Raw genomic sequence first — 53,463 nt, forward strand, 5'->3', positions numbered from 1 at the left:
TTCTTAATTTTTAAATATTTTGGAGCATCCATTTTAATGAAGCAATTGGAGTTAATCCTTAAAACCTTTCATGAATATGAGTTTAAGGAAGGTTTAGATGATTTATTTTATTTGTGTGGGAACTTTCTTAAAGAAATAGATCCAAAGGTTAAGCTCGAATATGGACAAGATGTATCCTTCTTCAAAGTTCTAAAAATCCTGTTAGAAAGTGGTGATATTTCCTTATTTCATAATTTGAATGGTGAAGATCCATCTAGAGATGGAGAGTTACTGCTTGGAAGCCCACAAGAACAAATTGAACAGCTACAACAAGTTTGGATTGGTAGTTTTGCTATCCATCAAATGGATCAAAAAAATAACTATCTAGGGTGGTATTTCTTGATACATTGCCCTTATGCATTAGCTCATAAACTCTATGATGAAGATGGTAAATTCGTCCGTTGGTTATATACGGACTAGCTTTCTTAAGGCTTAAGTAGAGTAGTTACTAACTTGAATAGCCACCTATTTTGTAGACACTTATTATGTATGAAAATAGGTAATTAACATAAAATCTCTTATTACGAAATGAAGAAGCCTAGACCTAAGATCTAGACTTTAATTTAAAGTACACAAGTTAGATATAACTCTTTTTCCATTTATTTATGAGATTTGGCGCCCACGATACTAAGAATTTTCATCTATCCAACACTCACCCCCATCTTCGCGTTTTTTTAAATCAATAAAAAAGTACTTTTGCAGCCTTCACATGTATTCTCTGCTGAATTTAGTGCGCATTAAACCCAATCATCAACATATATTTTTTCAAATCAATCAAAGACAAAACTAAATATTCTCAATATGATAAAAAATAAGCCCATGAAAGTTGAAGAATGTGAATACCAATACAACATCGATACTCGTTACAGGCGCCACTGGCTATATTGCCAGCTGGGTCATTAAAAATCTGCTTGAACAAGGACATACAGTTCACGCCACCGTACGTGATCTGAATAAGAAAAAAAGCTTTGCTCACTTAGAAAATATCGCAAACCAAAGCGCTGGCACACTCAAACTGTTTCAAGCCAATTTACTTACACCGCATGCCTTTGATGAAGCCATGCAAGGCTGTGAAATTGTGTTGCACATGGCCTCACCTTTTGTAGTAACCAATTATAAAGATGCGGTAAAAGACATTATTGAGCCTGCGGTAATAGGCACAGAAAATGTCCTAAACAGCGTAAACCAAACAGAATCTGTAAAACGTGTGGTGGTAACCTCCAGTATTGCCTCTACTTATGGCGATGCGATCGACATTAAGCAAACAGCAAATAACCAATTTGATGAGTCTCACTGGAATACCACCAGCTCCGAAACCCATCAACCCTATCCATATTCAAAAGTCATGGCGGAGCGCAAAGCGTGGGATATGCAAAAAGCGCAAAACCGCTGGGAACTGGTTTGTGTCAACCCAGCGCTTGTGCTCGGCCCTTCACTGACAGCAATGACCAAGTCTGGCAGCGTTGAAGTGCTAGAGCAATTTGCCAACGGCATGACCCTCGCCGGTGTACCGCCGATGTGGAATGGCATTGTCGATGTTCGTGATGTTGCCGATGCTCACTTGCAGGCAGCTTTTAACCCAAATGCAAAAGGCCGTTATATCATCAGTGGTGGCTCACTCAGCCTGCTGGAAATGGGTAAAATTCTGCGCCAAAACTTCGGCCCTAAATTCCCCTTCCCGCGCAATCAGTTGCCTAAAGCTGCATTTAAATTGTTTGGCCCATTGGCTGGTTTTTCCAAATCTTTTGTTGAACTCAATATGGGCTATCCTATCTACTTTAATGCGTCTAAGAGCCAAGCCGAATTGGGTATTCAATATCGCAATATTGAAAACAGCTTAGTTGAGCATTTCCAGCAGCTGCTGGATGACGGTGTTGTGAAAAAATACATCCCTTAACAGATCATAAAAAAACCGCCCTAGGGCGGTTTTTTCAGCTTTGCAAATTATTCTATTTGCCCATGGCTTTTCATCAACTCAATAAATTCAGCTTCATTGATGACTGGAATACCTAATTTTTCAGCTTTTTCCAGTTTAGAACCAGCTTTTTCACCAGCAACCACACATTTGGTTTTACTCGAAACACTGCCGCTGACACGAGCGCCGAGTGTTTGTAGCAACTGCGTCGCTTCATCACGACCCATCGTGCTCAATGTACCCGTTACTACCCAACTTTCGCCATTTAAAGGTTGACGACTTGGTGCAACTGGCGCATCCCAATGAATGCCTGCAGCCAGCAAACGCTCAACTACTTCAAGGTTATGCGGTGCTTGGAAAAAGTCGACAATCCATTCAGCAGTGATATCACCTACATCCGGTGTTTTTTTCAAAGCATCTAAATCAGCAACTCGAATCGCATCAAAAGTTTGGAAAGTATTCGCCAACATGCGTGCCGTGGTTTCACCTACCCCGCGGATACCCAAGGCATAGATGAATGAACCTAAAGTAGTTTTCTTGCTGTTTTCAATCGAATCAATCAGGTTTTGTACTGACTTCTCACCCATTTTTTCAATGGTCAGCAGCTTGTCACGGTGTTCATGCAGGCTGTAAATATCAGCCACATCTTTCAGTAAATCCAAATGCAGCAATGATTCCGCCCAACGATCGCCTAGGCCTTCAATATCCATGGCTTTACGTGAAACGAAATGACGGATCGCTTCGATACGCTGCGCCGCGCAATATAGACCGCCTGAACAGCGCGCCAAAGCTTCACCTTCAGGCATCACCACTGGCGATGCACACACAGGACAGCTTTCAGGCAGATGCACTTCAACAGCATCCACAGGACGAAACTCAGGCCAAACCTTTTCGACTTTTGGAATCACGTCACCGCTGCGGTAAACACTCACGGTATCACCAATGCGCACATCCAAACGGTGAATTTCACCAATATTATGCAAGGTTACATTTGAAACCGTTACACCGCCAACTGCCACAGGGTTCAACCGTGCCACAGGCGTTAAAGCACCTGTACGCCCCACTTGCCAGTCAATATTATCCACGGTAGTTAACGCTGCAACAGCAGGAAATTTATAGGCTGTTGCCCAGCGCGGTTCACGGCTTAAGAAGCCCAAAGTCTGCTGCTGTTTCAGATCATTGACTTTAATCACCATACCGTCAATTTCAACAGTCAGCTCAGGACGCTCTGCATTAATCTGTTCATAAGCCTGCTGCACAGCCTGTATGCTGTCGCAAACAAAATGACGCTCGCCCACCGCAAAGCCAAACTGTGTCAGCCATTCAAGACTGGCTGACATGGTGCTTTGCCCATGATTCGGCTCGCACTGCGCAATCCCGTAAGCATAGAACGCCAATGGACGTGAAGCTGCAATACTTGGATCAAGCTGACGTAAACTGCCTGCTGCTGCATTACGCGGATTGGCAAAGGTTTTTTCACCCTTGGCTTCATTTTCCGCATTCAGCTTTTCAAAGCCGGCTTTCGGCATCAGCACCTCACCGCGTACTTCTAATAAAGCTGGAATTTCTGCAGAAGCTGATGTCAGCACTTTAGGCAGGTTGCGAATGGTTTTAACATTTTGGGTAATGTCTTCGCCTGTTTCACCGTCACCGCGCGTCACACCACGTACCAGCACGCCATGTTCATACCAAAGCGAAATCGCTAAGCCATCAAATTTCAGCTCGACATCATATTCAATTTTTTGATTCGGCAGACGCTCTTCAATACGGCGCGCAAAAGCAAATAAGTCTTCTTGATTAAACACGTTACCCAGTGACAGCATAGGCACTGCATGGGTCACGCTTTCAAATTTAGACAGCGCTTTGCCACCGACTTTATTGGTTGGCGTGTCTGCTTGAATATATTCAGGGTGCTGGGTTTCTAATGCTTTTAACTGGTGAAAAAGCTGATCATATTCACTGTCTTCAATGGTCGGCTGATCCATTACATAATAGGCATGATTGTGCTGCGCCAAAATTTGAATCAACTGGCGCATTTGCGCGATGACCGGTTGCGGTTGTGTCATATCTTCACCATAAAAAAGGGCGGTAAATAGCCGCCCTCAAAAAATTCTATCACTGATCTATATTATAAAAATCAGCGTGACCCGTTGCAATCCTAAGCTTCTACCGCTTGCCCTAAGCGATAATCAATGGCTTGATGGCGCCAATGTTCACGTAGCTGCGGCGTAAATTCCTGATTGTTTTGATCATATACCGTACCCGCAATTTCACGTGCAATCAGACGCGAAATACTGTCCATGGTATCAAATGCATTTTGCACATCGCTATGTGGTAATGCTAAGAAGAAGGCCAAACCTTTCACTTGCTCAGTCGACAATGTTTCTAAATCAAAACCTGCCGCCGCACCGTCATTACCAATTTGCAATACTGAGAACAATAACTTGCTATCGTCTTCACTATAACGATGGAAACATGCCATTTCACCAAAACGTAAACCATATTTCATCAGCACTTTCAGGGTTTTTTCACCTGATAATGCACGACTATCTGGATAGACATTCAAAGCAATATACGTTTCTGCTGTAGCCAAAGCACTTTCTTCATCCACCAACTTTTGCTCATGCAAATGTGCATCAAGAATATTACTTTCGTCTTCAAATTCAGAAATTTCAGCTTTTTCAATGTGATTCAAGCTTAGCTCTGAAGGTTTTTCCTCGGCCTTCACCGCTTCAGCAATTACCGCCGTACTCACCGTCACTTCACGTACGGTTTGAACGTCGGCATTTTCAGCTTTTTCAACATTCGCATCATTTGTAGCGCTTTCTGTAACAGGTTCTGGCTGTGCTTCTTTGGCTTCAGTAGGTTCAGCTTCAGCTAAAACTGGCTCTTTACGCACTTCTGCTTCCGTTTGCAATTGCTCACGAACATGACGTGGAATCACAGGTTGCTGCGAGTCAGGATGAATATGTAAATCCGTTTCCAACGAAGGTGATACTTCTGCTGGCTTTTTCAGCAATAATCGAATGCCCAGTAGCATAATAACCACTGCAACAACAATCCCAAGGATTGTGGTAATTTCCATACTATGACTCCGCAACTAAACCGTATTCTTTTGCTTGTTCTAAATCGACAGTGACCAATTTAGACGTTCCCGGTTCTGGCATGGTCACACCGAGCAAATCAGTTGCCATGGTCATCGCCAGTTTATTATGTGTAATGTAAATGAATTGCACTTGTTCAGAAAGTTCTTTTACTAAATTACAAAATCTTCCTACATTGGCATCGTCCAAAGGCGCATCAACTTCATCCAATACGCAAAATGGTGCAGGATTCAAACGGAAGATCGCAAAGACCAGTGCCAAAGCAGTTAACGCCTTTTCACCACCTGAAAGCAAGGCCAATGAACTGTTGCGCTTACCCGGTGGACGAGCCATCAGCTTCACCCCAGATTGCCAACCATCTTCTAAACTTAAGCTAGCTTCACCACCATTAAAGACTTTTGGAAATAATTCCTGTAATTCAGCATTTACCCGATCAAAGGTATTCATAAAGAGCTTGCGGGTTTCTTGGTCAATGCTCTTCATGGCCGCTTGTAATTGCTCAACGGTTTTTTCTAAGTCTTCAATTTGATGACTCAGTTCTTCATAGCGTTTTGATACTTCTTCATATTCTTCTGAAGCAGCCAAATTCACTGCACCGAGTTTTTCAAATTGCTTTTGTGCTTTTTCCAACTGCTGTTGATGACTAACAATATCAATATTTAAGCCAGTCAGCATCTCACTGTTCATTTCTTTTAATTGTTCAGTGTAATGTTGCAAATCTGACTGCGCTGATTGCCATGCTAAACGCTTTTGTTCGAGCTCTGTTCTGAGCTTTTCATCTTGCTGTTGATGACTATGGCGTTGCTCAGTCAATTCACGTTGTTTATTCTGCACATTATTCAGTTCAAGTTGCCACTCCGTCCAAGTTTTTTGCAGTTTGGCAGTCAATTCAGACTGTTCACTGTATTGCGATTGCAAAGTTGGTAACTCGAGCTGTATTGGATCAACAAATTGTTGTGCATGCTCCATCTGCGTATGAATTTGTAAGCGTTGCGCCTTTAAAAATACGCTGTCTTTTTCCAACAATTCAATTTGCTGTGTGGCCTGTAATACTTGCCGACGAATCAGCTCTAATTCTTGTTGTGCTTGCTGTGTTGACTGCTGACGCGCGTCTAAATTCTGGTTCAACTCGTCCAGCTGGTATTGTAATGTTTTATATTGAGGTAAAGCCTGTTCTAGCTTCATATTCAAGGCATGCAAATCGATGTCTAAATCATCTTTTTGCATTGCGTCTTCTTCCAGCTGTGCCTCAACCTGAATCAACTGCTCAGACAATTGTTGCTTTTGAACTGCAAAAGCTTGTGCAGTACTTTGTACTTTTACAATGGCAACATCGGCTTGTTGCAATGCCTGTTGCAGTTGTTTTAACTCTGTTTGTGCAACCTGTAATTGTTGCTGTGCGTGTTGAACTTGAGCTAAAGACTGTGGAAGCGCCTCTTCTGCTTGCGTCAACAATGCGTGTTGCTGTACCAATTGCTCATCAATTTCTTCCAAACGAATACGATGACTGAGCGCACCTTGGCCTGCTTGACTGTCTTCATCATAGTCCAAGCCAATCACCCAGTCGGGCCCAACATGATAACCATCCAAACTTAGGATGGACTGACCTGTCGTTAATTGGCTTTGATAGCGCAGTGCTGTGTTTAAGTCATCCGCCACCGCCACCTGTTGCCAAAGTGAATAGTGTGGCGTATCAATCCATGTGGCTAAACAAGCCAAATTGTCTAATTGAATCTGCGACAGATCAGCCGTCGCTTTTAACTGACGTGCATGGCCATCTTGAAAAGCGTCAGTTGCTGTTAAAACCTGCGCATGGAGCCATTTGGCCAAAAACTTTTCAATCAAAGCTGCATGTGTTTTACCTAAGGCAGACAATTGCAGTGACTGCATCAATTGCACCGTATCCGCTTGCTGCTTAGGCGTAGCTTTGGTGAGCAACTGATTTAAGTTTTTTTGCTCAGACAACAAAATCTGTATGTCTGATTTTAATTGTTGTACCTGTGATTTTTGCTGTTGTTGCTGTGTATTGAGCTGTTCTAACTCATTGCTAAACACCATCACCTGTTGCTCGGTGAGTTGGTGCTTCTCGCGAATATCTTGCTTATTCTGCTCAAGCTGTTCGAGCTCATCTTGCTGTGCTTGATTTAAAATTTGCGATGCTTGATGTTGCAAGGTTGCTTTTTGTTGCTCTAAACGACTGATATTTTTACCCAGTTGTTCTAGCTGTGCCAGCATTTGGAGCTTATTTTGTTGTTGCTTTTCAACTTGCGTTTTAACTTGCCCAAACTGCTGCTGCACCATACTGTGCTGCGCTTTTAAATCACTCAAGCCTTGTGTTCTTTCTTGCCCCTGACTTTCTTGCACTGCGAGCTGGGCATTTAAATCATCTTGTTGCTCATGCAAAGTGTCCAATTGCAGTTCTAACAATTGTAGACGTTCTTTAGTTTGTGCCTTTTGCTGTTCGAGTTGCACCAAATTGGCAGAGTTTTGTGAGAATAAACTTTGCTTTTGCTCCAAAGTCATTTTCAATTCAGCAGATTTTTTTTCAGCCTGTTGCCACTCTGTTTGTAAAGGCGTGGACTGCTGAATTAATCGCTGGAACAATTCACTGGTCGAACTTAAATCATGCTCAAGGGTGTTCAATTCAGAACGTACCAACTTAAAGTGTTCGCCCAAATCATTCATTTGAACAGTATATTCTTGTTGTAAACGACTGCTTTGCTCACACTGAAAAGACAGCACTTCTATTTTAATGGTACGAATTTGCTTTTCGAGGGTTTTATATTGCACTGCCGTTTCTGACTGGCGTTGCAATGTTTTGAGCTGTGATTTGAGCTCGGTCGCAATATCTTCTAAACGCGATAAATTTTGTGTGGTGTGCTCTAAATGTACATTGGTTTCGCGGCGGCGCGCTTGGTAACGCGAAACGCCTGCTGCCTCTTCCAAAAACACTCGCATTTCTTCAGGCTTGGCATCGACCATACGGTTAATCATGCCTTGTTCAATAATTGCGTATGAACGTGGCCCTAGACCTGTGCCCAAAAAGATATCGGTAATATCTCGACGGCGACATTTGGTACCATTAAGGAAGTATTCAGATTTACCATCACGGTTTACCTGACGACGCACAGCCAATTCATTATAGGCATTATACGCACCACCTAATTTGCCATAGGTATTTTCAAAACGTAACTCAACACTGGCCACACCTACAGGTTTGCGCTTAGCTGTACCTGTAAAGATAACATCTTGCATGCTACCGCCACGTAACTGGCGCGCGCTCGACTCTCCCATCACCCAACGAATGGCATCAATCACATTGGATTTACCACAACCGTTTGGCCCAACTACAGCGGTGCGACTATCTTTAAAATGTAAAGTCGTATTATCGGCAAAAGATTTGAAGCCAGAAAGTTTTAAACTGCTTAAACGCATAATGTCCTGATTAACGCCGTGAACGTCTAGCCCACGCGAGTTCGATTTGTTTCATCCGTGTCAGTGATTCCAACACAAGGTTCCGTAAGTGTCGACAAAAATCTTCCATAAATAAAGTGGCTTGTTGTGCCTTTCGAATCAAAATTGCATCCGAAACCATCTTAAACAGCTCAAAAGATTCTTGTAGTTCTCTGCGAGAAATATTCAGGGTTAAAAAATAGCTCCGTCGCAATGATGGGAGCAGTTCCTGATAATAACGCATCAGATATGCATTCCCGACCATTTCATGCTGGCGTGCCATTGCCTGAAAGATCAGATCATAAAACTTTTCTGCATTGCCTTGTCGAGTTTCAATGCTCAATTGCTCTAATAATAGCTGAATGCGCTCTGCTTCGTAACTCCGCCATGTTTCAGAAACACGTTGAACAATCTGCCCGAGCAGGAGTGAAGCCATATCAAATAACGCCCGCACCTGTAAGGCCGACATTTCTGACACAATCGCACCGCGTCTGGGAAAAATTTCAATCAGCTGCGTACGTTCTAAAATAAGCAAAGCTTCGCGTACAGAGCCACGGCTCACATCAAGTTCTGCAGAGATGCGTAATTCTTGGATCCGCTCTCCTTCTACCAACTCACCGCGAATGATCTGCTCACTGATATGCTTGGCAATTTGCTCCGACAAGCTCTCCGCTTCTTGTTGCTGCATACTATTCCTATCTTGTTTTTATTGATGCATGAGATGCGATTTTTTATTGCAATCTGGTCTGATTTAACTGCTTTTTACACGACATTACCATAACATTGTAGGACAATATTTTGTCTATACAGTCAATTGCAGTCTATAACGCCATCCTTGGCGCTTTCAAGCCACTTTGTCTTAGGATTCAGCTTAAAAATGTAAAATTCCCTGGCAAATAAAATAAATGCCTACTGTACTGAGCAGGCTTGCAAAACATTTTTTTAACATGGCTGGCGACAAGCGATGTGCGACTTTTGCCCCGAGCTTTGCGGTCATAAAACTCATCACACTAATGCCAATAAAGGCATAAATATGCACATAGCCAATGGTATGTGGTAAATCTACTTGGGCTTGCTGACCAAACCACATAAACCCGAGCGCACCTGCAATTGCAATCGGCAAGCCACAAGCGGCAGACGTCGCTACAGCTTTTTGCATCACCACGCCACAACGGTTCAAATACGGCACCGTTAAGCTACCACCACCAATACCAAAGATTGCAGAAGCAATACCAATCCCGCCACCTGCAAGCATTTGCATAGGCGTAGACGGTAAATTTTGCGCTGGGTCAATTTTGGCATGTGCACCACGAAACATTTTAAAAGCTACCCAAAGCGCGAAGCCACCAATGAACAATTGCAGGCCTTGACCCGATAAATAATGCGCAATACCCGCCCCCAAAAATGAGCCCAACACCAAACCTAGAGCCAAATTGGCAAATACCTTCCATAACACGGCACCCTTTTTATGATGTGCAGACACCGAGCTCATAGAGGTGACAATGATTGTGGCTAAAGATGTACCGACAGCCATGTGCATTAAAACGGCTGGATCGTAGTTCATTTGACTAAAAACTATGTACAAAATAGGCACAATAATTAAACCGCCACCCACACCAAAGAGCCCCGCAGCAAAACCAGCGATTGCACCAATCAGCAAATATATGATTAACTCCATGAACACTATTCCACATTTCTCAGATTCAAATGGATTTAGAGACGCGACAACTGCAACACATATTGACTGAAGCCAATCAACTGCCAGAAGTCTTATTACTCAAACCCGTGACAACATCAACCAATGATGATGTACGCGAAATTGCCCTCAAAGGCATTCAGCAAGTCTTGGTGACCAGTATTCGGCAAACCCAAGGTCGAGGCCAACGTCAAAACCAATGGGTTTCACCTGAAGGAAATATCTATTTAAGCACATTGCTCAATACGCAAACACCTATTGATGGACGTTTGGCTTTGGAAATTGCCTTAAATATCCTACAAATGCCGAGCCTCGAGCATCTGAATTTACAGATAAAATGGCCCAATGACCTATATAGCACGCAAGGTAAATGGGGTGGCATTTTGGTTGAACCTCTCAATGCACATCAAGCTGTGGTCGGTGTTGGCCTGAATGTTCTACCTCTACCCAAACAAGGCATTGATCAAGCCACCAGTTCACTCACCGAATTAGGCCTAAGCGAATTTAACCGCATCCAACTCACAGCAGAATTATATCTGGCAATTCAGCAAGCTGGTGAATGGTTCAGTCATGGTTGTACCAATTTGGCAGCCCGCTTTAATCATTATGCGGCTTTCAAAAATCAAATGGTTGAATTTGAACACCTACAAGGCCTAACTACTGGTACTTTTTTGGGTATTCGAAATGATGGTGCCATCGAAATCCAACAGCAAGGCGAAGTACAGCACTTTTTCCAAGGCCGTTTGCGCTTAAAGTCTAAAGCCTAAGAGATGTCAAATATGAAAAGTTTATGGCTCGACATTGGTAACACACGCCTAAAATACTGGATCACGCAGAATGATCAAATTATAGAGCATGCAGCAGAGCTCCACCTGCAATCACCAGCAGAGCTCTTACTGGGCTTGATTCAACATTTTAAAAACTTAAACTTGCAACAAGTCGGTATTTCCTCGGTACAGGACAAAAAAAATAATGACCGTATTCAAAAAATTCTGAAGTTTTTAAATGTGCCCGTAACCTTTGCCAAGGTACATGCAGAATTTCAGGGCTTACGCTGTGCTTATGAAGACACCAGCAAATTAGGCATCGACCGCTGGCTGCAAATGCTGGCCGTGATTGACAACCCAGAACAACAGTATTGTGTTATTAGTTGTGGTACTGCGCTCACCATTGATTTATCTCAGGGTTATCAACACTTAGGTGGCTACATTTTACCGAATCTTTATTTACAACGTGATTCACTGATTCAAAATACCAAAGGGATTAAGATTCCAGATGCCTCTTTTGATGAACTTTCCCCAGGTAAAAACACCATTGATGCTGTTCATCATGGCATTTTACTTAGCCTACTCAGCACCATTGAAAAAGTCTTAGAAAAATATCCAAGCCAGCTCATTTTAACGGGTGGCGATGCAGCATTATTTGCCAAATATCTAAGCCCCTATGCCCCACGTATTGAAAATGATTTGCTCCTGAAAGGCCTGCAACACTATTTGCAACACAGCACACCGTAAAACAACTCACTGATCAAAATAAAAGGCGAACAGAAAATAGTTTTCTGTTCGCCTTTTATGTTCAGAGCCATAAAGAAAATACAAAGCAAAACATGGAAAACCTTAAGCCAATAAGGGTTGCAGTGTTTCCCACAATTGCTCGAACTCGATATAACCATCTTGTGCCATAAAGTGTCCTGCATTTTTGACTTCAATATTCTGAGCTTGAATTAAATTCGACAGTTGTAAGGTTAAAGGCGGTGGCACATAAGGATCATTACTTGAAAGTAAACATACCGATAAAGGCATGCCTTTAACCAGCACCAACCGATTCAGTTTGGCTTTTTGAATAAAATCGTTTAGTTCAGGAATAGCCTTTAAAGGTGACATAAAACCTGCCACAAAAATACCGGCTTTAATCTTGGATTTATGCACTTCAAAATAAGTACTTAAATAATGTAACGTCGTTAAGCACCCAAGGCTATGTGCCACAATAATCGTATTTTCATCTAGCCGCGGCATCTGTAAGGACAAAAATTTTTGCCAATACTCAAAATTGGGCTGTTCAGATTCTGCCAACACAACACGTTTTGAGATATGACCTGCGTCATTCAAGCGCTTACTCAACCAAGGAAACCAATGATCATTGGGTGAGGCTTGGTAGCCATGCACAATATAAATATTTTTTTTGGTTGTTTTAATCATCGCTTTTAATTCTTATGTTGAATGAATGATCATCCTGAATATTTCAGACTTTTGTTTATTTCTTAAACACCATTGTGGCGTGATTCCAATCACTTTGACAAGTGTAAACACGCCATTTAGCACAATTATTTTTCAGATCAATAGCATTAAAAAAATCATAAAAAAAAGGCGCATAAAGCGCCTTTTTAAAATTCCAAATTTATTTTGGATCTTTATTACCAAAGAGTGGACCCATACCGCCGCCACCAAATTGTTTTTGCATACCGCTCAATGATTTCAACATTTTTGCCATACCCGATGGATTAGCAAATTTCTTCATCATTTTCGCCATTTGCGCATGTTGTTTAATCAGCTTATTCACTTCAACAACATCCATACCACAACCTGCTGCAATACGCTTTTTACGGCTTGGATTCATCAAGTCAGGATTACGGCGCTCTTTAATCGTCATCGATTGAATAATCGATTCCATTTTTTTCACTTGCTTTTCTGGGTTCGCTTGCGCAATTGCATCTTGAATACCGGCATTACTCATGCCTGGTAATTTATCCAAAAAGCCCATCATGCCGCCCATTTTATTCATTTGCTCAAACTGCATCAGCATATCTTCAAAGTTGAAGCTACCGCCCTTTTGCAATTTTTTCGCCATTTTTTCGGCTTTTTCTTTGTCGATTTTACGTTCAACTTCTTCGACCAAAGAAAGTACGTCACCCATGCCCAAAATACGCTGTGCGATACGTTCAGGATGGAATGGCTCTAAGGCATCAAGTTTTTCACCCATGCCCAAGAATTTAATTGGCTTACCCGTAATTGCACGAACTGAAAGTGCTGCACCACCTCGCGCATCACCGTCAGTTTTAGTTAAGATCACACCTGTTAAAGGCAAAGCATCATTAAAAGCTTTGGCCGTGTTGGCAGCATCTTGACCCGTCATTGCATCGACAACGAATAAAGTTTCAGTTGGCTTAATGGCCGCATGAAGCTCTTTAATTTCGTCCATCATTTCGTCATCTACATGAAGACGACCTGCTGTATCGACAATTAATACATCCGCAAACTGAATTTTCGCTTGTTCAATTGCACGATTGGCAATGGTAATTGGCTTTTCATCTGCGCTCGATTCGAAGAAAATCGCGCCAACTTCGCCTGCAACAGTCTGAAGCTGTTTAATCGCAGCTGGACGGTAAACGTCGGCAGACACCATCGCAACTTTTTTCTTTTGGCGTTCTTGTAAAAAGCGCGCTAATTTTGCAGCCGTTGTAGTTTTACCCGCACCTTGTAAACCTGCAAGCAGGACAACAACTGGAGGCTTAGCTGCAAGGTCAAGGCTTTCATTCGCCTCGCCCATCATTTTTGTTAATTCGTCATGTACGATTTTGACGAAAGCTTGGCCTGGCGATAACTGAGTCATCACTTCTTGGCCCAATGCTTCTTCCTTAACTTTCGCGATAAACTCACGAGTTACAGGTAACGCCACATCGGCTTCAAGAAGTGCCATACGCACTTCACGTAACGTATCTTTAATATTGTCTTCGGTTAGCTGCCCAGAGCCAGTAACATTTCTTAAACTCTGCGTGAGTCGTTCTGTTAAGGTATCAAACATTGCAAATTCCGCTTAAAATAGCCATGAGCAAAAAATTGTTTCTTAAAATAGAAAATTTATGCATAGAATGCTATAGGATACTTTAGTTCTTGCAGAATTTATATAAATGAATATTAATCATCCTGAAAAAGGTTTGACATGATCAGTCTCCCCTTGGTTTATACGATCTTAGCATTAATCGCCTATACCACCTCTTTTTGGTATTTGTTCATACACTTAATGTCTAAACGTAGCCCAAACCATTGGTTTATTGGCCTTATTTTAGGTTTAGGTCTTCTTTTACATGCAGGTGTTCTATTCAATGACATGCTGACCCCGGCTGGTATTAACTATAATGTTTTCAACATTTTGTCTTTTACCTCTGGGTTAATGTTACTACTGAGTCTTTTATTTAGTACCTACCGCCCAGTTCTTGCGCTCAGCCTCATTGGAATACCTGTAGCAGCAACAGGACTTATTTTCGGTTTTGCCTTTAGTAAACATGATCTGCTCATTAATCAAAACTCCCTAGGCTTAGACATTCATATCATTTTGTCACTTTCAGCCTATGCAATTTTATTAATGGCAACTATTCATGCCGTATTGCTTTGGTTTCAAGACCGCGAACTCAAAAACAAACAAAAACGCCGTGTATGGGTCAGTCTATTACCGTCATTTCAAGCCATGGAATCTCTGCTTTTTGACATGCTTATTGCTGGCTTTATATTGCTAACCCTCGCTCTTGGTTTTGGCTTTTTTACGATTGATAATTTCTTTGGCCAGCATCTTGCCCATAAAACTGCCTTTAGTATCGTTTCATGGTTTGTCTATGGTTCACTTTTAATTGGCCATTATCAATTTGGCTGGCGTGGACAAAAAGCCATTCGCTTTACAATCATCGGCTTTTTTCTACTTGCTATCGGCTTCATTGGATCTAAAATCGTTTTAGAAATGATTTTAGGCCGTTAATGCGTTACAAACTGTAAAAGATAATTTTCCAGTATTTTAATTGCTGATCTGAGTCTATATTTAATCTATTTAAAAAAGAGTATATGCAAATATGCTCTTTTTTTTATCGTTTATAAATTATAATCACACCCTGTAAAATGATAAATAAATCAACAAAAACCCACAAACCGAGACTTACACAATAAATTAATCCCGAAGCCTATTTCTCAGTGAAAAAATTAATCTCAAATTGATTGGCATAATCAACCAAAAAGTAAATTATATTGTTTAATTAAATTTAAAAATAAAATCTATTTAAAATTAAAAGTAAAATATTTATACCCGCACACACAAATACACAGAAAAAATCTATAAATCTAAATATTTAACGACAATATTCACATTCTATGGATTTTAAAAACAATATTTATTGTTATATTTCAAATACAAATAAAATTTAAACCAATACAAATACAACAAAATAAACTTGAATATTACACTAAAATACAAAAACATAGTTACAAATACTTACATAACTTTAAATTACTTTACTTTATCGTTGCATTTTTGAGATGTATTTCTCACTATTGTGCAAATAGTGTTTCATGATTAAACTAAAAACATTCTCAATATAGACAAGTAAAAATTAATTACCGTGATGAGGTAAATATGAATAAGAACGGATTTACTTTAATAGAATTAATTATTGCGGTGGTAATTATTGCAATATTGGCATCCATTGCTATTCCAAGCTATCAAAACTACATCACTCGTTCAAAAATTAAAGAAGCGCAATCAAATCTCATCGCATTATCACTTTCTGCAGAGAATAATTATCAACGTACACTTAATTATCCTACGGCTTCACTAACAACCAGCAGTGCTTTAGTAGCAAACACAGTATTTAAAAGTTGGGCACCATCTTCAAATGCATTTGAATATAAATATGTATCTACAGATGGTTCAACATACACACTCACTGCAACGGGCAATGAAACGAAAGTTTCTGGCTGTACTCTCACTCTAAATAACCAGAGTGTAAAAACAATCTCTGGTTGCGGCTCAGTCACTGAATGGATGAAATGATATGAAAATACAACATCCGACTGCACAAACAGGTTTCACGCTCATTGAGCTGATGATCACAATTGGACTTTTTTCCATTTTGTTAATGCTTGGTTCTTCACTTACGCGTACTTGGGTTGACCGTAGCCAAGTCAATAGTGCACTCACAACCTTTAAAACTGCTGTGACGCAAGCAAAAGCCTCTGCACTACGCAATAGCAATAATCAATTAATGAGTAATTCATCCGTCAGTGTTTGCTTAGATAGCACAACCAATACATTAAATATTATACGTACCGCGTTCAACTCGACTGATGTATGTGATGTTCCTTCCAGCCCATCAGCAAGCAGTAATACCCTTTTACGTACATTTCCACTTTCTAAAGATATTTTTATTAAACAGGGTACATATAACTTTCAGTGTATGTCTTTTAATTCGGCTGGTGTACTCATACTTGTTTCAGGTAGTGGGTGCTCAAGTGACCTAGCAACAGCATTTAAGGTAGGAAAAAATGATGAAACAGCTGACATCTATATCTTATAAAGAGCAAGGCTTTACCTTACTCGAAGCCTTAGTTGGTCTTATGCTTTTTTCTATCGTCATTCTTGGTAGTGGCGCTGCAATCAGCAAAATGCTCACTACTCAAAAAGACCTAAATACTAATTTTATTATTATTAATATGATGCAATCTAAATTGCAAAATGCACTAAACAATACAGACACAGGTAGCGTTTGCAATGCTGTAAACAAAGACAGTTTTGTTTTAGCCAGCAAAACCTACTATACAGCATGTGCAATTGAAAAAATAAATATGGGTACAACAGAGACACAGTGGCCTGTACTTGCTGTAAGCACAACTCTTGCTGAAGCTCAAACATGTGCAAATGGAACGGCAAGTGATAACTGCTATATGGTAGGGAGATAAATCATGCTTAGAAATGGTTTTACGATTATCGAACTACTTGTTGGAATAGTAATTGCCATGCTGTGTATGGTCACCATGCTCATGCTATTTAAACAACTGACTCAAGTGAGTGTAAGTTCAACACAAGATGCTGAATACGATGCACAGTTACAATCTGGTATGTTAACTATTCAAAAATATGTCCAGAATGCTGGCTTCGGCTCTGGTCAACAATCAGATATTGCTTCAGGTACATATTCAGGTAATCCAGCAATTTTCTGGCGTTCAGTAAAAGAACTTAATGCGACACCCCTTTCCTATGAATGTAAAGGAATTGGCGAGGTAGTTACAACAGAAGATGGACAAAAAATCCACCGCCTTGTCCTTTTGAAAAAAACAGCATGTGGCACGACAGAAGCTATTACAGCTGGAACTTGGGAAAAAGACCAACCTATTATCGCCATAAAAAATAGTACAGCTACACCAATATATCAATATGCAATTACATCGGGCAGCGGATGCTCCCCATTTGGTATTGAAAAAGCGTCTGGTTCTGGACTTAAGCAAATTACACTTACTGCAACTCGTCAGTATATGACTGGAGTTGGCCAAAATATTCAAAATGTAATCTGTTTAAACAATATAACTTCAACTTAGAAAGTGAGGGATGAGCAATGCATACTTTTAAAAAACAGCAAGGCATGGCAACCGTACTTCTTGTATTGCTCATCGGCATCACAGTTATGCTGATTACAGCATCTGTTGCTAAAACACTAGTAACCAATCGCGAAGCAGGCGTATCTGCTCACGCACAAACCAATGCGCAATTGATGGGCTGGGCTGGTGTAAGTGCATTTAAAGAATATTTATTAAATCAGGGCAAAATCAACGCAACCAACATTCCAGCATTAAATGGGCGAAGTATTACCTTAAGATCTGATACAAATAAAAAAGAAATTATCGCCAAGAATATTCATGTTTCAGGCTGTACCACTGAAGGCGCTACATGTATAGTCACAGCAAATATCAGCTCCAATAATCTGAGTTCTCAAGCAGCAACGACCATTGAAGTAATCTATAACTTAACACTAACCAATGGTACTGTTTCTGTCACCAGTGAAAATAGTGCTATTAACTTCGGTGGCAACACCGTATTTACAGGTGCAACATTAATAGAGTCTGAATCACCAAATGCAAAAGTGACACTTAATGTTGAAGGAAATCTTGCACTTAATCTATTATTTAAAACTAAAAATATCTCTGAATTAAATATCAATGCAACTGGAGATGTTTACATTGACTGTGGCGCTCAAAACTGCGGTGATGCCATTATTAATGTGACATCTAAAGGTAAAGTAACATTATTAACAGGCGATAATTTTGGCGATATCAAAGCGCTTGGCACTGTAACACTATATACAAGTGCAACAGCTAAAAATATTCAATCAATCGGCAATGTAGAGCTTAGTGGCTGGTCTAAAGCAGATAATATTGAAACCATGGGTAATGTCACAGTCAGTGCATCGACAGTAAAAGATATTAAAGCTAATGGATGGGTGAGCCTAAATACAGGAGCTACAGCTGGAAAAATTGAATCCAACAAAGATGTTTCATTATGGACTGGTAGTCGATCTCAAGATATTTTTGCCAAAGGTGAAGTTGAAGTACATACTGATACTACAGCAGGTAATATTAAAGCCGGTGGTAAAGTTACAGTAACTGGTGTTAATGCTCGTGCTAAAAATATAGCAACATTAGGCGCTGTAGAACTCTGGCTTGGCGGTAAAACTGATGACATTACTGCAAAAGGCAATGTTGAAGTACATACTGGTAGCACAGCTGGTAATATTAAATCTGCAGGAAAAGTTCAAGTGATTGGTATTGGAGCAAGTGCAAAAGATATTTACGTTGTTGGTACAGATATCGATGTCTCTTTGTTTGCTACATCCGACTCTACTTATAAGAGACAGTCCCAACTCTCTGCAGATTTTAATGCAATGACAGCTCCAACGGTGACCATTAATGAACAGGGTATACGACAAGGTATTAGTGACAGCACAGCATTTGAAACTAAAGTTGATGTGACTGCTTATAAGCAAGATGCAAACTATATATTCACCAAAAATGGAAAATTCGATCGTGTTTACCTTAACCAGTTAAAAAACAAAACTAATACACAAACATATATTTATGAAAATAATAGTCAATATGTTTTAAATGCTGATGGAACTAAGAAATCTATTAATTTAGAAGGCTTTTCAATTGGTGATTATACATTTGATGGAAAAACTTATACTGGGGCAATTTGTCTTGATGTAACAAATGGAAAATGTACAAGTGAAATCATTGGTTACCTACCTCGTATTAGTATTGGTAAAACCCTCGGATTTGATGATGATTATGGCTATGGTGTAATTTTAAATAGATGGCGTGTACGTTCGATTATGAACCCATCTTCACTGGATAATGCCACACTCGCACCTGGGATCATGTATTTTGAAGGTACTCTAGAGTTCGCTGGCGCGGCCAACTGGCAAGCTGACAGCTTAAGTAATGCATATACCAACAGTTTCTTAGCAGAAGGTGAAATCTGGTCTATCGCCTTCTCTCCGCGTATCTATGCTCCTTATGAGGTGATACGTGAAGGTGCAGAAAAAGTTGGCTTGATTTGTAATCGCCGTTTAAAAACAGTCAATAATACAGATCTTTCCATTACGGCGACAACACCATCAACATTGTCTGAACGCTATTTAGTGCCGGTTAATCTATGTAAAAATGACAGTGAGTTTTTGCTAAATATGGACAAAAACCCTGATCAGACCAATAAAAAGGTCACTATCGACGGTAAGTCAATTGATAAATTGGACCTAGGCCGCGTAGCACTAATGGCAAATGATCAAATTCATATTGGCGCATGTACCCGTATTTATGGTGATGTTCTTAGCCGTAAAGGTGTAACTACTTCTGCAGCCTGTGGTATTACAAATAATACCAATGCTATTACTGGAAATATTGGAACCCAAGGTGTAGATGGTGGTCTTATTGCAAACCATATATTAGGCGGTACAAAGATTACTGTCCCATCTAAAAATGGTGATGGATCAGGTACGCCAAATACAGGTAATGGCTTAAAAGCATCAAGCTCAAAAGTGCAGTGGTCTAGGTACCTATAAAACTAACATCCAGCCAGCTCAACAGCATTGTTGAGCTGGCTTTTTTATCTTCAAATTCACAACCTCACTCAAAATTTCGGATAAAAAATTTAGCTCAAAGCAAAAAGCTGTATCTTATAATTTTAAAAATTATCACCGCTGGACATCAGACCTAAAAAACCGTATAACAGCCTTCGATTTTCAACACATAGGCAGGTCACATTGAAACTTGTTCTTGCGCCCATGGAAGGCTTAACAGATCCCATTATGCGTGATGTACTCACATCCGTCGGAAGCTTTGACTGGTGTGTAACTGAGTTCATTCGTGTGACGGATTCCGTATTGCCTGACCATGTCTATCACAGCTATTGCCCTGAACTCTTAACCGAAGGTAAAACGGCTGCTGGCACACCCGTGCATGTACAATTTTTAGGTAACAATCCCGACATGCTCGCAGCCAATGCTGTCCGAGCAGTTGAGCTTGGTGCACCAGCGATCGACATGAACTTTGGTTGCCCTGCTAAAACAGTGAATCGACACCGTGGTGGCTCTGTATTACTGGATGAACCAGAAGTCGTGCATGAACTGGTCAAAGCCGTTCGTGATGCTGTGCCAGCCCATATTCCTGTTTCTGCCAAAATGCGTCTTGGTTATCTCGACCGTAACTTTACCTTAGAAAATGCGCATGCTATTGAAGATGCAGGTGCTTCATGGGTCACTGTTCATGCACGTACCAAAGCAGATGGCTATACCCCGCCTGCATTTTGGGATTTACTGCAACCTATTCGTGAAAGCTTAAAAATTAATGTGATTGCCAATGGCGAAATTTGGACCAATGCAGACGCTAAACAGTGTCAGCGAGAGTCTGGCTGTGAAGATTTGATGATTGGACGCGCAGCCGTGACGACACCAGATATTACCCAATGTATCCGTAAAAACACTGACGAAGCACTCATTACATGGGAAGAACTGATTCAGCTCCAAATCCGTTTTTTGAGTGGCCCCTATAAGAAAGAAATCAATATGGTGGGACGCTATAAACAATGGCTTGGCATGATGTCCAAACATTATCCTGAAGCCAAAGTGCTTTGGGATGACGTTAAAAAAGTTAAACCACTTATCGATATTGTGCAAAAGCTACAACAGCACCAATAATCAAAAGCCCTTCAAATGAAGGGCTTTATTGGCGTTGAGCTACCCATCTTTTACAGCGCCACATGCATTGTTTGTAGTAAAAAATCGATTTCCTGAGGTGAAAACTCTTTCGACACGTCTGAAGTCGGATTCAGAACTAAAATTGCTCCCTGTGTCATTTCAAATAATTTTCGTGTCGGCAAATGAATAAAAGGTTCATCCCCTAAATCCGTATAAATGGTGTCTGCGTCTAAAAAGAAAGGGATCGCTTGTTCCCCATGCTCTGTTTCCAACATGCGAAATTGAATGCGTCCATTAGTTTGCTCAGTACCAAGCGCATAAATATCTGCCATTAATAATTGCTGTAAAAATTGTGGCGTTAATTCAGGGTCTTCTGATGCTTGTAAAAATAAATTTGCTAAATGAGATGTGGTCATTTGTTGTATTTTTCTGTGTGTTGTTATTGCCTCGCATCATAACAAAAGAACCTCAGATCACAAAACGTGTTATACGCTGTAATTCCCCCAATAAACATTCACTTGAGCGAACTCTCTATCCATATCCGCTTTGGCCTGTTGTAAATTTTTGACATGTTGACGTTGTGTTTTCCAAGATTTTTCTAAAATTTCCTGTTCTAAGCGTCGCTGAATACGTTTAAGTTTCATGGCTGATATACAGGGTTCTTTAAAGGTTTTTACATAATCTATCCAAGTTGCACCGCGAAATACATTGTCAGGCATGGTGGTTTTAAACTCACAATCCAGCATAAAAACCACAATAGAATGAATCAAATGGGGCTCTAAAATATCGGATAAAATCTGTTCCAAAACCTTTTGATGCTTATAATTCTGATGCAATGGATTTTGAAATTTATAGCTGTTTTTATAAATCTTTTGTGTCCACATTTTTTGACGTTCGCTACCAAAAAGCCAGCCTTTGTAGTTTTTAGTTTCCACCACAAAAATGCCGTAAGGACTTAATAAAATATGATCTATTTGTGTGGTCTGATTTTGTGCATCTGGCAAGGTACAATCATTTAATAAAGTATATTGCTCTTTGTCCAAATACAGTTTGACATGCGTACTGACTGCAAACTCGCCGAATTTCCCTTTTAAAATAGGCTTAAATACCTTGAATGCAGCTGCAATAAAAATAAGTAGAATCACCCACCACATTTGGGCGAATAGGGGCATCAGCATTTGTGTAATATTCATTTAGATGAATTGAGTATGATTTATTTAAAGACATCATACTCATCTAAAGTATTATTTTATAAATTATTTTTTAAAAAAATTAAAAAAATATGGACACTATGTATTCAAATTTAAGATCATATAGTGAGTTGTTTGCTTTAAGCTGACGAAAGCTTCATTAATACCAAACCTGAAATAATCAGTACCGCTGCCAACATTCGCATGGCTGAGGCTGGCTCACCTAAAAACAGAATGCCCACAGCAAATGAGCCCACCGCACCAATACCTGTCCAAACGGTATAGGCCGTACCTAAGGGCAAAGATTTCATAGAATAAGACAGTAGCGCAAAGCTCGCTATCATAAAAATGATGGTCAATATGCTGGGTGTAAGCTTAGTAAATCCATCGGACACTTTCATACAATAAGCCCAAACCACTTCCAACATACCCGCTACAATTAATAAAACCCAAGCCATACTACCCTTGCCCTGTTGAACAATTAAAACTAAAAAATCGACACAAAAAAGTGCCAACTCAATTTGAGATGGCACTTAGAATACACATTAAGAGGATGAAATCTTCATCAGCACTAAGCCAGAAATAATCAGTACAGCTGCCAACATTCGCATAGCCGTTGCTGGCTCACCTAGTACAAAAATACCTACGGCAAATGAGCCAATGGCACCAATGCCAGTCCAAATGGTATAGGCGGTTCCCAAAGGCAAAGTTCGCATGGCATAGGCCAATAAGCCAAAACTTAAAACCATGAAAACTAATGTAATAATGCTGGGACTCAGTTTTGTAAAACCTTCGGACATTTTCATTGTATATGCCCAAATAATTTCAAAAACACCTGCAAAAACGAGAACTATCCAAGCCACGATGCCTGCTCCTTCTATAGAGTCAGGTCGTCCTGACGATTTTTCTCATTTTCACATTGTGGCAAAAATGAGGGAGGTCGTTCCTCCTTCTAATGGTGCAATCATAACTATTTTCGAATCATTTTAGAGCATTTTTTACATTTTATGACCTAAAACAAACCTACAAAAAGTAGGCCTTTGAATTGATCTCTTCAAAGGCCTATGCAGATTTAAGTCGAGTAGTCGTCGGTCAAATTCTTAAAATTTGAAGCGAATACCGGCTCCATACGACCATGCTTGATCGGTTGGCTCTTTCGACTGCCATAAGTTTTCAGTATGGCCTTTACTATATTCATAAGCAATGTCGACATAAGGCATCACCTTTTTACTAATTTCATAACGTGCTTCTAAGCCTGCTGTTGCACGACTTAAGCCCGTTTTTTGCGCATATTTAGATTCATCACTCAAAACAATGCTTAAATCTAAATAGGGCTTTAAAATGAGCTTTTGGCTTAAAAGCAAATCACGCTCAGTTTCCAAACTCAATGCGACATATTGGTCTGCGCCCATATATAAATAAGCATTGGTTTCAAAAAAATACGGCGCAAGACCATGTAGCCCCATAACCGCATCTAGTTGTTCTTCCGTGTCCGTATACTGTGCATTCATTTGCACCTTTTCAGCGCGGTACTGCACACCGACTTGGGCATCCCAAAAATCTGAGATCATGCGGCTATACAACAGCTTTGCCTCTAAACTTAGCTCTTCCGATTCAGGTCGATCCGCATGAAGTTTAAAAAAGATCTTATTTTCATCAGTCCCAATTCGGCTTTCTAGCTCTGTTTTCCATATCCCCTGATCATCATTATTCATGCGCCATTGGCTATCAATGGTTGTCACTGCATAGACTTGGGCACCATGTTCTTTACGGTGATCGTGGCCTTCGTGTGGCACTTGTTCAGCGCTATGTTGCAATGAATCTAACATAGCGTGCTGATGTGACATTTGAGCAGGCTGTTGAGAATGTTCTGGCATTGCCATGTCAGCGCTCGTAGCTGTGTTTGGTTCAGATGCAGATGGAGACTCCATATCCATCATCTCGTGATGCGAATGCGGATGATCCGACATCATTGGCATTGTTACTTGAGCAGACGACTTCGCCTGACTAAACCCACTGGTCAGGACTAAAGTAGTCGCAAGTACTGACTGTGCAAGCACAGAGAAAGAAATATCATTAATGTTGCGCATGCGTTTTTTCTCCCTCTGTTAGATGCTTTGAACTACTTTTAGATTGCGGTTGTTGATCTTTCTGTACCAATTGAGCTTCGCTAGGCTGAGATTGATGTTCAGCAACATCGTGCTGTGCATGTGACATTTGTGGGTGCATCATGTCTGCCTGTGACATTGAATGCATAGCCATGTCCTGATGCATCATGTGACTATGATCCATAGACATTGAAGCCACTTCAGATGGTTCTTTTTTGGACTGTGTTTGTGTCTGAGCCATTGCGACACCACTGCTCAAAGCCATGAGTAATACGCCAGCAAAGTGTAAGAAACGCAAATTAATGGTGCGCATGTGCATCTCCTTGAGTTGGTGTTGTCGTAGTTTGAGTGGCGTGTGGTAAAGTCGATACGTCTGCATCACTGACATTCGCAACGATCAATTTACTCATCATCCCTGCACTCATGTGATACAGCAGATGGCAGTGAATCGCCCACTCTCCCAACTCATCCGCAGTCAGCAATGCTGTGACTGTTTGAGCAGGTGGCACAATAATCGTATGCTTATTCGGCATATCTGAGGCAGATTGGCCATTTTCCAATTGCATAAACATGCCATGTAAATGCATTGGATGCGCCATCATGCTGTCATTGACAAATTTAATGCGAATACGCTCGCCATATTTCACTTTTAAAGGTTCAGCATCACTAAACTTTTTACCGTTAATAGTCCAAATATAGCGCTCCATCGTGCCTCCAAGATGGATCACCAATTCACTGCTTGCTTCACGGGTATCCGTCTGCGGATTTAATGCTTTGAGGTCACTGTACTGTAGTGCCTTGTCCCCTTTTGGTGTAGAGGCATTTGCCCATCCATATACAGGTGCTGTGCTTGACGCTGTTTCAGACGAAGCATGCTTCATGTATGAATGATCCATTTCAGACATCGCTTCATGGTTCATTTTGGAATGATCCATTTCAGACATCGCTTCATGGTTCATTTTGGAATGGTCCATTTCAGACATTGCTTCGTGGTTCATTTTGGAATGATCCATTGCAGACATCGCTTCATGGTTCATTTTGGAATGATCCATTGCAGACATCGCATCATGGTTCATTTTTGAATGGTCCATTTCAGACATCGCTTCATGGTTCATTTTGGAATGATCCATTTCAGGCATCGCATCATGGTTCATTTTGGAATGATCCATCGTGTTATGATCTGTAGAAGACCCATGTCCCATGTCGGCCATACTGAGTAAGGCACGTGGGCGCGCTCGCGGTCGTTGTATGCCCTGCATCAGAGGGCTCAACTCATTATGCAATGTTCCTACTGCAAAGCCTGAACGGTCAATCGACTCTGCTTCTATTTGATAATGTGCCGCCTTAGGCTGCACAATCACATCATAAGTTTCTGCCGCCCCAATACGGAATTCGTCTACATTTACTGGTTTCACAGCTTGACCATCAGCACTCACCACGGTCATGCTTAAATTGGGTATACGCACATCAAAAAATGACATTGCTGAAGCATTAATAAAGCGTAAACGAACTTTCTCATTCGGTTTAAACATACCCGTCCAGTTTTGCTCAGCTGTCTTTCCATTGACCAAAAAGGTATAGCCCGTAACATCAGACAAATCTGTTTTGAGCATACGCATCTGATTCCACATTTTGCGATCAGACCATGTTGCTTTTAGACCATCTCGTTTAACTTGCTTCCAAACATCGGGCAGTGTTTCACGCTGATTTTGATAATATTCCGCTGAAATTTTTAGGTTTTTTTGTAATTCTGCGCTGGTTTTTTCATGAAAATCAGACAACATGACCACATAATCGCGCTCTGCTTGTTCATGACTAGCCAAAGGCTTTTTGCCTTTTGGATAAATCACCAAAGACCCATACAAGCCATCTTGCTCTTGCCCCTTAGAATGGGCGTGATACCAATAGGTACCACTTTGGCGGACTTTAAATTTGTAGACAAATTCTTGATTGGGACGAATTCCAGCAAAGCCATTAAACCCAGGAACACCATCCATCAGTCCAGGCAGTAAAAGCCCATGCCAATGAATTGAAGAATCCTGTGTTTTTAAATGATTTTTTACCCGAATGACCGCCTCATCACCCTCTTCAAATTCGAGTTGAGGTGCAGGAAACTGGCCATTGACCGTAATGCGTTTGACAGGCTTACCTGTCACATTAATCAACTGTTCATCAATATTGAGTTGATATTCTTTGACCGCAGCGAACGCCCCTGCGGAGATGCTGAGGCAAGACCCAAGCACAAGGTATTTAAATACTGTAGACATAACTTAACCTTTGTTTAAATTGCGAGAATGCGTTTTAAATTCAGATTAAGCTTTGGGAGGACGTAAAATTTCTTGCCAATAGCCCTGTAAATGCTGTGCAGCATAAGGACTAACGAGCGCAGATTTAAATTCCACTGAGCGTGGTTCTACCCATTCATTCGGCGTTAATTCCACTGCAACCAACATCATTTGGCAATGCCACTGCGCACAAACTTGGCAGCCATCTTTATGTTTAAGCGTGCTATTCGATAAATCACAATGCGCCAATGGCATTGCTTTAGTGGTATCAGAATGAGAGGACGGTTTCGATTGCTGATGGCAGTCCGACATTAACATGGTCGATGCGCCATGCTCAGGCAAATGCTTCGTAGCCAATTGCACCTCATGTACAGAATGCGAAGAGCTATGATCGACGTTGACTGAAGTTGTTTCAGCGTCAACATGCGCCTGTGTTTTTTCTGCATGAAGCATACTGGTATTAACACTCAGTTTTTGCATCGACATAAAATATTGCATTGGGATTTGCATTGCAGACACGGCACTGCTCCAGCTGATGACAAAAGCCATCAACATGACAAATACACGATGTCGATACAAAAAATGAAGCACCTTGCTCATCCCCAATGACGAATAAAGCTTATGTCTATACAAAGTTTTATTTCAATTTACATCATTCTATCCCGAATAATGCACATAAAGCAAAATCTGTTCTTTATGAGTTATACACAGCTTTTTAAATTTAATTTAACCATTTCAATTTCGTAAAATTCAGACGCATTAAAACAATAAAGTTATTTTTTAAACAGCTATTTTTTAAACAAAAGATTAATAAAAGCCCATATTCTTAAAGACTTCAAGCATATAAAAAGGACTCTATTGAGTCCTTTTTATACATTTTTCGTCTAATTTATAAACCATTGAGCTTAAAATGCTTATTAATTAAACGATTTATCCACCCAGTTATCCACCTAGTTATCTACACAGATATCCATAAAGTTATCCACAGTTTGCTGTGTATTAAGTGGAAAAACTTATACTTGTACTGAACCGACTTGTGCCAACTCTGCACGCATTTCATCAATCACAGCTTTATAATCTGGCTTACCAAAAATAGCAGAACCCGCTACAAACATATCCGCACCCGCTTCAGCGATGTCACGAATATTTGCTGGTGTAACTCCACCGTCAACTTCTAAACGAATATCACGGCCAGATGCATCAATAATTTTGCGTGCTTGGCGTAATTTTTCCAAAGTCATTGGAATGAATTTTTGACCACCAAAGCCTGGGTTCACACTCATCAAAAGAACTTGGTCAACTTTGTCCAGCACATAATCTAGATAATGCAATGGTGTTGCAGGGTTAAATACTAAGCCTGCTTTTGCACCACCCGACTTAATTAACTGTAAAGAACGGTCAATATGATCGCTGGCTTCTGGGTGAAAAGTAATAATGTCCGCACCAGCTTCTAAGAAATCACCAATCATACGATCTACTGGTGACACCATTAAATGCACGTCGATTGGTGCTTTAATGCCGTAGTTTTTCAGTGCTTTACATACACCAGCACCAAACGTAAGGTTAGGTACATAGTGATTATCCATCACATCAAAATGAACAACATCTGCACCTGCAGCAAGTACATTTTCAACTTCCTCACCTAAGCGAGCAAAGTCTGCAGATAAAATAGAAGGCGCAATTAAAAATGGCTTGGACATGGAAGAACCTGGCTTATATAAATCTCATTGTGCCTATTATAGCAAAAGCTACACCTGCCTGCTTGGCTACGACCATGCACAGATCGTTGCACAAATAAAACGTTCTGTTGCTAAAATATGCGCATGAAAAATCAAAAAACACCTTATTATAAATGATAATTATTCCTATTTATAAATATTGGAAGCATCATGTCGAATCTCTCACAAACTGCGATTGAGACCCTGCAAGCACAGCGTATTGGCAAACGCTTATTTAACCATTGGAAACATAAGTTTGAAGTCACTGAATATCCTACTGGCTTTGAGATTTTGATGCCTCAAGCACGTATTCAGTTACTCTGCAAAGAAACCCACTTGCAGGTCGTTATTCAAGAATTAGACACTTCTGTAGACATGGTCAGATTAGAACAGGTCGTGCTAGACCATCTCATTCGAATGGCACAAGAACCACTGCATGCTGAATGGCAACATAGTAAGGCATCCACACCTGTGGAATTACTTAAGCCCTAATCCCATTCTGTTAAGCACAATGAATGGCGCAAAATAAAAAAGGCAAGGTCGAAAACCTTGCCTTTAGCCTCTTGAATTCAATCAAGCTAAAAATTATGCATTCAATTGCTGTGCATGAAAGCTTAAATGATCATCGATAAAACTTTGAATAAAATAATAACCATGATCATAGCCCGCATGTTCGCGCAAGGTTAAGGCTTGCCCTACCTTTGCACACGCCTGACTAAATAAGGCAGGATTTAACTGACTATAAAACTGATCTTGTAGGCCTTGGTCAATTAAAATCTCATTAAATACAGCACCTTTAGCTTCAATCAGTGCAGTTGCATCATGTGCAAGCCAAGTCGCTTTGTCTGTACCCAAGTAAGCCGAAAATGCTTTTTCTCCCCAAGGACACTGACTCGGTGCACAAATTGGTGCAAATGCAGAGACTGATTTAAATTTCTCAGGATATTTAAGGGCCAAAGTCAAAGCACCATGCCCGCCCATACTGTGACCAAAGATGCCTATTTGATTGCGCTCAACTGGAAATTCTTGCGTAATCAAAGCATAAAGCTCATCTGCTACAAAGCTTTCCATTTGAAAATGTGCTGCCCACGGTGCTTGAGTTGCATTAATATAAAATCCAGCGCCCTGACCAATATCCCAATGATCACCCTTTGCAACCTCATCGCCACGTGGTGAGGTATCTGGACTAATTAAAATCATGCCTAATTGCGCAGCCACACGCTGTGCATGTGCTTTAATTGCAAAAGTTTCTTCTGTGCAGGTCAAACCTGCCAAATAAAATAATGCAGGACATGCTTGCCCCGCCAAAGCCTGTGCAGGAAGAAAAATACCAAAACGGCTTGTTGTTTTTAGAGCATTGGATGCAATGCTATAAATTCGCTGCTCACCTTGGAAACATTGATTCGATTGTATAAGGTTCATGTTTCGTCCTTTGTGCTTTAGATTGCAGGATTAAAGCTTTGCTTCGATTTGTTCTTGCTGAGCAGGTGCTGTAGTTACGGGTGGAAATAAGCGTTGCTCTAATTGTGGCAACATAAATTGCATATTTTTACCAATTGACCATTGGGGCTCAGAAGGTTCAAAACCTTGCGTATTTTCCCATTTTGCCACAGTCTCTTTGGCTTGATTAAATGCACCCTGAATTGAATTTTGCTCGCGCATTGCTTGATCAAAGAAAGCACGGCCAAAATAGGTATAATCAGATTCACTCGAACAGCCAAACGACTGACGATCGGCTGCTGAAGCCGTAATAATCAATGTGTTTTCATCTTGCAGTGCTGGTACAAAACTGCCTGAGTAGCACGATGAAATCACAATCACACGCCAACGTATACCTGATGCATCCAAAGTTTCACGCAACCATTTTGGATCAACTTGAGCCAAATCTAAGGGTGCATTTTCCATTTCAAATACATTGGGTAAACCATGTGAAGTCATATATAAAAATAACACATCACTTTCACGGTTCATTTGCTGACCAATACGGCGTAATGCAAGTCCCATACTGGTTTTCGAGGCAATCGGAATTTCTGTACGGGTCGCAGGATGGTTAATTAACTCAACCGAACGCCCAAAAGTACCAAATCGTGTATCAAACTGTTCTTTAATCCGTTCGATTTCATACATAAAAACATCTTGATAACTCGCACCCGCCACACCTAAAAAGTACCAATGCGACTGTGCAAATTCACCATATTGAACGGCGTTTAAGGATTTATTCAGTAAGCGACTTTGTGCATAAAAAGCATCTTCGGCAAATGCAGGCGGTAATTCTTCAACCTTCCAAATGGGCTGGTCTTTCACCGACATTTGCCAAACCACCAAGGTAAATAAGGTCGCGAGCATAATCAGCGCACGCTCCCACCACGGCCATTTCAATTCACGTGAAAATACCCATACCACAGCCAAACTTTGCCATACAAACAGGCCTATAAATAAGGTTGGAATGTAGTCATATAAAATATAAGGCAGGTAGTCTTGATCACCTAGAAATTGGATCAGGCACTGGAACATCATAATGTGTGTATCCAGTACCAGCCACAATAATGCAGGCACGAGCATTAAACGCGGATTGTTGATCCGCTGCGATAAGAAGATCCCAACAATTAAAGCAATAAATGGCCAAAGCGCATAACTAATCAGACCTTGCGGGTTAAATACCCCAGCCTGTCCGTTGCTCAACCAACTAAATAAGCTGTTGGCACAGCCTCCCAAAATTCCCCAAAACACCAATTGCATAATTGATGGGCGTACAATCTGCAGGGAGCGTCTCGAACCGAGAAACAGCCACATACCTGCAGTTTGGTTGCTTTTAAAATCATGCCAAAAGTTAATGGAGGGTTTGAAGTCAATCATAGAAATTCAGAGGCAGCTGTGGCTCGCTAATTTGCTTTGTAAGTTTATGCCTGATATGGTTTTAATCAATGCTATTTTTCAAATATATAGCAAATCTTTGGTGTTTTTTACAGCAATTATGAAACTTTAGTCTCATGCTCTAGCTGGAAATAGGCATCAAAACGACAGGCATCGCCTTGCCATTGATGATTCGGGACTTGATTCGCCAAAAATACAGCCAAACGCGGACGCTTCACCACCACGCGCTTTGCAACTTTTTGTGCCAATGCCAAAAGATTATCACCTAAATCCATCTCACCATCTTCAGGCAAAAGCATGTGCAGTAATTGCATTTGCTTTTTGACTTGCGCTTGCTTTTTAACAGCTTGCTGGTTTTGATCGCGCTGTGGGAACATCGGATCTAAATACACCACATCATACAATTGCTGTGCTGAGGCTTGCTGTTGCAGAAAATCAGCCGAATCAGAAAATACCAAACGAATTCTTTCTGCCGTCGTCTTTAAGAATGGATCCAACAACGCACGTTGCTGTGAATCTTCCAACAAGGTAAATAAAATAGGATGGCGCTCAACCAAAGTGATGTGTGCACCCAAGTGCGCCATTAATAAACTGTCATGCCCTAAACCTGCTGTCGCATCAATCAAACGCGGTTTTTCAGACAGATTACATGCTCGCGCAATCATTTCAGACTTGAGTGAAGCGCGTTTCAAACGTCCAGCTTCTGCTTTCCAATCAGGTTGCATTTTCATGCCATTGGCGCATAACCAAAGACCATCAGCATCTACACATAAAGCTAAATCTGGATGCTGTCTAAAGAATCGCGCATTGAGCTTTTCTGTAAGCTCAATATTTACATCTACACCACGTGAAGAAAGCACAGCAGAGAACTGCTGTGCTTTCACTTCAAACTCGGCTTCTGTGTATAAGCGAATAACGCTTACCATAATTTCCAGCCTGTCATTACGAACAATAAAATTAATAAACCAGAGGCAATTCGGTACCATGCAAAGACCATGAAATCACGTTTTGCAACATAAGCCACCAATACGCGAATCAAAACCAAGGCCGAAATAAATGAAACCAATAGACCTGTAGCTAAAACTGCCCAATCTTCTGTAGTAGTAAACACATGATAGCTTTGATACAAATCTAAAAGACCCGCACCAATAATCACTGGAATACCTAAGAAGAAAGAAAACTCAGTGGCTGCTTTACGTGAAACACCTAAGAACATTGCACCAATAATGGTTGCACCTGAACGCGATGTACCTGGGATTAAGGACAACACTTGAATTAAACCAATATAAATGGCTTCTTTAAAACTAATGTTTTCAACTTCTTGTGCATTTACTTTAGGTGGATGTTTTTCAATCCAAATAATAATAAAACCACCAATGATCAAGCCAATTGCCACAGCAATATCATTAAACAGTAGATCTTTAACGGTTTGTCCAAAAGTTAAGCCCACTAACACAATAGGAATCGAGGCTAAAATAAGACTAAAACCTAAATGGCGCCCTTTGGGTTCACCTGTGAACATACCAGTTGCTGCCCCCCAAAGACGCGACCAATATTCATAGATGACTGCAGCAATTGCCCCCATTTGAATCGCAATGACAAAAACATCGCTTTTCTCTTTGGTCCAAAAATCCATTAATTCAGATGCAAGAATTAAGTGGCCAGTACTGGAAATAGGCAAAAATTCTGTAATACCTTCAACAATACCCATGATTGCCGCTTTGAGCAGCAGTAAAAGATCCATACCTATTCCTAATTATGGTTTGCCTTGTTCTGGAATTTTTTTCCAGGCATTATCGCGTAAATATACAGGTAGTGCATATTCCGCACTTACCCAATTTTTTTTCAGTGCTTGTGCATTTGCAATCGTCGCAATATCTTGCGCTGTTGCAGTAACTGCGATGTACTGTACTTGTTCTGGCTTAACTAAAGCTGAACCCGAGCCAATAACTGTAAATTTTACAGCTTGTTCAGCTTCGCTATAGCTTAATAATTGTTCTTCATCAATGGCTTGCATAATGCCATCAGCATCTAATTCAAAGCTTGCAATATAGACTTCTTGCATACGTGCATCGAGCACTGCTGTCACCGCGGTTAAACCCGCAATACGATAGGCCGCTTGTGCCATCGCTTGTAAAGTCGATACTGGCACGACAGGTAAATCATTGGCCCATGCCAAGGCCTGCGTTACAGCAGCATTAATACGAACACCGCTAAAAGAGCCCGGACCACGACTAAACGCAATTGCAGTTAAATCAGTTGCTTGAATACCTAATTCTTTAAAACCTTGCTCAATAAGAGGCAAAATCGTTTGCGTCTGTGCTTTTGCACGCGCATCTAATTGGAAGTAGAGTTCTTGATTATCTTCTGCAATACATACGGAACACTGCTCGTTCGCAGTTTCCAGTGCCAGCACTTTCATGCACAACCTTATTTAAGTCAATCTGAAAAATGACCAATATCATACTCCACTCATGCGTAGTGCGCGAGGAAATCTCTGTGAGTATGATATTTGACCGTAGAAAGATAATGCATTCACCCAAACTGAGTGCAGCCTATGGTTGCCTTAATCCAAATGCACCACTTCTAAATTTTTAAATTTCGAAAAGTGCGATGCATAATGTAAAGCACTCATTTTTAATTTTGCAGCTGTCACATCATCTAAAGTTTTTACTACTTTGCCAGGTGAACCCATCACCACAGAATTATCTGGAATCACCTTGCCTTCAGGTATTAAAGCATTAGCACCAATAATACAATTTTTACCAATCACAGCATGATTGAGCACCACAGCATTAATACCAATTAAGCTGTTATCACCGACCGTACACCCATGCAACATGGCTTGATGTCCAATGGTGACATATTCCCCTATATGCATTTCAATACCAGCATCGGTATGTAGCACCGCATTTTCTTGCACATTGGTAAAATCGCCCAGCTTAATTTTAGCATTATCGGCACGAATCACTGCACCAAACCAAATACTCACTTGCTGACCCAATTCAACCTGTCCAATGACGGTGGCATTATCTGCGGCCCAACCATTCCAAGGACGAATACTCGCTTGTGGGCAATGCCCTTCAAATTTATAGAACATAGTGCACTCGTTTTATTTCATTTTAAATACAGGGGAATTGACAAGAAATGGCCATTCTTTTTGATAATTAAGACCATATTGAAAGAGTGATACCAACATACGTGCTGTTAGCCCCCAAACAATTTCATTTTCCACTCGCATACTTGGAAAATATAAGGACTGATGGGCATAACGCACTTCATAAGGAATGGGCGGTGCGTCCATTAACTTTTGTAAGGAGGCAAAAAAAATACGATCAATTTCTGTGGGTTGTGCAATCAACTCCACTTGAGGCGGAATAAGGCCCACGACCGGCTTCACCAACATGCCATTACGGGCTTTTTGCATAGGCAACTCCCCCAACAATTGCACATCAAATGGATTCAGCGCGGTTTCTTCTTGAGCCTCACGTAAGGCCACCACAATATTACTCGTATCGTTTGGATCGCGCTTACCTCCAGGGAAAGATACTTCCCCAGCATGATTATTTAAATAGGCCGATCGGCGGGTTAATAAAACTTTGGGGCTAGACTCATTGGTAATCGCAATTAACACCGCCGCTTGTGCAGGTTGGGTACGGCGAGAAAAGCGTAAACTTTGCTGCAGCACATGTGTCAATAAACGATCATCCATTCGTCTTTATCCTTATTTTTTCAATATTTTCATCATAGCCGAATTTTAGTGCTTGTGTTTAGAAATGATGCTAAACATTTATTTTTCAGTTATGCTGATCACTCACTTTATCATTGACGATGAATATGAATTTTTGTAGTAACTGTGGACATAAAACAGCAGAAAAAATTCCTCTTGGCGATCACCAAGTGCGTCGTGTATGTACACAATGCAATACCATCCATTATGTCAATCCTAAAGTGATTTGTGGCGCACTTGCACTTTGGGAAGATAAAGTCTTATTGTGTCGACGTGCCATTGAGCCACGTTATGGACTTTGGACACTGCCTGCAGGCTATATGGAACTGTTTGAAACCATGGAACAAGGTGCTGCACGTGAAACACGTGAAGAAGCAGAGGCCGAAGTCAACATTCAACAACTTTACTGCATGTACAATATTCCACGTATTGGACAAATCTATGTCTTATTTAAGGCAGAGCTTGTAAATGGTGAGTTTGGTGCAGGTGAAGAAACCATCGAATCTCGCTTATTTAGTGAAGATGAAATCCCATGGAATGATCTTGCATTTCCAAGTGTAGAACGCACGCTTAGACATTATTTTGCGGACCGTAAAACGGGACAATTTGAGACCCATTTAGAAACTTTAGGTACACGACTCGACCATACAGGTTAATGCCCTGTGTGATTGCATAGCTTCATTACAGATGAATACGTGTGTTACCCAAATGCAAAAGCCCATCCGAAGATGGGCTTTTATTTTATTCAAGTCTAGACCTTTTTATTTAGCCTTTACCGTATAACACGGTGCAAGATCGAAAGTAATTTCACCACCGGCAAGTTTGGCAATCTCTTTAGATTCTGTGTCCGCAGGTACACTATTACTGTAAGTGCCGTTAAAACTTGCAAAACTGTTGGCCCATCGTACCTTCTGATTTGCAGAGTCAGTCATTACCACACCACTTGGTTTCACACCTGCAGAAGCAGAAAGTAAATTCGCCATTTGCAATAATGCACCACCCACCACAATATTTGTTGAGCTATCTGTAGACGTTTGAATTGTGGTATTCATCCCAATTAAAGCGCCATTTAATGTGCCCAAGGCTTTATCTGCCAAAATCATACGCAGTGAGATGGTTTCAGGTGTAACTTTTGAACCTCTCGTAAACGTACGAGTGACCGTACCAATACGATATTGCTGCGTATTCTGATCATCAAGCATGGTGTATTTATCTAATACATCTTGACCACTACAACCAACCTTATCATCTGTAGATAAATCTACTGTACCAATAGCTGTATCAAATATATTCGCAGGTACATTCGGTTTAATGTTGGTACGAATATCCCCATTACGGTCAATCACAATGCCAAGTTTGACTGATTTAACCGTTGTATTATTAAATTTAAACGTTAAGTCCGCATATAAAGGGAATACATAGGTTGATTTTGCTGTGTTGGCTTGAGTACTAAAAACATTTTTGTCTAAATAAGACAGTGGATACAACTTATATAAATCCAATGTCCCTTTATATAAGCTACCATTCACAGTTTGATTCCATAAACCATAATTAGCGGCGTCTGCACTCGTAATTTCTGATTCTTTTTTATTGGTAAGCGTTTGGTATAAAGTCCCGCCTGAACCCACCACCATTTTATTCGCCAGCAACGTACCTTGCGTAATCACCAACGGTTGAGCACCTGCTTCATCTACATCAAACTTAAAGCCCAGTTTGCGTGCATGGTCAATTTCCTTAGTTAAAGGGTCAATCCATGTCTCTTGTGGTGTGGCTGTCATCTGCTTAGGCTTGACCTTGGTCATGAGCAACGCATTCGTCCCACCAATCGTTGTTAATGACTGATCAACCGTACCACGCCATTGTAACCCGCTACCGAAAGTCACGCCTTGACGGTCAGTCATTAATAAAAAGTGACCAAAAATATTACTCTTCGCCATATCAGATGGTGCGCAAACATCCTTATCACAGCCAACCAAACCATTTGAGCCACTTACCGCACTAATCAAACTTTGCTCTGTTGAAAATAAAGCAAATTCAGGTTGATATACAGCTGCGGTTGAAATATTCATTAAATTTTCAACCACTGAAAATGCTTCAGTTGCACTAATTGGTGTTTGACCTAGCCATTGATTCAACCAAGTTGCAAACTCAGTATCACTAAAGCCAACCAAAGTGGCTGTTGTGACTGTTTTATCTAAACTTTCAATTGCTTGACGATTACTGTCGCTGATATATACAGGCTGAATTTCAGTTGCAGATGCTACTTGATTATTTTTCATACCCAAGGCTTGTATTATCATGGCTAAACGCATCGCCACTTTTACCGTTGCATCAGTTGGGCTAATAGCCTGCGCTTGTTGCTTGGTCATACCATAGGCTAAATCAATTAAGGTTAAGCGTGGAGGTGTGCTCGAGCTTGCCACTTTAGACAAATTATCAAGTTGTACACTCCCCAGTTCTATACGCTTGTCTTTTTCACCTTGTAGATAAAAATTCACCGTATCACCGACACGGCATGCCCCAGAAGACACACCTTCACTGGCATCAAACAAGGTCACAAATTTATTTTTGCTATCACTTGAACAGGTAAAATTAATGCCATCCACAGGATAATCTAATATAAATTCTACACATTTTTCACTGGCACTCTTACAGGCACCATTTACTGTACTGCTATCGTAAGTTTCTGGAATAACTTTTGCACTTTCACCACCACAACCGCTTAATGCAGCAACCAAAGCAGTGACTGCAAATGGTAAAGCATATATTTTTTTCATCCTGATTCTCTTTTTCTATCCTTAACGGATTGCAATTAATTTAAGTTGTCCTTGATTACTTAATACACGCTCATCGACATCAATGGCTGTTGCGAGCGGTGTCAGTAATAAATATGTCGTACCTGAAGGAACTTGAATTACGCCTTCAATTTTTTCTCGGTATAAATGACTTGCATTAGCATCGTTATTTTTATAACCTCCTGCGCCTTCCATTACACAGCCTTTAGCGTCTAAAAATACGGCAAAAGGCCAATAAAATACAGGCTTATTTTGCTTCGATGCATACGAATGTATTTCAATATTTTTAATCGTCGCGTCTAACTTAACAAGTTCAAAATCAAATTGTGCATTGAGTGGCGCACGTGGCCATAAATTGGTATCTTGCTGAGCTTTTAACACTTTGGCTTTTAATAATTGTTTCTGGTCAAAGCATTGTTGCCCAAGACCTTCAACCGTATCTGCTTTTGATACCCGATAGTAACTGGTCGAAAGTACAATTGGCTTATCTTCTGCAGGACGATTTTTCTTAAATAAATTATCAATAACAGACTGTCCTACACCTTTTTCACGCTCAACCATCTGCATTCGTGTTGCACCAGTTTTAGGATCAATTACGCCTTCTGGCATCGCATAAAAACGTTTTTTACCCTCAAGATTAAATTCTTGTTCTTCTAAATACTCATTATTCACATACGTATCACCATCAATGGTCGATAACTCTGTGCGCTTTTGATCCTGTACAATTGCAGGCATTGGCGGGGTTTTTGTCACCTTTTTAGGTTGCTCTACAATCGCTTTGCTTTGTTTCTCACTAGCAACTTTTGGCAATACTTCAGTCGTTTGCTTTGCTACTTGTACAGCAGTATTCTGATTCGGCTTCGCCACTGTGAGGTCTTGATTAACCGGTGTATAAACAACTGTGCTTTGCTGTTTATTTAACGTTTTTTCAACCTGTTTTTCAGTAACATCGTGCTGTGGTTTTGGTGTTGAAATGGCCGGATTTGCTTGATCAATCTGCTTTTCTTCACGCACGACCACCTGCTGAGCATTTTTTTGCGTACTCTTCATCTGTTGTTGATGTTGTTCTTGCGCTACACCTTGCACAATCTGCGAAGGTCGCTTTCCAGCTAAGCCACGAACAACATCCTGAACATGAGCTTCACGTTCAGGATCTAAATAAGAAGGTGATTCAGTTTTTACACTCGCTGTATCTACTGAAGCTGTGCTCTCCTGCACCTTTACCTTCTTCTTTATTGGAAGATCTGGGCGCTGTACCACAATTGGACGCCCATCAGGTCCAATAATGGTATGAAATATACCTTCTGCATAGACATTCGATACTGATGCTAACCCTAACATCAGCATCATGTTCAACAAGTGCTTTTTATTCATCCTGAATACTAGTCCTACCATCGTGTTCTATAGTTCAATCCTAAAATAGTAATTTTGGTATCTGTCTTCACGTTTAAACCAGCATAAGGGTTTAATAAAATATTATTTACCCCAGTTTGGTTAGCCAAGCTACTAGTGTTTGCAGGAATACTATCGCGACTGCGTAAGAAACCAATAGACAAGTCCAAGTCTGTATCAGCATCAAAACGGTAGCCCACACCTAAACCGAATAATTGTGCCCCGTTAATTGGAACCATCGTATTACGCTTCCCATCAGGAATCGAACTGGTCCGTGGTTCATAACCTGCACGAAGCTTTAAACGATCTGTTGCTGAGTATTCAAGTCCAATGCCAAAATTCCAAGGCGATTTAAAGACTAGAGGTAAAGCTAAGGACGTATCACCAATATCTGAAGACAATAATTTTGCAATTTTAAGTGCTGAAATTTGACGATCAAACTCAAAAGCAAACTTATCCCAAGCACTATAATCAGTCCACCCAACGTCAAAATTGACTTGTAGATCAGGCATGATTTTGTATTTAATACCCGCTTGCATGTGCGCAGGATATTCAAAATCTATAGACACCAAGCCAGATTCAACAGCTGGGACAGCCGATGGGAAGCCTAAAATCGCCGCTAAAATTTGCCCTGTCGGTGAAGACATTAAACCTTTAATTAACTCTTGCGATGCATTACCATTTTCAATGTAATACTTACCTTTCAAACGCATCTTGGCCGCACTTTGATACACGAGACCAAAACTAAAGTCTTCTCTTGGTTCCCAAAGTACACCCAAGTTATAGCTTGGGCTCAATGACTGCTCAACAGCCAACTGCATCTGACCAAATTTATTAAACGGATTCATGCCCTCTTGAGCATTACACATCCCGAGCAACAAAATATCCGTAATAATGTCTGAATTATTTTTAAAAGGCGTACAAACAACTTCGTCAATCATACGAAGCATACCAATCAATTCATTTGGAAAACGCAAATCCGTTTTCAATGCGATTGCTTGGTAAGACATTCCAATACCACCACCAATCGATAATTCATCATTGACTTGATAAGCCATCGTTGGAGATAAATAGGTAATACGCTCTAGAGCAACCTGCTGCCCCATATAATTACCAGGGTTGCCATTTTCAGCACCAAAACCTGCAATTAAAGGTGCATAAATTGCTGTAGCAAATGTCGCTTTAGAACCTGGTGGGTTATATGCAATACCCGCAGTTGGAGCAGCGACAGGTGTTCCAGGTCCCAAATCCACCATTTTCTTAAGGCCTGGAACATACAAACTTGCATATTCCACATTCCCGTTAACTGTGCCTTTAAAATCTGTACATAGATCGGCAGCTACTTCTGGTCCATCATTACAAACCATTGGGTCATCTGAATAACCAAAAACGTTGTAACCCGCTGGAACTGAAAACTCACGTTGAATATCAAAATTAGCAACAATTCCCTGAAGGTCAGTCTGTAGGCCTTCAATTTTAGTCAGTGCTGCTGGGTTAAAATGTACTGCACTAATTCCTGGTGGATCTGCCGTGACAGCATTACCCAAAGCCAGTGAACGCACATCTACCGATAAGTTTGTTCCAAGCTGTGCAAATGCAGCACTGGAACATCCCGTTAAAATTATCGCGCTAACGAGTGGACGCAGTCGAACATAGTTCATACGGACACCCTCTTAGCGGAGCTTCTTGCCGAAACCTAAAATATCAAGCGGGAATGAAAGACCCAATGAAACATCTGGCGCATCTTCTGTTAAACCCAAACCAACTGTACCATTCACAATCGTATCTGGGGAAACACGCACGCCTAAAGAAAATGCCAGTGTTGAACTGGTTTGATCTGCTGGAGAATATGATTCTCCACTGCTATAAGTGAATTCTGATCCAGTATTAAAGCTTTGTTGATACGACATAGTCAAAGACACATCGTAGTTAAATGAGTACGCAAAACCAAAAGCAAAGCCACCGCTAATACCTGGTTCAAAATCAGTAATGACTCGTGTACCACGACGTTGATTTAAGCCAGTTTCTTTAAAACCATAGTTCGCAGAAACAGAGGCAAACAACACTACTGGATCAATATATTTACGTGTACTTGCACCCACCCCAGCAGAGTAATAGCCCTTACCCGTCGCTAGGTCATTGGTGGCATTTACTTCGTACGGGCTATCACCCGTTTTGGTCGATAAATTACCAAATAGAATCAGTGGTAAACGACCAGCTTTTAAAGGAAATGGTTCCCAACGAGCACCTAAGGCAATATCACCTAAACCAGCTGTTGACGTGTCTTTCAAAAGATCCGTTTTGGTCACTAATGGTAATGAAGCTGTGAAAGTTAAGTTATCACGAATACCATATTGAAAAGTAAAGGTGTTGGTCATTGAGTGCGTTGCATTTTCTTGCACGCGCAATTGATACAGTTGACCTTCTGCCATTTCCATATCAAGCTGTGTATCACGATAATACGTATAATCAATATCGTAATACGAAGAAATTTCGCCTTTTTTGATTAAGGAGTATTGGCGCTCATTGGACGTAAATACTTCTTGAAGGTTTGCCTCTTGCGTTGCATCACCTTCTTGCTTTTGAAGCGCTGCAGAAGCATCTGAGTTTTTTGCTGGTGCTTGCTCTTGTGCTACTGGGGCTGGCTCTTGTGGTGCTTCGGTTTGCTCAACCGGCTCAGCTGATGCTGTAGATGTTTCATCAACACTATCATACCCTCCCAGTGTTGTATCCTCAGCTGCTACTGCCTGCTCCTCAACAGCATCATACCCACCCAAAGCGGGTTCATTTGCATAAGCAACCCCCATCAACATTTGCACGCTGACTGCCAATAAGGTTTTGTTCATCCATTTACTGTTCATTTTCCATACCACCGCTTTTTATTTTTTTAATCTGTTTATAACTTAAGTTCTGGCCTTACTTATTCTTGTAGTAAAGTCTCAAGAAGTTATAGTTCGACTGCCCATAATTTTCCGACGATTCATTCATATTTTTATCAAGTCGAATTGTCGATGCTTTATCTGCAATTTTATCCATATAAAACTGAGGGTATTGTAAATCTACAAATGCATAGCGATTGACAGTTGCATCATCAACATGTCGCATATCAGCTTCATTTAATGCCAACATACTTTGACGTTTATCAGGTGCAACATTAATTAAAAAAAGTGTGTTGTTTTCCCAAATTTCTTTAAATCGAGTTTCGTCAAAACTAATGTTGCCCAATGCTGGATCAGCCACATACACACGGCCGTTTTTATAGCCCTTAAACACGACAAAGTGCTTAAATCCCGCATAAGAAATAGGCACAATTGCAGGTTCGCCTTGTTTCACCAAATCGGTGAACTCTCCGCGATAACCACCACTTTCTAAGCCTAATGCTCCTACAAAGCGCTTCATATCAAGCAATGAGAAACTACGACGTTCCACAATCTTTTCGGTTTCACCAAATTTCAACAAACCATTCATGGTTTGTTGTTCAGTTAATTTGGCACCAACATAGCCATTTAATAAAGTCGTTAATGCAGCAGAACCACAGCTATAGTCGTAGGCTTGACGAACAATGCCACGAAATTGGTCTTCAACTGCAGGTTTAATTTTTACCGTTTCACGGTGCATACGGGTAAATGAATCATTGCGTGAATCCAGAGTTTCAGTGTAATACACTGCTCCGGCTGGCTTTTGTTTTATATCAAATGACTCTTTGGCAAAGTAATACATCAATGCCGAGCCTAGTGCTATCTCTAACATATCTTCTAACTTTTTAGTTATCGGCAGTTGATGTGCCTTTTATCATTATTTTAGAGCTAACGCTCTACTTCCTTGTCTAATTGCAAGATACCTTTTTTTGCAAAAAAAAACAGCTATTTTTTTATATTTTTGATGTATTTCATCTTTTATTTGTAAAAAAAAGCGCGTGAATATCACGCGCTTTTCAACACTAAAACAGATTAACGGCCACTAATAGTAATCGTAGAACCTTTTCCGCCTAAAGTATTATATGTTTGTAGTCCTTGAATTTCGACATCACCAATAGAGCCTCCATTACGTGCTCCCAAATGAATTCCTTTTACATAGTTATCAATAGGGCCACTTGCACTATCAATTTGGATAAAGCCTTTATTTTTATCAGTAGAATTACTCGATGTATCAAATACTCGAACACTTGCATTTATTGCTAAATCTTTAGAGTTAGCATCTGCAACTTTGATACTTTCAATAAAAATTTCACCTGGATTATTTGTTTTAACCGGAACAGCAGAACCTGAAGACGTATCATATGCATAAGTAGCACCATTAGTTGAGTTATCAAGAATGCCTAGATTCTTAATCTCCAAACCACCCTGCATAGTTGTACTTAATTTAATCATAGCACCTTGAGGCGCCGAGCCAATCTGAATATTAGCATCCATCTTACCTGTTACAAGTGATAGTCCGCTTAAGATTGCATTATAGTTGCTTGCTGTACCGCCACGACGAATTAATGAAGCACTTGTCTTACCATCATCATTTACCGCACTTCCTTGCGTACCCGATGCTGTAACACCAATTTCGCCAATACTAATATTTAAACCAGAAACAGCAGCACCAATATTTAAGAATGCACCGTCTGTTCCAGCATCACTATCAATTGTAATATCTGCCAAGTTGTGACTAGCTAATAGACTATTATAATTAGCCGTAACTACTACACCGAACTTTTCATTAACATCACCAGACTTACCATTACCCTTAATTACAATTGCACCTGCAGTACTCGTACCACCATAACCTGCAGAGCCTTTAGCAATATCTTGACCTTTAGAATCTTGTGAACTAAGACCATCATTGTCATGAATAAATAGTTTCTCAATTTCAATTTTTGAAATACCAATACCAATATTGATACCGTCTTGACCTGTAGTTGTGCTAAGCGCCGCATCATCCATTGCTTGCATTGCCATAGCATTTGCGCTGATTGCCATTGAAGATACTAAAACAAGTTTAGTGAATTTTTTCATTGTTACTCTCCCAAGAGTATTTTTTTATGATTGTCAACCACTCGATGCTTACTGCTGTTTATTCGTTTTGTGACAGCGATTACATCTTTCCTTGAGTAGTTTGCTCGCTTGATTAAAGTATATCTGTGTCACTTTTTGTTCAACTGTCGTTGGTCGCAATTTAGAGTTCGCCGATAAACGGTATTTACTCATACTTCATAAACACATTGAGATACACTATGGCCACGTTTAGCCTCATGCACATTTAGGTTTATGCAAAATCCGATTGTTTATCAACGACTCATTCTTAAACACAGCTCGTCTGCTACACAGATACTATCTGCTTTGGCTGAATTATCCCATGTTGTTTATCTGAATGATCACGCACAACCGACCATTGGTCTATTCGCAGAGGAATACTTCATTCATCAAAATAATGAAACATTTCATTACAAGGAAACAAATTTAGATACGTACAGCGCACAGTCAATTCCATCTTTGCCTGAATTCTGTTTTCAAGCCGATCATAGAAACTCAACTTCTGGTTTTCAGGGTGGCCTATTAGGCTTTATTGGTTATGATTTTGCGGCTTCAAAACAAGTTAAAACTGCTTCTAAAACACAACCAGCCTTATTTATTGGTCGCTTTAGTAGCTATTTAAAATATAGTGCTGAAGGATGGACTTTCATTAGCCATCATCCTAAGGCAAAGCAACGTTACCAAGTTTTATTAGAGCTATTAAATAAAGAAATTTATCTTCCTAGTTTTAAGTTACAACAGCCACTACAAGCTCGCTGGAGTTTTGAACAATACCAGCAGTCTTTTCATCAAGTACAAAATTATATTAAAGCGGGCGACTGTTATCAGATTAATCTCACTCAAGAATTTACAGCAAAGGCGACTGGCTTACTTTTAGATACAGCCTCGCAGTTATGGAATTTAACTGATGCACCTTATGCAGGCTATTTAAGAGTCGACGAATTTGAGCTTTTAAGTTGCTCGCCAGAATTATTTATTGATTTTGAATCGGAGCGTAAATTAATAACTAAACCGATTAAAGGCACTATGCCTCGTTATGCAGATCCAATACTGGATGCCGAATCTAAAAACACACTCAAAGCATCTAAAAAGGACATGGCTGAAAACGTCATGATTGTAGATTTACTACGTAATGACCTGAGTGTATATGCAGAAATAGGAACAGTAAAAACGCCAAAGCTGTTTAATATTGAAAGCTTTAATCAAGTGCATCACATGGTGAGTGAAATTGAAGCCCGCTTAAAAACTGATGTAAATCCATTTGGCGTATTAATGTCTGCCCTCCCTGGTGGCTCAATCACTGGCGCACCCAAAATTCGCGCTATGCAAATTATTGAAGAGTTGGAAGGTGCACCGCGTGGTGCCTATTGTGGTTCTATGGGCTATTTTAATGATGATGGTACAGGTTCTTGGAATATCTTAATTCGTTCAATCCAAAAGCATCAACACGATGTTTCAGTATGGGCCGGTGGTGGCATAACCATAGCTTCAAACTGTGAAGCAGAGTATCAGGAATGTTTTGACAAAGTTGATGCCATACTCAAGTTGCTCAACACATGGTTTCAACCTTAATAAATAAAAAAAGCGATTCATTTAGAATCGCTTTTTTCTACCCCTCTTTACCAACGACAGAGGGGTTAAATAACCAAAATCACTTAGGCCAAAATTTGATTTTTCAAAGTATCAACTAGACGTTGGTTTTCAACATCTGTACCAATCGTAATCCGTAGATATTGATTGATACGAGGTTTATTAAAGTAACGCACAATAATGCCCTGCTCACGCAATGCAGCAGCGAGTTCACCTGCATCCTTCTGTGCTAGTGTCGCAAAAATAAAGTTAGCACTTGAAGGTAAAACCTCAAAACCAAGAGCAGTTAAATCTGCAACTAGTTTCTCACGGCTCGCGATGACTTTGGCACATTGCGCTTCAAAATAAGCCTGATCTTCAAATGAAGCTACGGCAGCAGCAATCGCAAAACGGTCAATCGGATACGAGTTAAAACTGTTTTTGACTGCTTCAAGTGCGGCAATCAAATGTGGCTGTGCAATCGCAAAACCTACACGCAAGCCTGCCAATGAACGCGATTTAGAGGTAGTTTGGCACACCACTAAGTTATCGTATTTTGCCACAAGGCTTACCGCAGATTCCGCACCAAAGTCGACGTATGCTTCATCGATAACCACCACTGAATTTGGATTTGCTTGTAGTACTTCTTCAATTGCGGATAAACCCAATGCAATACTGGTTGGTGCATTAGGATTGGTAATGATAATCCCGCCATTTGGCTGTTTATAATCATCAATCTCAATTTCAAATTGATCATTTAACGGCAAAATTTTGGTGTTGCTAGCAATTCCAAAAAATTGGCTATACACAGGATAAAAACTATAGGTAATGTCTGGATAAAGAATTGGGAGTTCTTGCACAAAAAAAGCTTTAAAAATATGTGCCAAAACTTCATCTGAACCATTACCAACAAAGACATTTTCAACAGCAACATTTTGCTGTTTAGCAATCGCTTGTTTCAACGCCAAAGCATCGGGATCTGGATATAAACGAAGTGCATCTGCTGAATTCACCAATACAGCTTGAACTGCTTCAACCACTTTTGGTGATGGCGGATATGGGTTTTCGTTGGTATTGAGCTTTAATAAATTTTGAATTTTTGGTTGTTCCCCTGGGACATACGGTTCTAATTCACGTACTTCAGGGCTCCAAAAACGCATTTGTTCTGTGGTGATATTCATTTTTCTATCTCAATATTCCCTCTCCTGTTAGGAGAGGGTTAGGGTGAGGTCAAAACTGCTCTCCAAACCCCTCTTGCACTTCGCTTTAAAGGAATCCTTAAAGCTCATTCAAGGAGAGGAATCTTCTATCACTTACATATAAACCTTAGTCACTAACTATTTTGTTATGTAAGTCACTCTCCTTCGAGGAGAGGGTTTGGGAGAATTTGTATATTTTTAATTACTGATAACGATAACGTGCAGAACGTGCATGTGCATCCAAATTTTCTTGTTGCGCTAAAACGTCTGCAGTTTTTGCCAAGGTTTTTACGCCAGTTTCAGAACACATGATTAAGCTTGAACGTTTTTGGAAATCATAAACACCCAATGGTGATGAAAAACGTGCTGTACCCGATGTTGGTAAAACGTGGTTCGGACCTGCACAGTAATCACCAATCGCTTCTGGTGTATAACGTCCCATAAAAATAGCACCCGCATGGCGAATACTTTCTGACATTAATTCAGCTTCATCCAAACACAACATTAAGTGTTCAGGTGCAACTTGGTTAATCAGTTCAGCACCTTCAGTACGGTCTTTAACCAAAACCAATGCACCACGATTTTCAATTGAAGTACGTGCAATTTCTGCTTTTGGCAAAGCTTCTAAATGCTTTTCAATCCAGTGCGCAACATCATTGAGTAGCTGTTCATCTGGTGTAATAAATACGGCTTGTGCCACAGTGTCATGTTCAGCTTGAGACAATAAGTCCATCGCTAACCATTCAGCATTATTTTCACCTTCTGCATAGACTAAAATTTCAGAAGGGCCTGCAATCATATCAATACCAACTTGACCAAACACTGCACGTTTAGCTGCAGCTACGAAGCGGTTGCCCGGTCCTGTAATTTTGTCGACCATTGGAATGGTTTCTGTGCCATACGCTAAAGCAGCAACCGCTTGTGCTCCACCAATGGTAAAGACACGAGATACACCAGCTAAATAAGCCGCCGCCAATACCAATGGATTTAATTCACCATTCGGTGCTGGCACTACCATAATAATTTCAGGCACGCCTGCAACGTGTGCGGGTACTGCATTCATTAACACTGAAGATGGATATGAAGCCAAACCACCAGGGACATAAATACCTACACGGTCAAGCGGTGTCACTTTTTGACCCAAGGTATTGCCCAAGGCATCTACATAAGTCCAACCGTCTTGTTTTTGTGCTTGATGGAACTCACGCACTCGATTCGCTGCCATTTCTAAAGCGTCGCGCACCTCTGTGCTTAAACTATCAAATGCCGCTTTGAGCTGTGCTTGGCTGAGCTCTAAGTCTGAAAATTGATGCGCTGGATGTCGATCGAACTGCTGTGTGAGCTTAAGTACATGAGCGTCGCCATGCTGACGAACATCAGCAATAATTTGGTCAACGGTTTTTAAAAGTTCTGGATCATTCACAGTTTCAAAAGCTAACAAGTCAGCAAAAGCTTGCTTGAAGTTCTGATCTTGAGTCGATAAACGTCGCATCAATTTACCCACTAGGTAATGTATTGGAAAACTTTAGTTTACCTGTTTTAGTGAGCTTTGTCGGCAATAAACTGAATTTGCTACCCATGGTTTAATTGAAAATAACTTTTATCAAAATTGGCAAAGCAACCAGCTTTACTTTCATCCCCACTAAAAAGCAAAAACCGCCTTATAGGCGGTTTTTGCTTTTTATCGCTACAGATCACTTAAGCATTTTTTGCTTTTTCACGTGCTTCCACTGCTTTTTCAAGCTGTGCAAGAATTGGATTAAGCAATTGTTGCTTACGTTTGAAACTTGCCTTGTTCACGATTAAACGTGAAGACACTTTACAAATTTCTTCAAGTGGCTCCAGACCATTTGCACGTAAGGTATTCCCTGTATCCACAACGTCTACAATGTAATGACCCAATCCAACCAATGGTGCAAGTTCCATTGAACCATACAATTTGATGACATCTACTTGCTCACCTAAGCTTGCATAGTATTGACGTGTTAAATTCACGTACTTAGTGGCAATTTTTAAACGACCTTGCGGACGCTCCATGCCAACTTTGCCTGCAGTCATGAGTTTACAAACCGCAATTTTCAAATCGAGTGGTTCATAGACATTTTGTGCACCATGCTCCATGAGCACATCTTTACCCGCCACACCAATATCGGCTGCACCATTTTCTACATAAGTAGGTACATCCGAAGCACGTAAAATTAAAATACGTACATGCTTATGGGTGGTAGGGAAAATTAATTTACGAGACTTGTCAGGATCTTCTAAAAGATTAATCCCTGCCGTTTCAAGCAAAGGTAACGTTTCTTTTAAGATACGCCCCTTACTTAACGCTAAAGTTAAACCATGATCAAAATTGCCCATTACGTCAAAGTTCGGATCATCGTTTCTCATATCGCTCATTAACTTACTCGCTTAATTTGGGCGCCTAAACCTTGTAATTTTGCTTCTACATCTTCATAACCGCGATCAATATGATAAATACGGTCAATTAAGGTTTCTCCATCAGCCGCTAATGCAGCTAAAACTAAAGAGAAAGAAGCACGTAAATCTGTTGCCATGACTGGTGCAGCAGAAAGTTTTTCTACACCTGTAACGACAGCATCATTACCTTCGACCTGAATATTTGCGCCCATACGTGCTAATTCAGGTACATGCATAAAACGGTTTTCAAAAATCGTTTCAGAAATTGTTGCAAAACCACGACCGATCGCATTGACCGCCATGATTTGTGCTTGCATATCTGTTGGAAATTCTGGATGAGGCAAGGTACGGAAGCTTACAGCTTTTGGACGCTTACCCATCATATCAAGTTCGATCCAGTCGTCACCACGTGTAACTTCTGCACCCATTTCTTCAAACTTGTCTAATACCGCTTCCATTAGATTCGGATCAGTATGTGTCGTTTTAACACGACCGCCCGTAATGGCTGCAGCTGCTAAATATGACCCAGTTTCAATACGGTCTGCAACCACAGAGTACTCACAACCATGCAAGCTTTCAACACCAGTAACCACTAAGGTATCGGTATCTAAACCTTCAATTTTTGCACCCATAGCAATCAACATTTGCGCAAGGTCGGTAATTTCAGGTTCACGCGCTGCATTACGAATCGTTGTTACGCCATCCGCCAATACCGCTGCCATTAAAATATTTTCAGTGCCACCCACAGTCACCATATCAAAGATAACTTCGCCACCTTTTAAGCGACCATCCACTTTGGCATGAACATAACCTGCATCAACCACAATTTCAGCACCTAAAGCTTCTAAGGCTTTTAAGTGTTGATCAACTGGACGGGAGCCAATTGCACAACCACCAGGCAAAGATACTTGTGCACTACCGTAGCGCGCCAATAATGGACCAAGCACCAAAATAGATGCACGCATGGTTTTTACGAGTTCATATGGTGCAAATTGATTGTTTAATGTAGAGGTATCTGCAACAACAGTATCCCCTTCGTAAGTCATAGTAATACCTAGACCTGCAATCAATTTCACTAAAGTGTTTACGTCTTTTAAATTTGGTACATTTTTAAGCGTAATTGGCGTTTCAGCTAAAATCATCGCTGCCAAAAGTGGAAGTGCTGCATTTTTTGCACCAGAAATTCGCACTTCACCTTCGAGCGTAACGCCGCCCTGAATTAAAAATTTATCCATTAATCTATTAAGCTCCGAATAAGCTTGCTTTACGCCATTCTTCTTTGGTCATTGCGCGAATTGTTACTGCATGAACTTCACCACTGGCAATATAAGAGTTCAATGGTGCATAAACAGATTGCTGACGAGCAACGGGGCGCTTACCTTCGAATTGATCATCGACAACACGTAGATCAAATTTACCGCCCTGCCCACTTACTGCAACTTCAGCTTCAGGAAACGCAGCTTTCAAAATATCAGTGAGCTGTTCACTATTCATCACAAGACCTCTTATAGGACTAACGGTGTAAAACTTGCCATTTTACTATAAATAAAAAAAATAATTCATTAGTCTCATACAATATATATATAAAAAAAGAGGCTCTTTCGAACCTCTTTTTGTTGTTTATATAGGCTAAATAGCCAAAGGTAGGTAATCTAACTGCATTTTTCGATGCTTATGTAACTGTCTTTTCAATTTTTCTGTCAATTTTTTAATGGAAGAATACATATCATCCCCACTTGCTTGAGCAAATAACTCAGCCCCAGGTATACGAATTATAGCTTCAGCAATATGATTTGAACTTCCTTTTTTCGAGCGCTTATCAACTTGATGATCTTTGGTTAACTTCACTTGCATACTGTTGACCTGATCTAAATGTTTGGTCATTTCAGCAAATTTCGAACGAATGGCTTGTTCAATGGCTGGTGTAATACTGAGATGATGACCGCGAATTGTAATTTGCATAATTCTATCCCTCGCCTTCTTTAAAGGATAAGAAAGTCACAGCAAAGCCATTTGATCAATACCATCAATCTACATCCATTAATCAAATCACATTCACTGCTCCTAAAATAAAAAAAGGTTCATTATTTCGTCATAATGAACCTCTAGAATAGTCAGATTTTAAAAATCAGATCAAGACTTTTCTTTCAGAAGATGAGGGAATATGTAACGACTCGCGATATTTCGCCACAGTACGACGTGCAACATCAATACCTTCTTCCTTTAATAAAATTGCAATCGCATTATCAGACAAAGGCTTACGTATATTTTCTTCAGCAACCATTTTTTTAATTTTAGCCCGAATTGCTGTAGATGATGCCTCACCACCAGACGTTGTTCCCACATGGCTTGAAAAAAAGTATTTCAATTCAAATAACCCACGTGGCGTTAACATATATTTATTGGTAGTCACACGTGAAACGGTCGATTCATGTAACTCAACCTCTTCTGCAATATCACGTAGCACCAACGGTTTCATTCCTTCTGCACCAATTTCAAAGAAAGCCCGCTGATGCTGCACAATACATGTAGCGACTTTCAACAAAGTTTTATGCCGCTCATCTACACTCTTAATAAAGTTTTTAGCTTCCAACATTTGATTACGTAAATATTGATTATCATCGCTTTGATCAGCACGTTTAATCATATTTGCATAAAAAGAATTAACCCTTAACTTTGGCATAACATCGGGGTTCAACTGCACAAACCAGTGATCATTCTTCTTCATAACCACTACATCTGGAATCTGATAGTCTGAATCTTTATTTTCAAACTCTATACCTGGATGGGCTTTAAGTGTTTTTAATAAACATACAGCATCTTTTAATTCCTCTTGATTTAAACCAGTTTGTTTAATGAGTTTTGGTAATTCGTTACTAATCAACAGCTCATAATGCTTCATTAACAGCAAAGCTTCTCCACGATAAAGCGTTGTTTCTGATAAACTTTCTAATTGTATCGTAAGACATTCCGCAAGATTACGTGAACCAATCCCAATCGGATCTAAGCGCTGAATATGTTTTAACACCACAACAACTTCATCATCTTCAATTTCTTCGTCGTAATCCATACTATCGAGTAGATGTTGCACAGACGTCGTAATCTCAGCAATATCACAATCTAAAAAACCTTTGTCATCTAAAGCATCAATAATGCAATGTGCAATTAAGCGATCAACGACCGAGAAATGTAATAAATTCACTTGTTCAAGCATGTGTGCTTGTAAGCCCTGATGCCCTTGTCGATTGTCTTCACGCTCCTCAAACTCAGGCGTGCCTAAACTCGTAGATTGATGGGTATAGACATCATCCCAATCTGTATCTACGGGTAAATCATCAGGTAAGTGATCAGCATTAAGTTCATTGGTTAAATCTTTCCGATCTTGTTCCAATTCCTGCAAAGTGCTTAAACTTTCAACCGTTGATTGCTCTTCTACTTTTTCAAGTAAAGGATTACTATCGAGTTGAACTTGGATCTCTTGTTCTAGTTCTAGACTTGAAAGTTGAAGTAAACGAATGGCTTGCTGCAACTGAGGCGTAAGCGACAGGGAGTTTGCAACTTTTAATCCAACCGATAACTTCATCTTTTTTTTCCTATATAAATACCGCGTGTTATAAGCAATTTTTATGCCGTTTTATTTTTTATAGCATACTTTTATTAAAAAACATACAAAAATAACACAGGATGTACTTTTATATAATTCAGAAAAATTATAATTAAATACATGATATTAAATATTAATTTAAATAAAACATAAATATTAAAACTCAATAATGTCTGCATAATGCCAAATTCTACCAGCTCAACACCTACCACTTGAGACACCAATTATTACTATAGCCGTAATCAAAAAAATCATTATTATTTCATAAGCACTGGAATAACCTTATATAGAACCTGGTTTACTTTTAATCGTTATGATTTTATTTCTTGTTTCCATAAATTTTTTGAT

At 40.3% G+C, this 53,463-nt stretch carries 50 protein-coding genes; 14 read left to right on the plus strand and 36 right to left on the minus strand.

From position 1 onward, the window contains the following. Together EXE29_RS13365 and EXE29_RS13370 are read left to right on the plus strand one after the other, a co-directional pair. On the plus strand, positions 1–459 hold a 459-nt coding region (locus EXE29_RS13365), incomplete at its 5' end, for a hypothetical protein (RefSeq protein ID WP_228198807.1). Positions 460–874: 415 nt separating this feature from the next. Further along, positions 875–1,936 carry an SDR family oxidoreductase gene (locus EXE29_RS13370; RefSeq protein ID WP_372659091.1) on the plus strand — a complete coding sequence of 354 codons (1,062 nt, stop codon included), beginning with the start codon at positions 875–877 and terminating at the stop codon, positions 1,934–1,936. Between the two features lie 47 nt (positions 1,937–1,983). Here EXE29_RS13370 and ligA read toward each other — a convergent pair whose 3' ends face one another. The 5 genes from ligA to EXE29_RS13395 form a co-directional block, all read right to left on the minus strand. Continuing rightward, positions 1,984–4,020, minus strand: a complete 2,037-nt coding sequence (ligA, locus tag EXE29_RS13375; RefSeq protein ID WP_106985977.1) for an NAD-dependent DNA ligase LigA — start codon at positions 4,018–4,020, stop codon at positions 1,984–1,986. A gap of 92 nt (positions 4,021–4,112) precedes the next feature. Next, positions 4,113–5,039 carry a cell division protein ZipA C-terminal FtsZ-binding domain-containing protein gene (locus EXE29_RS13380; RefSeq protein WP_120364820.1) on the minus strand — a complete coding sequence of 309 codons (927 nt, stop codon included), beginning with the start codon at positions 5,037–5,039 and terminating at the stop codon, positions 4,113–4,115. A gap of 1 nt (position 5,040) precedes the next feature. Next, positions 5,041–8,493, minus strand: coding sequence for a chromosome segregation protein SMC (gene smc, locus EXE29_RS13385; protein WP_120364821.1), 3,453 nt, complete (start codon positions 8,491–8,493; stop codon positions 5,041–5,043). Between the two features lie 10 nt (positions 8,494–8,503). Beyond that, the gene (locus EXE29_RS13390) at positions 8,504–9,199 is read right to left on the minus strand and encodes a GntR family transcriptional regulator (RefSeq protein ID WP_106985980.1); all 696 of its coding nucleotides are present in this window, start codon (positions 9,197–9,199) and stop codon (positions 8,504–8,506) included. 183 nt (positions 9,200–9,382) lie between these two features. Then, positions 9,383–10,189 carry a sulfite exporter TauE/SafE family protein gene (locus EXE29_RS13395; protein WP_120364822.1) on the minus strand — a complete coding sequence of 269 codons (807 nt, stop codon included), beginning with the start codon at positions 10,187–10,189 and terminating at the stop codon, positions 9,383–9,385. Between the two features lie 29 nt (positions 10,190–10,218). On the opposite strand from EXE29_RS13395, the gene EXE29_RS13400 reads away from it, so the two are divergent. Both EXE29_RS13400 and EXE29_RS13405 read left to right on the plus strand, forming a co-directional pair. Then, the gene (locus EXE29_RS13400; RefSeq protein ID WP_106985982.1) at positions 10,219–10,974 is read left to right on the plus strand and encodes a biotin--[acetyl-CoA-carboxylase] ligase; all 756 of its coding nucleotides are present in this window, start codon (positions 10,219–10,221) and stop codon (positions 10,972–10,974) included. A 12-nt stretch (positions 10,975–10,986) separates the two neighbouring features. Further along, positions 10,987–11,721, plus strand: coding sequence for a type III pantothenate kinase (locus EXE29_RS13405; protein ID WP_106986022.1), 735 nt, complete (start codon positions 10,987–10,989; stop codon positions 11,719–11,721). A gap of 102 nt (positions 11,722–11,823) precedes the next feature. Here the strand turns inward: EXE29_RS13405 and EXE29_RS13410 are convergent, their stop codons facing one another. Then, complete coding sequence (locus EXE29_RS13410; RefSeq protein ID WP_228198809.1) at positions 11,824–12,405, minus strand: RBBP9/YdeN family alpha/beta hydrolase; 582 nt, start codon at positions 12,403–12,405, stop codon at positions 11,824–11,826. A 199-nt stretch (positions 12,406–12,604) separates the two neighbouring features. Then, positions 12,605–14,008, minus strand: a complete 1,404-nt coding sequence (ffh, locus tag EXE29_RS13415; protein ID WP_117008111.1) for a signal recognition particle protein — start codon at positions 14,006–14,008, stop codon at positions 12,605–12,607. Between the two features lie 138 nt (positions 14,009–14,146). Between ffh and EXE29_RS13420 the strand changes: the two genes are divergently transcribed. The 7 genes from EXE29_RS13420 (at position 14,147) to EXE29_RS13450 (ending at position 21,212) form a co-directional block, all read left to right on the plus strand. Continuing rightward, complete coding sequence (locus tag EXE29_RS13420; RefSeq protein ID WP_106985984.1) at positions 14,147–14,956, plus strand: cytochrome C assembly family protein; 810 nt, start codon at positions 14,147–14,149, stop codon at positions 14,954–14,956. 648 nt (positions 14,957–15,604) lie between these two features. Next, positions 15,605–16,021, plus strand: a complete 417-nt coding sequence (locus tag EXE29_RS13425) for a type IV pilin protein (RefSeq protein WP_106985985.1) — start codon at positions 15,605–15,607, stop codon at positions 16,019–16,021. Between the two features lies 1 nt (position 16,022). Beyond that, a complete protein-coding gene (locus EXE29_RS13430; RefSeq protein WP_106985986.1) occupies positions 16,023–16,544 on the plus strand; it encodes a pilus assembly FimT family protein in 522 nt (173 codons plus the stop codon). Beyond that, on the plus strand, positions 16,516–16,926 hold the full coding sequence (locus tag EXE29_RS13435; protein WP_162368845.1) for a PulJ/GspJ family protein: 411 nt from the start codon (positions 16,516–16,518) through the stop codon (positions 16,924–16,926). The genes EXE29_RS13430 and EXE29_RS13435 overlap by 29 nt, the downstream gene beginning before the upstream one ends. A gap of 3 nt (positions 16,927–16,929) precedes the next feature. Beyond that, entirely contained in the window at positions 16,930–17,562 is a 633-nt protein-coding gene (locus tag EXE29_RS13440; protein ID WP_120364823.1) for a PilW family protein, read from the plus strand. A 17-nt stretch (positions 17,563–17,579) separates the two neighbouring features. Beyond that, positions 17,580–20,078: a hypothetical protein gene (locus EXE29_RS13445; RefSeq protein ID WP_106985989.1), complete on the plus strand. Its 2,499-nt coding sequence runs from the start codon at positions 17,580–17,582 to the stop codon at positions 20,076–20,078. 201 nt (positions 20,079–20,279) lie between these two features. Then, on the plus strand, positions 20,280–21,212 hold the full coding sequence (locus EXE29_RS13450; RefSeq protein ID WP_178962583.1) for a tRNA dihydrouridine synthase: 933 nt from the start codon (positions 20,280–20,282) through the stop codon (positions 21,210–21,212). A gap of 50 nt (positions 21,213–21,262) precedes the next feature. Here EXE29_RS13450 and EXE29_RS13455 read toward each other — a convergent pair whose 3' ends face one another. From EXE29_RS13455 to rpe, 9 genes are all read right to left on the minus strand, one after another. After that, positions 21,263–21,628 (minus strand): SseB family protein, encoded by a 366-nt coding sequence (locus EXE29_RS13455; RefSeq protein WP_120364824.1) that lies wholly within the window; start codon positions 21,626–21,628, stop codon positions 21,263–21,265. A 69-nt stretch (positions 21,629–21,697) separates the two neighbouring features. Further along, positions 21,698–22,405, minus strand: coding sequence for a nuclease-related domain-containing protein (locus EXE29_RS13460; protein WP_120364825.1), 708 nt, complete (start codon positions 22,403–22,405; stop codon positions 21,698–21,700). Positions 22,406–22,542: 137 nt separating this feature from the next. Further along, positions 22,543–22,860 carry a quaternary ammonium compound efflux SMR transporter SugE gene (sugE, locus tag EXE29_RS13465; protein ID WP_120364838.1) on the minus strand — a complete coding sequence of 106 codons (318 nt, stop codon included), beginning with the start codon at positions 22,858–22,860 and terminating at the stop codon, positions 22,543–22,545. Between the two features lie 87 nt (positions 22,861–22,947). After that, positions 22,948–23,265, minus strand: coding sequence for a DMT family transporter (locus tag EXE29_RS13470; protein ID WP_120364826.1), 318 nt, complete (start codon positions 23,263–23,265; stop codon positions 22,948–22,950). 237 nt (positions 23,266–23,502) lie between these two features. After that, positions 23,503–24,492: a copper resistance protein B gene (locus EXE29_RS13475; RefSeq protein ID WP_117008051.1), complete on the minus strand. Its 990-nt coding sequence runs from the start codon at positions 24,490–24,492 to the stop codon at positions 23,503–23,505. Beyond that, positions 24,479–24,823 (minus strand): hypothetical protein, encoded by a 345-nt coding sequence (locus EXE29_RS13480; protein ID WP_117008052.1) that lies wholly within the window; start codon positions 24,821–24,823, stop codon positions 24,479–24,481. The genes EXE29_RS13475 and EXE29_RS13480 overlap by 14 nt, the downstream gene beginning before the upstream one ends. Beyond that, entirely contained in the window at positions 24,810–26,777 is a 1,968-nt protein-coding gene (locus tag EXE29_RS13485; protein ID WP_120364827.1) for a multicopper oxidase domain-containing protein, read from the minus strand. Before EXE29_RS13485 ends, EXE29_RS13480 begins: the two co-directional genes overlap by 14 nt. Before the next feature lie 45 nt (positions 26,778–26,822). Next, the gene (locus tag EXE29_RS13490; protein ID WP_130125664.1) at positions 26,823–27,386 is read right to left on the minus strand and encodes a hypothetical protein; all 564 of its coding nucleotides are present in this window, start codon (positions 27,384–27,386) and stop codon (positions 26,823–26,825) included. A gap of 422 nt (positions 27,387–27,808) precedes the next feature. Continuing rightward, complete coding sequence (rpe, locus tag EXE29_RS13495) at positions 27,809–28,495, minus strand: ribulose-phosphate 3-epimerase (RefSeq protein WP_106985998.1); 687 nt, start codon at positions 28,493–28,495, stop codon at positions 27,809–27,811. Positions 28,496–28,684: 189 nt separating this feature from the next. Between rpe and EXE29_RS13500 the strand changes: the two genes are divergently transcribed. Further along, a complete protein-coding gene (locus tag EXE29_RS13500) occupies positions 28,685–29,005 on the plus strand; it encodes a DUF2218 domain-containing protein (RefSeq protein ID WP_117008055.1) in 321 nt (106 codons plus the stop codon). Positions 29,006–29,098: 93 nt separating this feature from the next. Here the strand turns inward: EXE29_RS13500 and fghA are convergent, their stop codons facing one another. From fghA to EXE29_RS13535, 7 genes are all read right to left on the minus strand, one after another. Continuing rightward, the gene (gene fghA / locus EXE29_RS13505; protein WP_120364828.1) at positions 29,099–29,935 is read right to left on the minus strand and encodes an S-formylglutathione hydrolase; all 837 of its coding nucleotides are present in this window, start codon (positions 29,933–29,935) and stop codon (positions 29,099–29,101) included. Positions 29,936–29,965: 30 nt separating this feature from the next. Next, positions 29,966–31,369, minus strand: a complete 1,404-nt coding sequence (locus EXE29_RS13510) for a C13 family peptidase (protein WP_120364829.1) — start codon at positions 31,367–31,369, stop codon at positions 29,966–29,968. A 116-nt stretch (positions 31,370–31,485) separates the two neighbouring features. After that, the gene (locus EXE29_RS13515) at positions 31,486–32,313 is read right to left on the minus strand and encodes a class I SAM-dependent methyltransferase (RefSeq protein WP_117008058.1); all 828 of its coding nucleotides are present in this window, start codon (positions 32,311–32,313) and stop codon (positions 31,486–31,488) included. Further along, the gene (locus EXE29_RS13520) at positions 32,307–33,131 is read right to left on the minus strand and encodes an undecaprenyl-diphosphate phosphatase (protein WP_106986003.1); all 825 of its coding nucleotides are present in this window, start codon (positions 33,129–33,131) and stop codon (positions 32,307–32,309) included. Before EXE29_RS13520 ends, EXE29_RS13515 begins: the two co-directional genes overlap by 7 nt. 12 nt (positions 33,132–33,143) lie before the next feature. Beyond that, positions 33,144–33,809 carry a tRNA (adenosine(37)-N6)-threonylcarbamoyltransferase complex dimerization subunit type 1 TsaB gene (tsaB, locus tag EXE29_RS13525; RefSeq protein ID WP_120364830.1) on the minus strand — a complete coding sequence of 222 codons (666 nt, stop codon included), beginning with the start codon at positions 33,807–33,809 and terminating at the stop codon, positions 33,144–33,146. A gap of 144 nt (positions 33,810–33,953) precedes the next feature. Continuing rightward, entirely contained in the window at positions 33,954–34,487 is a 534-nt protein-coding gene (locus EXE29_RS13530) for a gamma carbonic anhydrase family protein (RefSeq protein WP_106986005.1), read from the minus strand. Between the two features lie 12 nt (positions 34,488–34,499). Then, positions 34,500–35,099, minus strand: a complete 600-nt coding sequence (locus EXE29_RS13535; RefSeq protein ID WP_106986006.1) for a CoA pyrophosphatase — start codon at positions 35,097–35,099, stop codon at positions 34,500–34,502. Between the two features lie 125 nt (positions 35,100–35,224). Here EXE29_RS13535 and EXE29_RS13540 point away from each other — a divergent pair, with 125 nt between their 5' ends. Further along, entirely contained in the window at positions 35,225–35,773 is a 549-nt protein-coding gene (locus EXE29_RS13540) for an NUDIX hydrolase (RefSeq protein ID WP_117008061.1), read from the plus strand. 105 nt (positions 35,774–35,878) lie between these two features. Here EXE29_RS13540 and filF read toward each other — a convergent pair whose 3' ends face one another. The 6 genes from filF to filA form a co-directional block, all read right to left on the minus strand. After that, positions 35,879–37,894 (minus strand): putative pilus system protein FilF, encoded by a 2,016-nt coding sequence (gene filF / locus EXE29_RS13545; protein WP_120364831.1) that lies wholly within the window; start codon positions 37,892–37,894, stop codon positions 35,879–35,881. A gap of 21 nt (positions 37,895–37,915) precedes the next feature. Continuing rightward, positions 37,916–39,286 (minus strand): putative pilus assembly protein FilE, encoded by a 1,371-nt coding sequence (filE, locus tag EXE29_RS13550; protein ID WP_120364832.1) that lies wholly within the window; start codon positions 39,284–39,286, stop codon positions 37,916–37,918. Between the two features lie 14 nt (positions 39,287–39,300). Continuing rightward, on the minus strand, positions 39,301–40,965 hold the full coding sequence (filD, locus tag EXE29_RS13555; protein ID WP_106986010.1) for a putative pilus system OmpP1/FadL family transporter FilD: 1,665 nt from the start codon (positions 40,963–40,965) through the stop codon (positions 39,301–39,303). Positions 40,966–40,977: 12 nt separating this feature from the next. Then, positions 40,978–42,165 (minus strand): putative pilus system protein FilC, encoded by a 1,188-nt coding sequence (gene filC / locus EXE29_RS13560; RefSeq protein ID WP_117008064.1) that lies wholly within the window; start codon positions 42,163–42,165, stop codon positions 40,978–40,980. 55 nt (positions 42,166–42,220) lie between these two features. Then, positions 42,221–43,054 (minus strand): putative pilus system C39 family peptidase FilB, encoded by an 834-nt coding sequence (gene filB / locus EXE29_RS13565; protein ID WP_106986012.1) that lies wholly within the window; start codon positions 43,052–43,054, stop codon positions 42,221–42,223. Positions 43,055–43,254: 200 nt separating this feature from the next. Then, on the minus strand, positions 43,255–44,304 hold the full coding sequence (gene filA, locus EXE29_RS13570) for a putative pilus system protein FilA (RefSeq protein ID WP_117008065.1): 1,050 nt from the start codon (positions 44,302–44,304) through the stop codon (positions 43,255–43,257). Between the two features lie 252 nt (positions 44,305–44,556). Between filA and EXE29_RS13575 the strand changes: the two genes are divergently transcribed. Further along, positions 44,557–45,894 (plus strand): anthranilate synthase component I family protein, encoded by a 1,338-nt coding sequence (locus EXE29_RS13575; protein WP_120364833.1) that lies wholly within the window; start codon positions 44,557–44,559, stop codon positions 45,892–45,894. Positions 45,895–45,977: 83 nt separating this feature from the next. Here the strand turns inward: EXE29_RS13575 and hisC are convergent, their stop codons facing one another. The 7 genes from hisC to EXE29_RS13610 all read right to left on the minus strand — a co-directional run bounded on the left by hisC (position 45,978) and on the right by EXE29_RS13610 (position 53,094). Next, complete coding sequence (gene hisC / locus EXE29_RS13580) at positions 45,978–47,072, minus strand: histidinol-phosphate transaminase (protein WP_120364834.1); 1,095 nt, start codon at positions 47,070–47,072, stop codon at positions 45,978–45,980. A gap of 220 nt (positions 47,073–47,292) precedes the next feature. Continuing rightward, the gene (gene hisD, locus EXE29_RS13585) at positions 47,293–48,594 is read right to left on the minus strand and encodes a histidinol dehydrogenase (RefSeq protein ID WP_120364835.1); all 1,302 of its coding nucleotides are present in this window, start codon (positions 48,592–48,594) and stop codon (positions 47,293–47,295) included. A gap of 194 nt (positions 48,595–48,788) precedes the next feature. Next, positions 48,789–49,490, minus strand: a complete 702-nt coding sequence (gene hisG, locus EXE29_RS13590; protein ID WP_106986017.1) for an ATP phosphoribosyltransferase — start codon at positions 49,488–49,490, stop codon at positions 48,789–48,791. Beyond that, complete coding sequence (murA, locus tag EXE29_RS13595; RefSeq protein WP_106986018.1) at positions 49,490–50,746, minus strand: UDP-N-acetylglucosamine 1-carboxyvinyltransferase; 1,257 nt, start codon at positions 50,744–50,746, stop codon at positions 49,490–49,492. The genes hisG and murA overlap by 1 nt, the downstream gene beginning before the upstream one ends. 7 nt (positions 50,747–50,753) lie before the next feature. Then, positions 50,754–51,005, minus strand: coding sequence for a BolA family iron metabolism protein IbaG (ibaG, locus tag EXE29_RS13600; protein WP_106986019.1), 252 nt, complete (start codon positions 51,003–51,005; stop codon positions 50,754–50,756). Positions 51,006–51,140: 135 nt separating this feature from the next. After that, positions 51,141–51,473 (minus strand): ribosome hibernation-promoting factor, HPF/YfiA family, encoded by a 333-nt coding sequence (hpf, locus tag EXE29_RS13605; RefSeq protein WP_106986020.1) that lies wholly within the window; start codon positions 51,471–51,473, stop codon positions 51,141–51,143. Between the two features lie 166 nt (positions 51,474–51,639). Further along, on the minus strand, positions 51,640–53,094 hold the full coding sequence (locus tag EXE29_RS13610; RefSeq protein WP_120364836.1) for an RNA polymerase factor sigma-54: 1,455 nt from the start codon (positions 53,092–53,094) through the stop codon (positions 51,640–51,642). Positions 53,095–53,463: the final 369 nt, after the last annotated feature.

Origin of the sequence: Acinetobacter sp. WCHAc060006 (assembly GCF_004209135.1) — a bacterium.
Taxonomy (GTDB): Bacteria; Pseudomonadota; Gammaproteobacteria; order Pseudomonadales; family Moraxellaceae; genus Acinetobacter; species Acinetobacter cumulans.

Bases quoted from the DNA above. Each gene is read 5' to 3' on its own strand.
- ligA (WP_106985977.1), bottom strand. From the start codon at position 4,020: ATGACACAACCGCAACCGGTCATCGCGCAAATGCGCCAGTTGATTCAA.
- EXE29_RS13380 (WP_120364820.1), bottom strand. From the start codon at position 5,039: ATGGAAATTACCACAATCCTTGGGATTGTTGTTGCAGTGGTTATTATG.
- smc (WP_120364821.1), bottom strand. From the start codon at position 8,493: ATGCGTTTAAGCAGTTTAAAACTTTCTGGCTTCAAATCTTTTGCCGAT.
- EXE29_RS13390 (WP_106985980.1), bottom strand. From the start codon at position 9,199: ATGCAGCAACAAGAAGCGGAGAGCTTGTCGGAGCAAATTGCCAAGCAT.
- EXE29_RS13395 (WP_120364822.1), bottom strand. From the start codon at position 10,189: ATGGAGTTAATCATATATTTGCTGATTGGTGCAATCGCTGGTTTTGCT.
- EXE29_RS13400 (WP_106985982.1), top strand. From the start codon at position 10,219: ATGGATTTAGAGACGCGACAACTGCAACACATATTGACTGAAGCCAAT.
- EXE29_RS13405 (WP_106986022.1), top strand. From the start codon at position 10,987: ATGAAAAGTTTATGGCTCGACATTGGTAACACACGCCTAAAATACTGG.
- EXE29_RS13410 (WP_228198809.1), bottom strand. From the start codon at position 12,405: ATGATTAAAACAACCAAAAAAAATATTTATATTGTGCATGGCTACCAA.
- ffh (WP_117008111.1), bottom strand. From the start codon at position 14,008: ATGTTTGATACCTTAACAGAACGACTCACGCAGAGTTTAAGAAATGTT.
- EXE29_RS13420 (WP_106985984.1), top strand. From the start codon at position 14,147: ATGATCAGTCTCCCCTTGGTTTATACGATCTTAGCATTAATCGCCTAT.
- EXE29_RS13425 (WP_106985985.1), top strand. From the start codon at position 15,605: ATGAATAAGAACGGATTTACTTTAATAGAATTAATTATTGCGGTGGTA.
- EXE29_RS13430 (WP_106985986.1), top strand. From the start codon at position 16,023: ATGAAAATACAACATCCGACTGCACAAACAGGTTTCACGCTCATTGAG.
- EXE29_RS13435 (WP_162368845.1), top strand. From the start codon at position 16,516: ATGAAACAGCTGACATCTATATCTTATAAAGAGCAAGGCTTTACCTTA.
- EXE29_RS13440 (WP_120364823.1), top strand. From the start codon at position 16,930: ATGCTTAGAAATGGTTTTACGATTATCGAACTACTTGTTGGAATAGTA.
- EXE29_RS13445 (WP_106985989.1), top strand. From the start codon at position 17,580: ATGCATACTTTTAAAAAACAGCAAGGCATGGCAACCGTACTTCTTGTA.
- EXE29_RS13455 (WP_120364824.1), bottom strand. From the start codon at position 21,628: ATGACCACATCTCATTTAGCAAATTTATTTTTACAAGCATCAGAAGAC.
- EXE29_RS13460 (WP_120364825.1), bottom strand. From the start codon at position 22,405: ATGAATATTACACAAATGCTGATGCCCCTATTCGCCCAAATGTGGTGG.
- sugE (WP_120364838.1), bottom strand. From the start codon at position 22,860: ATGGCTTGGGTTTTATTAATTGTAGCGGGTATGTTGGAAGTGGTTTGG.
- EXE29_RS13475 (WP_117008051.1), bottom strand. From the start codon at position 24,492: ATGCGCAACATTAATGATATTTCTTTCTCTGTGCTTGCACAGTCAGTA.
- EXE29_RS13480 (WP_117008052.1), bottom strand. From the start codon at position 24,823: ATGCGCACCATTAATTTGCGTTTCTTACACTTTGCTGGCGTATTACTC.
- EXE29_RS13485 (WP_120364827.1), bottom strand. From the start codon at position 26,777: ATGTCTACAGTATTTAAATACCTTGTGCTTGGGTCTTGCCTCAGCATC.
- rpe (WP_106985998.1), bottom strand. From the start codon at position 28,495: ATGTCCAAGCCATTTTTAATTGCGCCTTCTATTTTATCTGCAGACTTT.
- EXE29_RS13500 (WP_117008055.1), top strand. From the start codon at position 28,685: ATGTCGAATCTCTCACAAACTGCGATTGAGACCCTGCAAGCACAGCGT.
- fghA (WP_120364828.1), bottom strand. From the start codon at position 29,935: ATGAACCTTATACAATCGAATCAATGTTTCCAAGGTGAGCAGCGAATT.
- EXE29_RS13510 (WP_120364829.1), bottom strand. From the start codon at position 31,369: ATGATTGACTTCAAACCCTCCATTAACTTTTGGCATGATTTTAAAAGC.
- EXE29_RS13515 (WP_117008058.1), bottom strand. From the start codon at position 32,313: ATGGTAAGCGTTATTCGCTTATACACAGAAGCCGAGTTTGAAGTGAAA.
- EXE29_RS13520 (WP_106986003.1), bottom strand. From the start codon at position 33,131: ATGGATCTTTTACTGCTGCTCAAAGCGGCAATCATGGGTATTGTTGAA.
- tsaB (WP_120364830.1), bottom strand. From the start codon at position 33,809: ATGAAAGTGCTGGCACTGGAAACTGCGAACGAGCAGTGTTCCGTATGT.
- EXE29_RS13530 (WP_106986005.1), bottom strand. From the start codon at position 34,487: ATGTTCTATAAATTTGAAGGGCATTGCCCACAAGCGAGTATTCGTCCT.
- EXE29_RS13535 (WP_106986006.1), bottom strand. From the start codon at position 35,099: ATGGATGATCGTTTATTGACACATGTGCTGCAGCAAAGTTTACGCTTT.
- EXE29_RS13540 (WP_117008061.1), top strand. From the start codon at position 35,225: ATGAATTTTTGTAGTAACTGTGGACATAAAACAGCAGAAAAAATTCCT.
- filF (WP_120364831.1), bottom strand. From the start codon at position 37,894: ATGAAAAAAATATATGCTTTACCATTTGCAGTCACTGCTTTGGTTGCT.
- filE (WP_120364832.1), bottom strand. From the start codon at position 39,286: ATGAATAAAAAGCACTTGTTGAACATGATGCTGATGTTAGGGTTAGCA.
- filD (WP_106986010.1), bottom strand. From the start codon at position 40,965: ATGAACTATGTTCGACTGCGTCCACTCGTTAGCGCGATAATTTTAACG.
- filC (WP_117008064.1), bottom strand. From the start codon at position 42,165: ATGAACAGTAAATGGATGAACAAAACCTTATTGGCAGTCAGCGTGCAA.
- filB (WP_106986012.1), bottom strand. From the start codon at position 43,054: ATGTTAGAGATAGCACTAGGCTCGGCATTGATGTATTACTTTGCCAAA.
- filA (WP_117008065.1), bottom strand. From the start codon at position 44,304: ATGAAAAAATTCACTAAACTTGTTTTAGTATCTTCAATGGCAATCAGC.
- EXE29_RS13575 (WP_120364833.1), top strand. From the start codon at position 44,557: ATGCAAAATCCGATTGTTTATCAACGACTCATTCTTAAACACAGCTCG.
- hisC (WP_120364834.1), bottom strand. From the start codon at position 47,072: ATGAATATCACCACAGAACAAATGCGTTTTTGGAGCCCTGAAGTACGT.
- hisG (WP_106986017.1), bottom strand. From the start codon at position 49,490: ATGAGCGATATGAGAAACGATGATCCGAACTTTGACGTAATGGGCAAT.
- murA (WP_106986018.1), bottom strand. From the start codon at position 50,746: ATGGATAAATTTTTAATTCAGGGCGGCGTTACGCTCGAAGGTGAAGTG.
- ibaG (WP_106986019.1), bottom strand. From the start codon at position 51,005: ATGAATAGTGAACAGCTCACTGATATTTTGAAAGCTGCGTTTCCTGAA.
- hpf (WP_106986020.1), bottom strand. From the start codon at position 51,473: ATGCAAATTACAATTCGCGGTCATCATCTCAGTATTACACCAGCCATT.
- EXE29_RS13610 (WP_120364836.1), bottom strand. From the start codon at position 53,094: ATGAAGTTATCGGTTGGATTAAAAGTTGCAAACTCCCTGTCGCTTACG.